The organism is Paractinoplanes rishiriensis, assembly GCF_016862375.1.
In the GTDB taxonomy this organism is placed as follows: domain Bacteria; phylum Actinomycetota; class Actinomycetes; order Mycobacteriales; family Micromonosporaceae; genus Actinoplanes; species Actinoplanes rishiriensis.
In genome coordinates, this window is the sequence record NZ_BOMV01000064.1 from 56,507 (window position 1) to 97,587 (window position 41,081).

The window sequence follows — 41,081 nt, forward strand, 5'->3', positions numbered from 1 at the left end:
CAGAGCAGGATGAAGTTCGCCGATTCCTTCGTGCGGTTCTGAGCCCACGGCACCTCACCGGTGCTCTGCCAGGACGCGGGGATGTAGACGGTTTTGGCGTCGGCAAATGCCTTGGGCAGACCGATGCTGAGGGCGGCACCGAGCACCATGGCCAGCACGGACGCCAGGAGCAGGCGACGGGTGCGCTTGCGGGTGGACATGTGGGGGATCCTTCGTCGTGGGGACGCCTCGCGACGGTCCGGCCGGTCCGGGTGCACAGTCGCTACCACCGGCGGCTCACCGTCCGGCGGCGCTGACTTCCCACCAAGTCACCGTCGCGTGCCACCCACGCCCGGCCAATTTCGTCACGTGGCCGCGTGGTCGAAGGTCATCATTGTTACCGCCGGGCAACGCGTCAAGTTACGCACATCGATCCTTAAGGAGCGGCAAAACTTCGGCCCCGAGCCTGGCGATGTTGGCCAGCGTGCGCTCCGCGTCACCGGCTCCCTCGACCATGAGCAGCAGGTGCCGGACCCCCGTGACCGCCACCGTTTCGGCCAGCCGGTCCACGCACAGCTCCACCGTCCCGACCGGATGCAAATTCAAAAGCCTTTGGAGGTACGCGTCGAGGTCGCGCCGCGGTCGTGCGGTGCCATCGATCCGCACGTATTCCCCGGTGCTGGCCAGCCACCCCGGCATAGCCGCGCGCAAAGCCTCCTGCGCCGCCCCCACCGTACCGGCGACATATCCGACATGTGCGCTAACATGGCCGTTCACTCCAGCGTCACCGACGAGCGCGCTTTTCTCCTCCGCGCTGGCGTGCATGCCGAGCAGCATCGGCAGGCCGCGGGCGGCGGCCAGCGCGGCCGTTTCCGGGCTGGTGGCGGCCACGTACACCGGCACCCGGCGGCTCGGTGCCGGCACCACGTCGACCGGCGGGAAGCGGAAGAACTTGCCGTCCGCGCCGACCTTGGGCGAGTCGCCGGACAGCCAGGACAGCAGCAGGTCGAGCGACTCCGCGAAACCGTCCCGGAAGCGGTCCAGGCCGGTGCCGAACACCTCCAGGTCGATCCACGGCCCGCCGCGCGCGACGCCGAGGTCGAACCGGCCGCCGGACACCTCGGACAGCAGCGCCGCCTCCTCGGCCAGCGCGACCGGATGGCGGTTGGAGAGGATGCAGGCCGCCGTGCCCACGCGCAGCCGGGTGGTGCGCCCGAGCAGGTGAGCGGCCAGGGCCGGCGCCGACGGGCACGTTCCGTACCGCAAAAAATGATGCTCGGCGATCCAGGCCCCGTCGAAGCCGGCCCGCTCGGCCTCCTCGCCGTAGGCGACGGCGTCGCGCAGCGCGTCGCCGGCGCTGCGGCCGGGGAACTGGCCGGCCAGCAGGAAGACGTCGACCCGCAGGGGAGCCGGCGGCAACCGGCTCCCCGGGACGGCCGGCTCAGCAGTCACGAAGCTCCGGCGACTGGTTGAGCAGCTGACCCCGCGGCGAGATGAACTTCTGGTAGCGGTCGCCGCCCACCGCCGAGAGCCGGAACGCGGCCACCCGGTGGCAGTTCTGGAAGGCGAGCTTGACCCCGAAGTGACGCTCCAGCCCGCCCCGGATGGCGTCGCTGGCCAGGGCCCGCAGCAGCTGGCCCCGCTCGGTCTCGCTGGGCGGCGGCACGGCGTGATCGGTGAACTCGCCGTCGGTGCTGTCCAGATCGGTCGCGACCTGGCTGATCACGGTCCACGCGTAGGGCAGGGACTGGCGGACACAGTCGACGAACTCGGCGTCGGTGACCTCGCCCGACTCGGCGCGTTCGAGCAGGGCGGTGGGGACATCGAGCGACATGTTCTCTCCCAACAAATAGACGCAGTGTTATGAAGCTAGTACGGACAGTGCTGCCGGATCGAGGGTGAATTCCGGATCGATCTGCCCGGCGAGGTCCTCGCCGGTGCGCTCGTTGGCCCACGCGGTGGCGTTACGCAGGTGAAACTCCCGGGCCTGGCGGGTGAACCGGTCCCAGTCGCGAGATGTGCCATCCACGGCGGCGCGCATCGTGTCGAGCACCGCCCGGTTGGCCGGTTCCAGGTCCTCGATGGGCGCAGGCCGGCCCTGCTCGGCGGCCCGCACGTGCCGCGAGACGCCGAGGGTGGCGAGCAGGTCGGCGCCGGTGTGGTCACGCAGGAACGCCTCGTCGGCCGCGTCGGTGACCTTGTTGCCGATCACCGAGACGGCGACGTCGTAGTCCGCGGCGTACTCCAGGTACTGCCGGTACACGCCGACCCCGCGCACCGTGGGCTCGCAGGCGATGAACGTACGGTCGAACCGGGTGAACAGCCCCGAGGCGAACGCGTCCGCCCCGGCCGTCATGTCCACCAGCACGTATTCGTCGTCGGCGTCGACCAGGTGGTTGAGCAGCAACTCGACCGCGCCCACCTTGGAGTGGTAGCAGCTCACGCCGAGGTCGTCAGCCGCGAAACCGCCGGTCACCCCGAGCCGGATGCCGTCGGCGTCGCGCAGGCACTCGTCCCAGACCGGGTTGTCCTCGCGGACCCGCAGCAGGCGCGAGCCCCGGCCGGGCGGCGTGGTCTTGACCATCGTCGCGGCCGACGAGATCCGCGGGTTGTTGCCGCGCAGGTACTCCTTGATCAACGGGAGGTGCTCGCCGAGGGCCGGCGGCTCCCCGGTGCGGCCCAGCGCCACCGCCAGGTTCTGGTTGATGTCGGCGTCCAGTGCCAGCACGGTCCGGCCCTGGCTGGCCAGATGCCGGGCGAAGAGGGCCGTTAGGGTGGTCTTGCCGGCGCCACCTTTGCCCACAAAAGCGATCTTCACGAGGTCAGTGTCTTCCCGTCCAGTTGTGCGTTCCTGAAGTTGATACCCATTTCCAATAGTGCGAGTCAAGCCCGACGCGCCGCTACCCACCCGGGAGGGATGCATGTTCGACGGCGGCCGCGCCGAGCGGGTGACCACCGGGATGCGCGAGTTCTACCGGGGTGCGGCCCCGGCGCTGGACCCGCTCGGGCTGTTCCGCGAGCTGGCCGGCACCGTTCCGGCGTACCGTGATTTCCTGGCTTCGCAGGGCGTGTCGCCGGATGAGGTGCGGTCGCTCGCCGACGTGCCGCTGATGACCAAGGCCAACTACCACGAGCGCTACCCGCTGCCGGCGCGCTGCCGCAACGGTTCGCTGGCCGGCTGCGACATGGTGGCGGTGTCGTCCGGCTCGTCCGGCCGGCCCACCGTGTGGCCGCGCTCGGTGCTCGACGAACGCGCCGTGGCGGCCCGGTTCGAGCAGGTCTTCGCGGACGGGTTCGGCGCCGCGGGCCGCAGCACGCTGGCGGTGGTCTGCTTCGCGCTGGGCAGCTGGGTGGGCGGCATGTACACGGCGGCCTGCGCCCGGCACCTGGCCGCCAAGGGCTACCCGATAACCGTGGTCACACCGGGCAACAACGTCGACGAGATCCTGCGGGTGGTCGCGGAGTTGTCGCCGCTGTTCGACCAGACCGTGCTGCTCGGCTACCCGCCGTTCATCAAGAACGTGATCGACGCGGGCGCCGGCTGGCCCTCTCGCGCGACCAAAGTGGTGCTGGCCGGCGAGGTGTTCAGCGAACAGTGGCGCGACCTGATCGCGGCCCGCACCGGCATGCCCGACCCGGCCACCGGCACGGCCTCGCTGTACGGCACCGCGGACGCCGGTGTGCTGGGCAACGAGACCCCGCTGAGCATCCGGATCCGGCGCTTCCTGGCCGACCGTCCGGCCCTGGCGACCGAGGTGTTCGGCGACGCCCGGCTGCCCACGCTGGTGCAGTACGACCCGGCGTCCCGCTGGTTCGAGGAGACCGGCGACGGCACGCTGGCGTTCACCGGCGACGGCGGGGTGCCGCTGGTCCGCTACCACATCGCCGACGAGGGCGGCCTGGTCGCGTACCCGGACATGCTTGCTCTCTGCCGCAAGCACGGCTTCGACCCGGGCCCGGGCCCGGAGCTGCCATTCGTCTACGTCTTCGGCCGCTCACTGTTCACCGTGTCGTTCTTCGGCGCCAACATCTATCCGGAGAACGTGACCGTCGGCCTGGAACGCCCGCCGCTCTCCGACCAGCTCACCGGCAAGTTCGTGATCCGCGTCGTGGAGGACGCCGACGCCGAACGCCGCCTGGCCGTGACCGTCGAACTGGCCCCCGGCGCCGCCCCGTCCGGGACACTCACCGACGCGGTGGCCGAGGCGATCCGCGCCGAGCTGCTGCGGCTCAACAGCGAGTTCGCCCACTACGTCCCACCGGCCTACCAACTGCCGAAAGTCGAGTTGCGCCCAGCCGGCGACCCGGACTACTTCCCGCCCGGCGTGAAGCACCGCTACAGCCGCCCCTGACCGTTCAGAGTGGCGTGCGGACCACGAACGCCGTGGCTCGGTCGTCGTCGATGCGCAGGGCGCCGCCGCGGCCAACGGCAATGGTGTGGTCCGGGTAATTCACCGAGCGCAGCATCACCGCATTGCCGCCGCCGGAAGCGCAGAAAGACGCGTCCTGGGCGAACAGCGAGGAACGGTCGCGGCGGTCCAGCCGGATCGCATAGTCGCGATGGCGCAGGAAATAGCCCGGATAGTTCGCCGATTCGAACGAGACGCAGCCGGCGCCGGCCAGTCCGCGCCGGACCACGAAGCTCGCGTCGGCGCGGTCCAGGGCGCTGCTGCCGGCGGTGATCCGGTCGATGCGGGCGGCATAGTTGCGGTGCCGGACCCGGAAGCCGGTCATGCCGCGCACCTCGAGGCCGACCGTGCGGCCCACGGTGAGGTCGGTGCCGCCAGCCGGGGCCGAGGTCGTCGGGCGGACTGGCGACGGCGGCGGCGGCGGGGGAGGCGGCGCAGGGCGGCTGGTGGCCGGTCGCGAAGAGGAGGCGCGGGCGGGGCTGGAGCTGAGGGCGGGGCTGGAGCTGAGGGCCGGGCTGGGGCTGAACGACGCGCTGGTCGCGGACGGCGGCAGCAGCGACACCGTCGGCGACGGGAACGGCGGGGTGGGGAAGACCATCCGCTCGGCGATCGGGGCGGGCGGCTGCGACTCGTCGGTGGGCAGCAGCAGGGCCATCATGCCGCTGACTCCGGCGACCACCACGACGGCGCAGGCGAGCAGCACCTTGCCGGCGTGCGGCGAGTCGTTCTGGATGGGCAATGGCGGTCGCCGATAGGGCACCGGAACCGGTAACCGGTCGCTGTCGCGCACCACCCCGCCCTGGTAGGGAGGTGGCCAGCCGCCGGATCGCAGAACGTTTCGCTGGTCCTCTTCGGGCATGTAGCATCCGTTCCTGCGGCCGGCGCTTAAGGGAGTCTTAAACTCTCGAAAAGGCATTGTTGCGTCGATAGTCCTGATTAGCAAGAGCGGAACTTAAGCTCGTCTTTGGCTTCTTCACGGCAAGGTTCGCGGGGAATGAACTCCCGACCGGCACGGCGCGTATTGACGATCGACGCCATCCGCCGCCGGACGCGTGGGCACCCGGCCGGACCCGAGGAGACGATCGTGGACGGCTTCGCCAAGGGCAACATCGACGCCCACGACCCGCCTGCCGACAACGCCGACGGCGGCACGTCCGCGCAAGGCGAACCCACCGGCGGTTTTCCACGCATCGCCGACTACTGGCCGGATGCTCCACACCGGATGGGACCGGCCGCCGACTTCTCCCCGGACGAGGCCGCCCGACCGGCCGACGGCGATCAGGCGTACCCCCGAAACCCCAGCTATCCACCCCCGGACCAGGAACCGACGCAGGTCTTCCGGCCGCCGCCACCGCCGCGCCGGCCGTGGTTGCGCGCGCTGCTCGGTGCCTTGGGCGCCCTCGTCTTCCTCGGCGGCAGCGTGTTCGCCCTGGCCCGGCTGGTGGCCGGCGACGACCAGCCGCAGGCCGGTGCCCCGCTGGCGCCGGCCGAGCAGGACGCCGTGCCGGACGCGACCGGCGTGCCCAGCCCGCCGGTGTCGGTCGAGCCCGCGCCCAGCAGCACCGCCCCGACTGAGAGCCCGAGCGCCTCGGTCACCGCCCTGCCCTTCGAGTCCGGCTCGTTCGAGCTGACCAGCAACGTGGTCGAGCTGAACCTCACGGTGGTCGACCTGGGCAACGAGGCGTTCCAGGTGAGCACCCCGGAGGACAGCGGGCTGCGGCCGCGCGCCGAGGTCGACGGCGACGACGTCACCCTGTCCGCGCCGTCCGACGGCAGCAAGGGCTCGGGCCGCCTCGACGTCCGGCTCAACGAGCGGATCTCCTGGTCGCTGAAGATGTCCGGCGGCATGAAGAACGCCACCTTCGCGCTGGACGACGCCGACCTGCGCCGCATCGAACTGGTCGGCGGCGCGTCCCGGATCGACATGACGCTGCCCAGCCACAAGGACGCGCTGCCGATCAAGATGTCCGGCGGGGTGAACACCTGGAACATCAAGACCGCCCGCGAGGTGCCGGTGAGCGTCGAGATGCGGCGCGGCGGCGGCGAAGTGGTGCTGAACGGCAAGCGGGTCCGCAACATCAACCGCGGCACCACGCTGCGCGCCCAGGTGGACAACTCCGACGCGGAAGGCCTCAAAATCGACGCGGTGGCCGGCGTGGGCACGCTCACCGTGTGGCCCGCCGAGACCTGACATCCAGCAGCTGGAACAGGGTGAGCCACTGTTCCGGCCAGACCTCGCCGACCGGCGTGTCCGGGCCGATCCGGGCGGCCCGGCAGGCACCCGCGGCCCGCCCGGTTCCGTACCGGCGGGCCAGGGTGGCCGGCAGCGAGCCGCCGGTGCCGGTGAACCCGTCCTCGACCAGCCGGCGCCAGGCCGGCAGGCGGTCCGGCGCCACCAGCGGCACGGCCCGGCGGTCCAGCTGGAGGATGCCGCCGTCGACCCGGGGCACCGGGCGGAAGGCCGCGCGCGGCACCCGGCCGGCCAGCCGCCAGGAGAACTCCGGCCAGGTCAGCACGGTCAGCCGGCTCCACCGGCCGTAGTCGCCGGAGCGCTTGCGGGCGTACTCCCACTGGGTCAGCAGGGTGGCGCGGCGCAGCGAGTCTGCGGTCAGGCACCAGCGCACCACGCCCGCGGTCAGCGCGTACGGAATATTGCCGGCCACCTCGAACTCGCTCCGCGGCGGCCGCGCCGCCAGAAAATCCGCGGTGCGCACGCTCAGCCGGGGATCTCGCGGCAGGCGGGCCGCCATCTCCGGATCGATCTCGTACGCGACCACGCGGCTACTGCGACGCAGGAGTTCCGTGGTGAGCCGGCCCCGGCCGGCACCGACCTCGTAGAGCAACGTGTCATGGCCGGGATCGGCCACCTCGGCGATGAGCCGGGCGGCGGCCGGGTCGGCGAGGAAGTTCTGCCCGAACGCGCGACGGGTGCGGGCATGGGAACGCAGTGGCGCCATGGCCAGGGTCCTGTCTGCTGTCAGCGGACAGGCGTCATCGCGGCCCGTCCGCTTTCCGAATTGGACTCAGCTGGGCCCTGGCGTTGCCGGGTGCGGTATTTACACGGTGCTGGCCAGGGCGGGACGCCCGGCGCGCAGACGGATGCTGTGCAGCGGTCCTCGCGCGGGCATCGGCGCCGCGGTGAGGAGAGCGTGCGTGGTGATCATCCGGCGACCCTATCCGCGGGGCGGGGCCACGGCATCCGAATTTTCGGGGCACAATGCTGGTCGTCCCGACATATTGGCGACAGGGTGCTGGCCGGGGCGTTATCGGATCACGAGGCTGTTGGCATGACGACAACGTTCGACCGCGCGCAGGTGCGCGGCAGCGCCGAGACGCTGCGGGAGCGGCGGCTCCAGCTCTCCGCGCTGACCATCCCGCCGGGCCGCGGCTGGCATCCGCTGCGCGAGCGGATGATCGATGTCCTGGGCCCGCCGACCGACACGATCGGCGACGTCATCGAAAAGCTGGTGCTCATCCAGGTGATCCTGGACGAGCTGCCGCCCGACCCGGAGGCCAACCGGGTGGCCGCGTTCAACTCGCTCTACCTGCGGATCACCCGCCAGGTCGAGGAGGCGCTGCGCGGCGGCGTCAACCACCCCGACTTCCTGGAACTGCTCGACGTCCAGTTCGCCAAGCGTTACTTCGACGCGCTCGAACTGTGGAACGACGACGACGAGAAGACCCCGGACGTCTGGGAGGTGCTGTTCAAGCGCGGCCTGGACACCAGCCTGAGCCGGCTCACCGCGGCCATGCTCGGGGTCAACGCGCACATCAACCACGACCTGTCGCTGGCCCTGATCGGCACCTGGGAGGAGTTGGGCGCCCCCGACGACGACCTGATCCACCCCGACTACCTGCTGATCAACCAGATCTTCTACGCCGAGATCCCGCCGCTGCGTCGCGGCTTCTCCACCCGCTGGCAGCGCGAACTCGACCGGCTGGCCGGCCCGCTCGACGACTGGAGCCAGCGCACGCTGGTCACCGTGACCCGGGCGCGCGCCTGGGACCAGGGTCGCCGGCTGTGGCTGCTGCGCCACGACCCGGAGGACTTCGAGGACGCCCGGCGCACCATGGACCGGTGCGCGTCGCTGCTGGCCGAGTGGGCCATCGTCGGCGACCGGCTGATCACCGGCACCGGGCAGGGCGTGCGCCTGCTGCGCCGGATGCTGCGCCGCCAGCACCACAACCACCAGCCGCCACCCGGCCGGCGCCAGGACGTCCGGTTCTTAGCCAACTCTTAGCCGCCGACCGCAGAGCCCGCTCGTCCCCGTGTGTCAGGGTGAGGCGTGCGGATCCTGGTGGTGGAGGACGACGCGGCGGTCCGCGACTCGCTGGCCCGTACCCTGCGCTTCGAGGGACACCGGGTGGACACCGCGGAGGACGGCCGGGCGGCGCTCGACGCGGTGCGCGCCGGCGAGCCGGACGCGATGATCCTGGACGTCAGCATGCCCCGGCTGGACGGCCTGCAGACCTGCCGCCAGTTGCGCGCCGACGGGGTGTTCCTGCCGGTGCTCATGCTCACCGCCCGGGACAGCGTCGGCGACCGGGTGGCCGGCCTGGACGCCGGCGCCGACGACTACCTGGTGAAACCGTTCGCGCTGCAGGAGCTGCTGGCCCGGCTGCGGGCGCTGCTGCGCCGGTCAGCGCTCAACTCCTTCGATCAGGCCAAGGGGCTCACGTTCGCCGACCTCCGGCTCGACCCGGACACCCGCGAGGTGTGGCGCGGTGACCGGCCGCTGCGGCTGACCCGCACCGAGTTCGCCATCCTGGAGGCGTTCCTGCGGCACCCGCGGCAGGTGCTGAGCCGGGCCGCGCTGTTCGACCAGGTCTGGGGCTACGACTTCGGCGAGTCCTCGAACAGCGTGCACGTCTACCTCGGCTACCTGCGCCGCAAACTGGAGGCGGACGGCGGTTCGCGGCTGCTGCACACGGTCCGCGGCGTCGGCTTCGTGCTGCGCGAGGAACCGCTGTGACCGGCTGGTGGCGCCGCCGGTCGCTGCACACCCGGCTGTCGCTGCTGGTCACCACCGCGGTCGGCGCCGCGGTCGTCGGTTTCGCGGTGGCCGCCTGGGTGGCCGTCGAGGAACTCCAGCAGCACCGCCTGTCGGCCGAACTGACCGCGGACGCGGCGGCGATCGCGGCCCAGCACACGACCCGGCCCCGCCCCGGACCGCCACCGCCGGGCCGGGGCGGTGGCCGGCCCCCGCACGTACTCGGCCCGCGCTGGCAGGTCCTGGACGCCCGGGGCACCGTGGTGAACGCGCCGGACGAGCCGCTGCCGATCACCTCGAAGGCGCACGGGGTGGCCACCGCCCGGCACCACGCCGTGCAGGAGCGGGTCCGGATCGGCCGGGACAACTACCAGATGCTGACCATGCCGATCGGCGACGGCGGCGCCGTGCAGGTGGCCGTCGACCTGGACGACAGCAGCCGCACCCTGACCCTGCTGGCCCTGCTGCTGGCCGGCGGCTGCGTGATCGGCATCGCCGGCGCCGCGTTCGCCGGCCGCGCGGTGGCCCGGGCCGGTCTGCAGCCGGTGGAACGCCTCACCGAGGCGGTAGAGGTGGTGGCCGCCACCACCGACCTGACCAAACCGATCGAGGTGCGCGGCGACGACGAGATCGCCCGGCTGGGCCGCTCGGTCAACACCATGCTGGCCGCCATCGACACCGCTCGGCGCAGCCAGCGCGCCCTGGTCGAGGACGCCGGCCACGAGCTGCGGACCCCGCTGACCAGCATCCGCACCAACGTCGAGCTGCTGCTGACCGTCGAGCGCCAGCCCGGACTGGCCCACCGCCTGCCCGCGGAGGAACGCGAGAAGCTGCTCAGCGACCTGGACGCCCAGGTGCGCGAGCTGGCGACGCTGACCACGGAACTGGTGGAACTGGCCCGCGAGGACACCACCCGCGAGGCGGCCGAGGAACTGGAACTGGCCGGCGTCATCACCCAGGCGGTCAACCGGGTGCGCACCCGGGCCCCCGGCCTGACGTTCGTGACGGAACTGCAGCCGGTGGCGGTCCTGGGCCGCCCCGGTGAGCTGGAGCGGATGGCCGTGAACGTGCTGGACAACGCGGCCAAGTGGAGCCCGCCGGGCGGGTCGGTGCGAGTGACGCTGACCGGCGACGGCCCGCAGTGGTGCCGATTCACGGTGACCGACACCGGCCCCGGCATAGCCGAGGACGATCTGCCGTACGTCTTCGACCGTTTCTACCGGGCGGCGGCCGCCCGCGCGATGCCCGGCTCGGGCCTGGGCCTGGCAATCGTGGCGCAGACCGCGAGCCAGCACGGCGGCTTGGTCAAGGCCGGCCCGAACGAGCCGCACGGCACGGTCCTGACCGTCCGCCTGCCGCGTACGGCCTAGGCGGTGCCGGTGAGGTATCCGCCCATCGACGTGAAGTAGTCCTGAGCCGCCAGCTCGGTGCCGTCCTCGGTGCGGACCCGGGTGATCAGCAGGCCGTGCTCACGCCCGCGTCGCGCGTCGGCGCCGGCGACGATCGCCACGCCGTCGCCCTCGCGGTAGAAGATGCGCCCGGGGGTGCCGCCGTAGCGGTTCTGCGACACCTCGGCCGACAGGATCTCCAGCCGGCGGCCGCGGTGGAAGGTGTAGGCGCTGGGGTACGGGTACGACTGGGCCCGGACCAGGCGGTCGAGCTCCTCAGGGGACCAGGTCCAATCGATCCGGCAGTCCTCGTCAGCCCGCTTGTGAAAGAAGCTGGCCCGGGACCGGTCCTGCTTCGTCCAGTCGGTGCGGCCCGAGCCGAGCAGTTCCAGTCCGTCCACCGTGATCGGGCCGAACAGCTCGAGCGTGCGGTGGAACAGGTCGGTCGTGGTGTCGCGCGGGCCGACCGGCACCGCCCGCTGCAGCACGATGTCGCCCGCGTCGAGGGTCTCGTCCATGAGGTGCGCGGTGACGCCGACCTCCTTCTCGCCGTTGATCAGCGCCCAGATCAGCGGCGAGAAGCCCGCATAGGCGGGCAGCAGCGAGTCGTGCACGTTGAGCGTGCCGAGCCGGGGCAGGTTGAAGATCCGCGGCGGGATCCAGGTGCGCCAGTTGGTGGCGACGATGACGTCGGACTCGGCCGCGCGCAGCTGTTCGAAGAGTTCGTCGTCGTCCGGCCGGGTGCGGAGCAGGACCGGCACGCCGTGCTTCTCGGCCAGGTCGGCCACCGAGTCGTCCCAGATCTTCTCGTAGGCATGGTCGCTCTTGGGATGGGTGACCACGAGCGCCACCTCATGCTCGGATTCGAGCAGCGCCTGCAGGGTGCGGTGTCCCCAGGTCTGATATCCGAACATTGTTACCCGCATGGGTGATGTCCTCTCCTGCAGCCGTCCCGATGGACTTCGGCGCGATCGTACTATCCTTAGCCTTACCTAACCTACGGGTCTGCCGGCGTCAGGTCGCCAGGTGGTGGCGCCCGGTCGGAATGATCAGGGGGGTGCCGCTGACCGGGTCGGCGGTGATCTGGCAGCCGATGTCGAACACGTCGGCCACCACCTCCGGGGTGATGACCGTGGCCGGGTCGCCCTGCGCGACGATCCGGCCGGCCTTCATCGCCACCAGGTGATCGGCGTAGCGGCCGGCCTGGTTGAGGTCGTGCAGCACCATCACGATGGTCCGGCCGTCGCGGCGGTTGAGATCGACCAGCAGGTCCAGCACGTCGATCTGGTGCGACAGGTCGAGGAACGTCGTCGGCTCGTCGAGCAGCAGGACCGGCGTCGCCTGCGCCACCGCCATCGCGATCCAGGCGCGTTGCCGCTGCCCGCCGGAGAGCTCGTCGACCGGGCGATTCGCCAGGCCGGTCATGCCGGTCGCGGCCAGCGCAGCGGTCACCGCGGCCTCGTCCGCCGACGACCACTGCTGCCACCAGCTCTGGTGCGGTGCGCGGCCGCGGCTGACCAGATCCACCACCGTGAGACCGGCCGGCGTAACCGGGGACTGGGGGAGGATGCCCACCTGGCGGGCCACCTGGCGGGTCGGCAGGGTGTGTATCGCCGCGCCGTCCAGCCGCACGCAACCGGCCTCCGGCGCCATCAGCCGGGCCAGCGCCCGCAGCAATGTCGACTTGCCGCAGGCGTTCGCGCCGACGATGGCGGTGATCCGGCCGGTCGGCAGATCGAGGTCGAGTCCGTCCACCACACGGCGGCCGGGATAGGCCAGCCGCAGCTGCTCGGCCCGCAGGTCGGGTTGGTGCCGGGTCATTGTCAGCCTCCACTACCGGCTCGGTTGGCGCGCGCGAGCAGCCACAGCAGGAATGCCGCGCCGAGCGCACCGGTGACGACACCGACGGGCATCTCGGCGTCCGGGACGAGATAGCGGGCGAGCAGGTCGCTCGCGAGCACCATGACGGCTCCGGTCAGCGCGGAGGCGAGCGGCGGCGGCGTGGCCCGGCCGGCCAGCCGCTGTGCCACCTGCGGCGCGGCGAGGGCGACGAACAGCACCGGCCCGGCTGCCGCGGTGGCGAAGGCCACCAGCCCGACGCCGGCGAGGAGCAGGCCGATCCGGGCGCGCTGGACCGGCGTGCCCAGCCCGCGGGCCACGTCGTCGCCCAGCGCCAGGGTCTGGCTCCACCTGGTGAGCAGCAGCGTCACCGGAAGCAGCACGCCGACCGCCACGGCCAGCGGCAGCACCGTCTCCCAGCCGCGACCGTTGATGCTGCCGACCAGCCAGCCGAACGCCTCCTGAGCCTGGTGCAGCTTGGCCCGGGTCAGCAGGTAGTCGGTGGCACTGGTGCACATCCAGGCGACGCCGATGCCGACGAGCACGATGCGGTACCCGCTGGCCCCGCGTCGCCAGGCCAGCACGTAGATCAGGACGGCCGTGGCGAACGCGCCGAGCACCCCCGCGGTCGAGCCGCTCAGCCCGGAGCGTCCGCCGAGGACGATCACGCCGACCACGGCGGTGGTCGCTCCCGCGTTGATTCCGATCATGTCCGGGCTGGCCAGCGGGTTCCGGGTGATCGTCTGGAAGACGGCGCCGGAGACCGCGAACGCCGCACCGACCAGCATGCCGGTCAGCGCACGCGGCAGCCGGAGTTCGCGGACGATGAAGGACGACCCGGCGCTGTCGCCGCCGGCCAGGGCGCGCAGGACGTCCGGCAGGCCGATCGGATAGTCGCCCACGGCGAGGCCGACGCAGAGCAGGGCGAACGTCGCCGCGGCCAGCGCGACACAGACGACCACGGTCCGCGGTGGCACCACCCCGGAGACCGGCGGCGTGGACAGCCGGAACGCGCCCGGCCGGGTCAGGGTGCCACGAGTCGCCATCAGAGCTCGACCGTCCGGTGGCGCCGGACCAGAGCGATGAAGAACGGGCCGCCGAGGAACGCGACGACGATGCCCGCCTGTACCTCCTCTGGCCGGGTGACCACTCGGCCGACGATGTCCGCGAACAGCAGCAGGCAGGGCGCGAGCAGGGCGGTGGCGGGCAGCAGCCAGCGATGGTCCGGTCCGGTGATCAGCCGGGCGACGTGCGGCACCACGAGTCCGATGAAGACGATCGGGCCAGCCATGGCGACGGCCGTGCCGGCCAGCAGGGTGATCGCCGCAACGGCCCGGATCCGGATCGCGCCGACCCGGCGGCCCAGCGCGACCGCGGTGTCGTCGCCGAGCGCGAGGCTGTTGAGCGCCGGCCCGGCCGTCACGGCCAGCAGGACGCCGGCCGCCAGCAACGGCGCCATCCGCGACAGCATGGCGGGGTCGGCGCCGGTGAGCGAGCCGGCCGACCAGAATCGGAAGCGGTTGAGCGCCTCGGGATGCCGGAGCGCGATCGCGCTGGCGCACGAGCCCAGCAGGAAGGTGAGCGCGATGCCGGCCAGGGCGATCTTCACCGGGGTGGCGCCGCCGTGGCCCATGCTGCCGAGCACCTGGACGGCCACCGCGCCGGCGAGCGCCCCGGCGAGCGCGAACCACACGTACTCGGAGGCGGCGCTCATGCCGAAGGCGGCCACCGCGACCACGACGGCGAAGGACGCACCGGCGCTGACGCCGAGCAGGCCCGGGTCGGCCAGCGGGTTGCGGGTGAGGCCCTGCATCAGGGCGCCCGCCAGTCCGAGTGCGATCCCGACCAGGACGGCACACCCGGTCCGGGGCATCCGTACGCCCCAGACGATCGCGTCGACCTGCGGATTCACCCCCCGCGCGGCGGCCCGGTCGATGACCGCGCGGACCACCTCGTCGAGCGGAACCGCCTTGCTGCCGGCGGCGAGTGAGGCGACACACAATCCCGCGAGAACGGCGGCGGCGACAAGCAGCAGCGCCGGCCGCGCGGTCGCCGCAACGGCGATGCGTCGCGGCGCTGCGGCGGTCGCGGTGCCGGTCGTGCGTGTCGTCATCCTGCCTCCACCGTGAACATCGGGGACATGCTAGGGGCCGCCCATCGATCGTCGTGCGGGTAGGCCGCTTGTGACTTAGGGTAGGCTCACCTTACGATGGCCGCGACCGTGTCGCCCCGTCGGAGGGAATCCGTTGCTCACGTTCCCGAGCTCCACCGTGCACTCGCCCGTCGTCCACCGTCCCCGGTCGGTGGCGGCGCGGATGACCGCGGTGCTCGCCGCGGCCGTTCTGGCAGTCACCGGCTGCGCGAGCACGGAGACCGCCACGCCAGATCCGCAGTCGAGCGCGTCCACCGGGACCGGCTTCCCGGTGAGCGTCAGCCACAAGTACGGCGCGACCGAGATCAAAGCCGCGCCCGCTCGGGTGGTCACCCTCGGGCTGAGCGACCAGGACCCGGTGCTGGCACTGGGTGTGGTCCCGGTCGGCGCGATCGACTGGTTCCTCGAGCGGCCCTACGGCAAGTGGCCGTGGGCGCAGCCGCTCTGGGCCGGCAAGACACCGGAGATCGTCGGTGAGCGCGACGAGTTCAACCTCGAGAAGGTCGCCGCCCTCAAGCCGGACCTGATCATCGGGCTGTACTCGGGCATGAGCAAGGACCAGTACGACAAGCTCTCCAAGATCGCCCCGACCGTGGCCCAGCCGGTCGGGTTCGACGACTACGCGGCGCCCTGGCAGGACATGACCCGCCTGGCCGGCAAGGCCCTGGGCCGCGAGGCCAAGGCCGAGGAACTGATCGCCGCCATCGACGCCCAGCTGGCCAAGCTCGCGGCCGGGCACCCGGAGTTCGCCGGCAAGTCGGTGGCGGTGGTGGAGCCGTACGAGCCCGGCAAGTACGCGGTCTTCGCGCCCGACGACCCCAAGGTCGTGCTGCTGACCAAGCTCGGCTTCACGGTGCCGAAGCCCATCGTGGACGCGGTCGGCAACGAGTACGCGGCCGAGATCGGCTCCGAGCAGCTGTCCCTCGTCGACGTCGACAAGCTGGTCTTCCTCACCGCCGATGCCAAGACCGAATCCACCGTCAAGGCCGACAAGGTCTACGGCACCCTCGCCGTGGCCAAGGAGAACCGGGCGGTGTTCCTGCCCTACGAGGAGCCGCCGCTCGGCGCGGCGCTGTCGTTCAGCACGGTGCTGAGCATCCCGTACGCCCTCGACCAGCTGGTTCCGCTGCTGTCCGAGTAGGGCGTCCGCAGACCCTCAGACTTCCACACCTACGTCACCCTCGAGGGGCGGTACTTCGCTGTGCCCGAATTCGCGCGAACCGACGCTGTCGTGACGACCCTGGCGACCTGGCCCGAGCTCTTCGCGGTCCAGGTCCGCCAACGGCCGCAGGCCGTGGCGGTGGTCTACGAGGGCACCGCACTCACCTACGCGGAAGTGGACGAGCGGGCCAACCGCCTCGCGCACGCGCTGATCGCCCGGGGCGCCGGACCGGAGCGGGTGGTCGGCCTCTGCCTGCCTCGCTCGGCCGACCTGATCGTGGCCGAGGTCGCGGTACTCAAGACCGGCGGGGCCTACCTGCCCATCGACCCCGAGTACCCGGCCGAGCGGATCGCCTACCTGCTCGCCGACGCCACACCGACCTGCGTGCTCACCACGACCGAGCTGGCGGCCGTCCTGCCGGCGGGCGCCACCGCGGCCCGGCTGCTGCTGGACGATCCCGCGTTCGCCGGCGAGCTGGCCGGGCGGCCCGCGACCGAGCCCAGCACGACGCTCACGCCGGCCGGTGCCGCGTACGTCATCTACACCTCGGGGTCGACGGGGCGCCCGAAAGGCGTCGTCGTCTCGCACTCCGGCGTCGTGAAGCTGCTCGCCACCGCCACCGGGCGGCTCGGGGTCGGCCCGCACAGCCGGGTGCTGCAGTTCGCCTCGCCGAGTTTCGACGTCGCGTTCTTCGACCTGTGTCTCGGCCTGCTCACCGGCGGCCGGCTGGTCGTGGTGCCGGCCGAGCGCCGGGTGCCCGGTCCGCCGCTGGCCGACTACGCCCACGAGCACGGCGTGACGTTCATGATCCTTCCACCCGCCCTGCTGGCCGCGATGCCAGCCGGCTGCGACCTCCCGGCCGGCGCGACGCTGCTGGCCGGCACCGAACGGGTCTCCGCCGAACTCGTCGCCCGGTGGGCGCCCGGCCGCCCCATGTTCAACGCGTACGGGCCGACCGAGGCGACCGTCAACTCCACCCTGGGCCGGTGCGACCCGGCGGTCCCGCCCGGCGCCACCGTGCCCATCGGCATCGCCGACCCGGACACCCGGTGCCACGTGCTCGACGCCGCGCTGCGGCCGACCCCGGCCGGCGGGGTCGGCGAGCTCTACCTGGGCGGTCCCGGCCTGGCCCGCGGCTACCTGGGCCGGCCGGCGCTCACCGCGGAACGCTTCGTCGCCGACCCGTTCGGCCCGGCCGGCGAGCGGCTCTACCGCACCGGCGATCTGGTGCGCCGGCGCGAGGACGGGCAGCTCGAATTCGTCGGCCGCGCCGACAACCAGGTCAAGGTCCGCGGGTACCGGATCGAGCTGGGGGAGATCGAGTCGGTGATCGGCCAGCACCCGGCGGTGGCCCAGGTCGCCGTGGCCGCGCGGGAGGACCGGCCCGGCGACGTCCGGCTCGCCGCCTATGTGGTGCCCCGGCTGGACGGCCCGTCCCACGCCGCCGATACCACCGCCGAGCAGGTCGGGCAGTGGAAGCAGCTGCACGAGTTGCTCTACGCCGCGGGCCGCACCGAGTCCTTCGTGGAGAACTTCACCGGCTGGAACAGCACCTACGACGGCCTGCCGATCCCGGTCGAGCAGATGCGCGAGTGGCGCGCCGCCACGGTCGACGCCATCCTGGGGCTGCGCCCCCGCCGGGTGCTGGAGATCGGCGTCGGCAGCGGCCTGCTGCTGTCGCGGATCGCGCCGCGGGTCGAGGCGTACTGGGGAACCGACCTGTCCGAGGAGGCCATCCGCACGCTGCGCGGCCAGGTGGCCGGCGTGCCGGAGCTGGCCGGCCGGGTCGAGCTGTCGGCACAGCCGGCCGACGAGGTCGGCGGGCTGCCGGCCGGGTTCTTCGACACCGTCGTGATCAACTCGGTGGCGCAGTACTTCCCCGGCGTCGAGTACCTGCTCGACGTGCTTGCCAAGGCGACCGGCCTGCTGGCGCCGGGCGGGTCCGTCTTTCTCGGCGACGTCCGGCACCTGCGGCTCCTTCCCGCGCTCCGGGCCGGGGTCGAGGCGCTGCGCCACCCCGGCGCGGACCCGGCCGTCGCCTGGCCGGCGGTCCGGCGCGCCGTCCGGTGGGAGGGCGAGCTGCTCGTCGACCCTGACCTGTTCACCGCGTGCCGCCCGGCTCTGCCCGGCGTCACCGCGGTCGACGTGCGGGTCAAGCGCGGCCGGTTCCACAACGAGCTGACCCGCTACCGCTACGACGTGGTGCTGCGTACCGCCGCCGTGGCGGACGCGGAGCCGGCGGACGAGGTCACCTGGGCGGAGCTGGCCGGCCGTCTCGTCGCCGGCCAGGACCGTGCGGTCCGGGTCACCGGACTGCGCAACGCCCGGCTCACCGCGGACATCGCGGTGCTGGACACCCTCGATCCCGGCACCGGGCCGGCACCGGAGGGACCGGCCGTCGACCCGGAGGACCTGCACCGGCTCGCCGCCGAACACGGCTGGCAGGCCGAGGTCACCTGGACCGCGGGCACCCGCGACGGCCGGCTCGACGCCGTCTTCACCCCGCCCGGTGTGCAGCCGCCGCCGGCCTACCGGGCCGGGGACGCCGCCGCGGAGCCGGACCGCTATGCCAACCGCCCGGCGCCGTTCCGCGACGCGAACGCGCTGATGAAGGTCCTGCGCGCGCACGCGCGCAGCTGGCTGCCGGACTACATGGTGCCGTCCGCGTTCGTGCCGCTGGACCGCATCCCGATGACCACCGCCGGCAAGGTGGACCGGGCGGCGTTGCCGGCGCCCGACTTCGCGGCACTGACCACCGGCGGCGCCGCCCGCGACGCCCGCGAGGAGGTGCTCTGCGCGCTCTACGCCGAGGTGCTCGGCCTGCCCGAGGTCGGCGTGGACGACGACTTCTTCGCGCTCGGCGGCGACAGCATCGTGTCGATCCAGCTGGTGATCCGGGCCCGGCAGGCCGGCCTGGTCGTCACCCCGCGACAGGTCTTCCAGCACCGCACCGTCGCGGCGCTGGCCCCCGTCCTCACCACCGCCGCCGACGTGGTGGACGACCCGGACGCCGGCGTCGGCGAGATGCCGCTTCTGCCGATCATGGCCTGGCTGGACGAGTGCGGCGGCCCGTTCGGCGCGTTCAACCAGTGGCTGCTGATCCGCCTGCCGTCCGGCGCGGACCGGGACGGCCTGGTGCGTACGCTGCAGGCGGTCGCGGACCGGCACGACGCGCTGCGGTCCCGCCTCGTCCGGGCCACCGCGACGGCTCCGGGCCGGCTCGTGATCGCGCCACGCGGCACCGTCGCGGCCGAACACTGGCTGCATCGCACGGACGCGGCCGGGCTGGCGGAGAGCCAGATCCGCCCGCTGGCCGACGAAGCGGCGCGGCAGGCGGGCAACCGGCTCGACCCCGAGGCCGGCGTGATGGTCCAGGCCGTCTGGCTCGACACCGGCCCTGCACGCCCGGGATATCTGGTCGTCGCGGTGCACCACATCGTGGTCGACGGCGTCTCCTGGCGGATCCTGCTGCCCGACCTCGCCGAGGCCGGTGCTGCTGCCGCCGCCGACCGGCCCGCCGCGCTCGCGTCGATCGGCACACCGCTGCGGCGCTGGGCGGAGATCACCGCGGCCGACGCGCACCGGCCGGACCGGATCGCCGAACTGCCGTACTGGACCGATCAGCTCACCGGGCCCGACCCGGCACTGGGCCGCCGCGCGCTCGACCCGGTCGGCGATCTGGACACCGTGCGGCGGCTCACCCTGCGGCTGCCGGCCGACCGCACCGCGGCGCTGCTGACCACCGTGCCGGCCGCGTTCCACGCCGGGGTCAACGACGTCCTGCTCACGGCGCTCGCGCTCGCGGTCACCGACTGGCGCCGCCGCCGCCAGGACGGCACGCCACCGGTGCTGATCGCCCTGGAAGGCCACGGCCGCGAGGAACAGATCCACCCGGAGGTGCGGCTGTCCCGCACGCTCGGCTGGTTCACCAGCGTCTTCCCGGTCCGCCTCGACCTCGGCACGGTGGACGTCACCGAGGCGCTGGCCGGCGGGCCGGCCGCGGGTGCCGCCCTCAAGCGCATCAAGGAGCAGCTGAACGCGGTGCCGGACCACGGCCTCGGGTTCGGGCTGCTGCGCTACCTCAACGCGGAGACCGCAGCGGCCCTGGCCGCGCTGCCCGTCCCGCAGATCAGCTTCAACTACCTGGGCCGGTTCGCGGTCGCCACCCGGCAGGACACCCCGTGGACCCCGGTCCCCGGCGCGGGCGTCCTGGCCGGCGGGTACGACGCCGAGATGCCGGTCGCGCCGTACACGCTCGAGGTCAACGCCTTCACCGAGGACTACCCGGACGGGCCGCGGCTCGGCGTGACCTGGGCCTACCCGGACGCGCTGATCGACGACGCGAGCGTGGCCACGCTGGCCGAGGGCTGGTTCGCTGCGCTCGGCGCGCTGGTCGAGCACACCGCGGCCCCGGGCGCCGGCGGCTTCACCCCGTCCGACTTCCCGCTGGTGCCGCTGGCGCAGGACGACGTCGACGCGCTGGTGGCCGCCGCGCCGGGGCTCGCCGACGTGCTTCCGCCGACCCCGCTCCAGCTCGGTTTCTACTTCCACGCCACCGCCGGCGACGCCGACCAGTACGAGGTGCAGCAGCTCGTCACCCTGGACGGTCGACTGGACGCCGGGGCGCTGCGCCGCGCCGTGCAGGGCGTGCTCGACCGGCACGCCCCGCTGCGGGCCGGGTTCCGCGACCTGGCCGACGGCCGCGTCGTCCAGGTGGTGGTGGACGGCATCGAGGTGCCCTGGCGGACCATCGACCTGCCGGCGGACGACCCCGCCGCCTTCGAGGAGGAGCTCGGCCGGGAACGGGCCGCCGGGTTCGACCTGGCCGCCCCGCCGCTGCTGCGCTGCCTGCTGATACGGCATGCCGACGACCGGCACACGCTGGTACTCACCCACCACCACATCGTCACCGACGGCTGGTCCGTGGCGGTGTTCCTGCGCGACCTGCTCGCCGGCTACACCACGCACGGCGAACCGCCCCGGCTCGCCGCCGTCACCCCGTACCGGCGTTATCTGGAATGGCTGGCCGGCCGCGACCAGCAGGCCGCCTCCGACGCCTGGCGCGAGGCCCTGGCCGGCCTCGACGACCCGGCCCTGCTCGCGGACCCCGCTGCGATGCCGGCCCCGGTCCGGCAGGTCGCCGTCGCCCTGCCGGACGACGTCGCGGCGATCCTCCCGCAGCGGGTCCGTTCGCACGGCGTCACCCTCGGCACCGTCCTGCACACCGCGTGGGGCCTGCTGCTCGGCCGGCTCACCGGGCGGCGTGACGTGGCGTTCGGCAGCACCGTCTCCGGCCGGCAGGCTGACGTCGCCGGGATCGAGTCGATGATCGGCCTGTTCATCAACACGGTTCCGGTGCGGATGCGCTGGCAGCCCGCCGAGCCGCTCGCCGACCTGCTGACCCGGTTCGCCGCCGAGCAGGCGGCGCTGCTCGACCACCAGCACCTGGGGCTCGCCGCCATCCAGCGGCTGGCGGGGGCCGAGGAACTGTTCGACTCCCTGGTCGTCATGGAGAACTATCCGGACCACGCCGGCCTGGCCGACCCGGACGGTGCGCTGCGGGTCACCGGGGTCGCGTTCCGCGAGGCCACCCACTACCCGGTCACCCTGCTGGTGGCGCCCGGGCCCCGGCTCGCGCTCACCCTGGAGTACGACCCGGGCCGGATCGCGCCGGCCGTCGTGGCGCGGATCCGCACCGGTCTCGCCCGGCTGCTCGCCGCCGTCGTCCACACCCCGGCCGAGCCCGTCGGCCGGATCGCCCTGCACGACGCCGAGGGGTCCCCGGCGTACGGGCCCACCTTCGACGTGCCGGACACCACGCTGCCCGCCGCGATCACCGCCCGGGCCGCACGGACCCCCGAAGCGGTCGCGGTGCTCGCCGGTGAGCGCGCGCTGACCTATCGGGAGCTCGACGACCGGGCCGGTGAGCTGGCCGCCCGTCTGGTGGCCCAGGGGGCCGGCCCCGAGCGGATCGTGGCCGTGGCTGTGCCGCACCGGGTGGAGCTGATGGTCGCGCTCCTCGGGGTGATGAAGGCCGGCGCCGCCTACCTGCCGCTCGACCCGGCGCACCCGGCCGAGCGGCTGACCGCCGTGCTCGCCGACGCGGCGGCCGGGATCGTGGTGACCACCGCCGACGTGGCCGCCCGGCTGCCCCGCCGGGACGGACTGTCCTTCGTGCTGGTCGGCGACCGGCCGGTGGCCGGCCCGGCGGCACCGGTGCCAAACCCCGCAACTCCGGATGGTGCCGCGTACCTGATCTACACCTCCGGCTCGACCGGCCGGCCCAAGGGCGTGCTGGTCAGCCACCGGGCGATCGTCAGCCAGCTGGAGTGGTCGCGGCGGCAGTTCTCGTTCGGCACCGGCGACCGGATGTTGCAGCTCGCCCCGATCGGATTCGACACCTCGGTCTGGGAGCTGTTCTGGCCGCTGTACACCGGGGGCGCCGTCGTTATCCCGCCGGCCGACGCGGCCCAGGACCCGGCCGACCTCATTGCGCTGATCCGGCGCCACCGGGTCACCGCGGTCACGCTGGTGCCCTCGCTGGTGGCCGCGTTCCTGCTCTCCGATCAGGCCCGCGAGGACACCGGCTGGGCCGCGACGCTGCGCTGGGTGTCCAGCGGCGGCGAGGCGCTGACCGGTGATCTCGCGCGGCGGTGGCACGCGCTGACCGGGACGCGGCTGGACAACTTCTACGGTCCGACCGAGACCGCCGTGCAGGTCACCTGGTGGCCCAATGACGGCACGCACGCCGCCGCGGTGCCGATCGGCCGCGCAGTCGGCAACACCCGCCTATACGTCCTGGACGACCATCTCCAGCGGGTGCCGGTGGACGTGCCCGGCGAGCTGTACGTGGCCGGCGCGCAGCTGGCCCGCGGCTACCTCGGCCGGCCCGGCGAGACCGCGCTCCGGTTCGTCGCCGACCCGTTCGGCGCGCCGGGGGACCGGATGTACCGTACCGGCGACCTCGTGCACCGCAACGCCGACGGCACCCTGACGTACGTCGGCCGGGCCGACGACGAGATCAAGGTCCGCGGCGCCCGGGTCGACCCGGCCGAGATCGAGGCCTGGCTGGCCGCTCAGCCCGGCGTCGCCCAGGCGGCGGTCGCGGCCCGGGTCACCGGCTCGGGCGGCGTCGGGGTGGTCGGCTGCGTCGTGCCGGCGCCCGGCGCGCCGCGACCCGACGGCCCGGCGCTGCTCGCCGCGGCGGAGGCGGCCCTGCCGGCCGCCCTGGTGCCGTCGGCCGTGCTGGTCGTCGACGCGCTGCCCCTCTCGCCGAACGGCAAGATCGACCGGGCCGCGATCGCTGCCCTGCCTCCGGCCGGCCGGTCCGCACCGGAGCCCGGCCCGGCGGCCGGCGGTGACGACCGCGAGCGGGTCCTCGCCGGGGTCTTCGCGGCCGTCCTCAATCTGTCCCAGGTGGAGCCGGACGGCGACTTCTTCGCCCTCGGCGGCGACAGCATCCTCTCCATCGCCGTCTCCAGCCGGGCCCGCCGCCTCGACCTGCCGATCACCCCGCGCGACGTGCTCACCCTGCGCACGCCCAGGGCGCTGGCGGCGCACGTCCCGGCTGCCCCTCCGGCGCCGGTGCGGCCCGAAGCCGAGTCCGGCGGCGTCGGTGACGTGCCGCTGCTGCCGATCGTGCACTGGCTGCGCGACACCGGTGCGCCGATCGACCGGTTCACCCTGCCCGTGCTCCTCACGGTGCCGGCGTCGGCCGATCTGGCCGGGCTGACCCGGATCGTGCAGGCGGTTCTCGACCGGCACGACGGCCTGCGGGCACGGCTGCGCCGGATCGCCTCGGTGCTGTGGACCATGGAGACCATCCCGGCCGGTGCCGTGGACGCCGGTGAGCTGATGCGCCGGGCCGACGTGTCGTCGCTGCCGGCGGGCGGGCTCGCCGCGGCGATCGCCGCCGAGGCGGCCGCCGCCACCGACCGGCTCGACCCCGACCAGGGCCGCATGCTGCAAGCCGTCTGGTTCGACGCGGGTCACCACCCGGGCCGGCTGCTGCTCGTGGCGCATCACCTCGTGGTGGACGGCGTGTCCTGGCGGATCATTCTCGAGGACCTCGCCACGGCCGCCGCCGGTTCGCCGTTGCCGGCAGCCGGCACGTCGCTGCGCCGCTACGCCCAGGCGGTGCAGGCCCAGGCCCAGGCACCGCAGCGGCTGGCCGAACTGGAGCACTGGATCCAGGTGCTGGCCCCGGGTGCGGACCTGGTGCCCGGCCCGGCTCCCGCGCCGGGCGCCGAGGCCCGGCGCAGTATCAGCCGGCTGACCGCCGCCGAGACCCGGGCGCTGCTCACCACCGTGCCCGCCGCGCTGCGCGCCGAGATCACCGACGTGCTGCTCGCCGCGCTGCACCACGCCGTCGGCGGCTGGCGCAGCGCCACCGGACGGGACACCGGCGGCGATCTGCTGGTCGAGATCGAGCGGCACGGCCGTGAGGAGATCGAGCCCGGCCTGGACCTGGCCCGCACGGTGGGCTGGCTCACCGCGGTCCAGCCGGTCCGGCTGGACCGCGCCGGCGACGACCTCGCCGCCCTGGTCGCCCGAACCGGGGACCGGCTTCGGGCCGCCCCCGACGGTGGTCTCGGCTACGGCATGCTGCGGCACCTGAACGCACAGACCGCGCCGATCCTGGCCCGGCTGGCCGTCCCCCAGGTGCTGTTCAACTACTACGGCCGGTTCCCCGCCGGGACCGGTGCGCCGTGGACGCCCGCGGCGGAGGAACTGGTCACCGAGGTCAACGGCGGGCTCGACCTGGCACACCTGCTGCAGGTCGACGTCGTGTGCGCCGAAACCGACCGGGGTCCGGAGTTCGTCGCGACCTGGACCTGGGCGGACGGGCCGCTGAGCGAGGACGACGTCGCCACGCTTGCGGACGGCTGGGCCGCGGCCCTGCGCGAGCTGGCCGCCGGCCCGAGGCTGCTCGCCCTCTCCCCGGACGAGCTCGCCCGCGTCCGGGAGATCAGCCGCGCGCCGGTCGGCGACGTCTGGCCGCTGTCGCCGCTGCAGGAGGGCCTCTACTTCCACGCGAGCTACGACGCCGGCGCCCTAGACGTCTACACCGGACAGGACGCGTTCGACCTGGCGTACCGCATCGACCTCGCCCGGCTGCGCCGGGCCGGGGCCGCGCTGCTGGCCCGCAACGACGGCATGCGTGCCGGATTCGCCAGTGACGGGCTGAGCCGGCCGGTCCAGTTCGTCCCCGACGGCCTGTCGCTGCCGGTGGACGAGGTCGACCTGAGCGGCCTCGGCGAGACCGAGTGCGCCGCCGCGGTCGCCGAGGTGATGGCCGCCGACCGGGCGCGCCGGTTCGACCTCGCGGACCCGCCGCTGTGCCGGCTCACCCTGATCCGGCTGCCCGGCGGCCGGGACCGGCTGGTGGTCAGCCACCACCTCATCCTGTGGGACGGCTGGTCCGAAGAGCTGTTCGTCGAGCAGCTGTTCACGCTCTACGAGCGGGACGGCGACGCCACCGGTCTGCCGCCCGCCGGCTCGTACCGCGACCACCTGGCCTGGCTGAGCGGGCAGGACACCGGTTCGGCGATCGAGCACTGGCGGGACGCGCTGGCCGGCCTCACCGAGCCGACCATGGTCGGGCCGGCCGACCGCAGGCTGGCCCCGGCGCTGCCCGAGCGGCACGCGATCGAGCTGCCGGCGGCGCTCGGCGACCGGCTGCGCGAGGTCACCCGCCGGCACGGCGTCACCCTCAACACCGTGTTCACCGCGGCCTGGGGGCTGGTACTGGGCGGCTTCACCGGACGCAGCGACGTGGTGTTCGGCATGACCGTGGCCGGCCGCCACGGCGACGTCCCGCTGGTCGACAGCATCGTCGGGCTGTTCCTCAACACCGTGCCGGTCCGGGTCGCGGCGGATCCGCGCGAGTCCGTCCTCGACCTGCTGCTGCGCCTGCAGGACCAGCGGCTCACGCTGATGAACTACGACCACGTCGGACTCGCCGACATCCAGCGGGCGGCCGGGCACACCCAGCTGTTCGACACCCTGTACGTGATGCAGAACTTCGTCGACGAGACCGAGTCGGCCGACCTGCAGCGCCGGCACGGCATCGAGGCCGTCGAGGGCGTGGACGCCACGCACTACCCGCTGACCCTCGTCGTCACGCCGGGCATCCGGTTCCGGCTCGCGCTCGACCACCGGCCGGAGGTCGTCGACGGCCCGGCCGCGCGGGCGCTGCTGGACCGCCTCGCCGGGGTGCTCGACCGGATCGCGGCGGCCCCGGACCGGCCGGTCGGCCGCCTCGACCTGCTCACCGGAGAAGACCGGCGGATCCTGCGCGACGACTGGGACCGCACCCGCAACCCGGTCGGCGCCGACACGGTCGCCGACCTGCTCGCCGAGCAGGCCGCCCGGACCCCCGGCGCGGTCGCGCTGGTGGCGGGCGCGCAGCGGCTCACCTACGCGCAGCTCGACGAGCGGGTCAACCGGATCGCCCGGCTGCTGCTGGCCCGCGGCGCCGGGCCGGAGACGGTCGTGGCGCTGGCGCTGCCCCGGACCCTGGACATGGTGGCCGCGCTGTTCGCGGTGCTGCGGACCGGCGCGGCGTACCTGCCCCTCGAACTCGACCTCCCGGCCGAGCGGCTGGGGCTGCTGCTCGCCGACACCGAGCCGTTGTGCGTGCTCACCACGGTGCCGGTGACGCCGCTGCTGCCGGCGTCGGCGGTGCCGGCGGTGGTGGTGGACGCGCCCGAGGTGATCGCCGAACTGGCCGCGCTGCCGGGCGGCCCGCTCGACGAGCGGGAGACGCCGGCGTTCCGGCGCGGCGACCGGCGCCGGCTGGAGCATCCGGCCTACATCATCTACACCTCCGGCTCGACCGGGCGGCCCAAGGGCGTGGTCACGCCCTACCGGGGCTTGACCAACATGCAGCTCAACCACCGGGCGGCGATCTTCGGCCCGGTGGTGGCCGCGGCCGGGCGGCGGCTGCGCATCGCGCACACCGTCTCGTTCGCCTTCGACATGTCCTGGGAGGAACTGCTGTGGCTCGTCGAGGGCCACGAGGTGCACGTCTGTGACGAGCAGCTGCGCCGGGACGCGGCGGGCCTGGTCGCCTACTGCGACGAGCACCGGATCGACGTCGTCAACGTGACCCCGACCTATGCTCACCACCTCATCGAGCAGGGCCTGCTCGACGACGGCCCGGGCCGGCACCGGCCGCCGCTCGTGCTGCTCGGCGGCGAGGCCGTTCCCGAACAGGTGTGGAGCAAGCTGCGGGACACCGACGGCGTGACCGGCTACAACCTGTACGGCCCGACCGAGTACACGATCAACACCCTCGGCGGCGGCACCGGCGACAGCGCCACGTCCACGGTCGGCACCGCGATCTGGAACACGCGGGCGTACATTCTCGACCCGTTCCTGCGCCCGGCCGCCCCCGGTGCGCCCGGCGAGCTCTACATCGGCGGGATCGGCCTGGCCCGTGGCTACCACCGGCAGCCCGGCCTTACCGCGGAGCGGTTCGTCGCCGACCCCTACGGAGAGCCGGGGGAGCGGATGTACCGCACCGGCGACCTCGTCCGGCGGCGTCCGGACGGCAACCTCGACTTCCTCGGCCGCACCGACGACCAGGTGAAGATCCGCGGTTACCGGGTGGAGCTGGGCGAGGTGGAGTCGGCGATCGCCGGGCACCCGTTCGTGGTCCACGCTGCCGTGGTGGCCCAGGCGGCCGGCGGGGACGGAGCGAAGCGCCTCGCCGGCTTCCTGGTGCGCGGCCCGCAGTGGCCGCCGTCCGACGACGACGCGCTGCGTCAGGTGCGTGCCGCGCTGAAGGAGCGGCTGCCCGGCTACATGGTGCCGGCCGCCCTCGTCGCGGTCGACCGGCTGCCGCTGACCGTCAACGGCAAGCTCGACACCAGGGCGCTGCCGGCCGCGACCGTGCAGACCTCGGCCGCCACCCGGCCGCCCACCACGCCGGCACAGTCCCTGCTCTGCGACGTCTACGCCGACCTGCTGGGCGTTCCGGCGGTCGGCATCGACGACAGCTTCTTCGACCTCGGCGGGCACTCGTTGCTGGCGATCCGCCTGGTCAGCCGGGTACGGACCGCGCTCGGCGCGGAACTGTCCATCCGTGACCTGTTCGAGGCGCCCACCGTGGCCGAGCTGGCCGGCCGGGTCACCGGTACGCCGGCCGGCGTGGCGTCCCGGCCGGCGCTGCGGCGCACCGAACGGCCCGAGCGGCCGCCGCTGTCGTCCGCCCAGCGCCGCCTCTGGTTCCTCGACCGGATGCAGGGACCGTCGGCGGCGTACAACTTCCCGCTGACGCTGCGCCTGCGCGGCCCGCTCGACGTCGGCGCGCTGCACGGCGCGCTGCACGCGGTGGCCGGGCGGCACGAGGTGCTGCGAACCGTCATCGGGTCCGAAAATGGCGAGCCCTACCAGCGGATCCTGCCCGTCGAGCGGGCCCGCCCGCCGCTGGAGGTGGTGGAGCCCGCGGACCCGGCCGGCGTGCCCGAGGCCGTGGCGACCGCCGCCGCGCGCCCCTTCGACCTGGCCGCCGACCTGCCGCTGCGGGCCACCGTGATCCGGGCGGGACACGACGAGTACGTGCTGGTCCTCCTGCTGCACCACATCGTCACCGACGAGTGGTCCGACGGGCCGTTCCTGGCCGACCTCGCCACCGCGTACGCGGCACGGCTCGCCGGCCGCGAACCGGAGTGGGCGCCGCTGCCCGTCCAGTACGCCGACTATGCGCGATGGCAGCTCGACCTGCTCGGCGAGCCGGACCAGCCGACCGCCGTCGCTGCCGCGCAGTACGACTTCTGGCGGTCCACCCTGGACGGTGCGCCCGAGGTGCTGCCGCTGCCGCTCGACCGGCCCCGCCCGGCCCAGGCCGGCGCGGACGGCGACGAAGTGACCGTCGACCTGCCCGCCGACGTCGTCCGGCGGCTGCGCCGGCTCGGCGCCGAGGCGGGCGCCAGCCCGTTCATGGTGGCGCACGCGCTGACCGCGGCACTGCTGCACCGGGTCGGGGCGGGCGACGACATCCCGCTCGGCGCGCCGATCGCCGGCCGCACCGAGGAGGCCCTGCACGACCTCGTCGGGTTCTTCGTGAACACGCTCGTGCTGCGGACCGACCTGAGCGGTGAGCCCAGCTTCGCCGGCCTGCTGGCCCGGGTCCGCGACGGCGACCTCGCCGCGTTCGCCCACCAGGACGTGCCGTTCGAGGCGGTGGTGGAGGCGGTCAACCCGCCCCGGTCGCTGTCGCGGCATCCGCTGTTCCAGGTGATGGTCGTGCACCGCAACCATGTGGCCGACGCGTTCACGCTGGCCGGGCTCGAGGTCGCCGACCAGCCGCTGCGCACCGGCACGGCGCGGTTCGACCTGGTGGTGGAGTTCGCCGAGCGGGGCGGGGACGCGGTGACCTGCCGGCTGACCTACCGGACCCAGCTGTTCGACCGCTCGACCGTGCGGTTGCTGGCCCGGCGCCTGGTCACCCTCGCGGCCGCCGCGGTCGCCGAGCCGGCGGCCCCGCTGGCCGGGCTCGACATCCTCGTCGACGACGAGCGCGAACGGGTGCTCCGCTCGTTCAACGCCACCGGGCGTCCGGTCGAGGAGCTGACCCTTCCCGCCGCGTTCGCCGCCCGGGTCGCCGAGCGGCCGGACGCGCTCGCCGTGGTGGACGGCGACCGCACGGTGACCTACGCCGAACTCGCCGACCGGGTCCGCGGGCTGGCCGGGGAGCTGGCCGCCCTCGGGGTCCGGCCGGAGAGCATCGTGGCCGTGGCCACCCCCCGGTCGCTGGAGACCATCGTGGCGGTGCTCGCGGTGCTCGAACTGGGTGCCGCCTTCCTGCCGCTCGACCTGCAGCATCCCGCGGACCGGCTCGCGTTCATGCTCGCCGATTCGGGGACCCGGCACGTGCTCACCACGACCGCGGTGGCCGGTGCCCTGCCCGAGGCCGACGGTGTCACCCGGGTGCTCGTGGAACCCGGCGTCCCGGCAGCCGACCAGTGGGCCGGGCCGCTGCCGGCACCGCCGGCCGGCCTCGACCACGCCGCGTACGTCATCTACACCTCCGGTTCCACCGGCCGCCCCAAGGGCGTCACGGTCACCCACGAGGGCATCGGCAGCCTGGTCGCCACGGCCGTCGATCCGATGGGGGTGACGGCCGGCAGCGGCATCCTTCAGTTCGCCTCGATCGGCTTCGACGTGTTCGTGTTCGAGGTGGCGATGGCGATGTGCACCGGGGCCCGGCTGGTGATCGCCCCGGACGAGGTGCGCGCACCGGGGCCGGCCCTGACCCGCCTGCTGGCCGAGTCCGACATCAGCCACGCGATCCTGCCGCCGTCGCTGGTGGCCGCGCTGCCGCCGGGCTGCGAGCTGCCGGCCGGCCTCACCGTCCTGGTGGGAACCGAGCAGGTGCCGCCGGAGGTCATCGCCCGGTGGGCGGCCACCCTGCGGTTGTTCGTCGCGTACGGGCTCACCGAGGCCACCGTGAACTCGACGCTCTGGCGGGCCCAGCCGGACTGGACCGGCGCGGTGCCGATCGGCCAGCCCGACCCGAACACGGTCGCCTACGTCCTGGACCGTCGGCTGATGCCGGTGCCGCCCGGCGCGATCGGTGAGCTGTATATCGCCGGCCGGGGCCTGGCCCGGGGCTACCTCGGCCGCCCGGGGCTGACCGCCGAGCGGTTCGTCGCCGACCCGTACGGGCCGCCGGGGGCACGCATGTACCGCACCGGCGACCGGGCGCGGTGGCGTGCCGACGGCCTCATCGACTTCCTCGGCCGGGTCGACGACCAGGTGAAGATCCGCGGTCACCGGATCGAGCCCGCCGAGGTGGAGACCGCGCTCACCGCCCACCCGGACGTGGCGCAGGCGGTCATCGTGGTCGACGGCTCCGGCGACGCCAAGCGGCTGGTCGGCTATGTCGTCGCCGCGGCCGGTGGGGCCGATCCCGTCGCGCTGCGTGCCGACCTGGCCGGCCGGCTCCCCAGCTACCTGGTGCCGGCGCTGATCGTGGTCCTGGACGGCGAGTTGCCGCGTACCCCGAACGGCAAGGTGGACCGGCGGAAGCTGCCCGCCCCGGACTGGGCGGCGCTGACCGGCGACGGGGCGCCGGCCACCCCGGTGCAGGCCCGGCTGGCGGAGCTGTTCGCCGGTATTCTCGGCCTGCCCCGGGTGGGCGTGCACGACAACTTCTTCGCCCTCGGCGGGCACTCGATGTCCTGCATGCGGCTGATCGGTGAGGTCCGGTCCGCGTTCGGCGCCGATCTGGCCGTCCGGGACGTGTTCGACGCGCCGACCGTGGCCGGGTTGGCCCGGCTCATCGACCGGCCGGCCACCGACCGGCCCGAGCTGGCCGCGCGCCCGGCGGGGGAGGCCTCCGACGGCCGGGCCGCGCCGGTGCAGCGGTACCTGTGGCAGGCGCACCAGGCGGCGGCACCGCACGGGGGCTGGGATCTGGCGTTCGCCTTCCGCGGTGCGGGCCTGGACGGTGACGTGTTCGCGGCGGCCCTCGACGACGTGGTCGAACGGCACGCACCCCTGCGCACCGGCTATCGCTGGGAGGACGGTGAACTGTGGACCGTCGGCACCCCCCGGCCGGCACTGGAGCGACTCGCCCCGACCGGCCGGCCGCTCGGCGAGCAACTCGCCGGGCTCAGCCGGGAACCGGTCGACCTGACCGGCCGGGCACCGCTGCGCGCCCGGCTGCTCACTGACGCCACCGGCGAACAGGCGGTGCTGCTCACCGTGCACCATCTCGCCGTGGACGAATGGTCGGTGGTGCCGCTGATCCGCGACCTCGCCACCGCATACGAGGCCCGGCGGGCCGGCGGGGAACCGCGGTGGACACCGCTGCCGGTCGACTACGCGGACTACGCGCGATGGCAGTACGCGCTGCTCGGCGACCCGGCGGATCCGTCCGGCCGGCACGCCCGTCAGCTCGCCGAGTGGCGGGCCTCGTTGGCCGGTATGCCGAGCCGCCTTCAGCTGCCCGGCGCCCGGCCGCGACCGGACGTGCCGGCCGGCCGCAGCGGGCTGGTGCCGATCGTGCTCGACGTGGCGGCGCACCGGGCCGTCGACGCGCTGGCCCGCCGCACCGGCACCAGCATGTTCATGGTCTTCCACGCCGCGCTGGCGGCCCTGTTGACCGGCTCGGGCGCCGGGACCGACCTGCCGATCGGCGCGCTGGTCGCGGGCCGGGCCGAGCCCGTGCTCGCCGACCTGGTGGGCTGCTTCCTCACCGCGGTGGTGCTGCGTACCGGCACCGCCGGTGACCCCACCTTCACCGAGCTGCTGGCCCGGGTGCGGGACACCGACCTCGCCGCCCTCGACCGGCAGGACGTTCCGTTCGACGCGCTGCTGTCCGCGGTGGACGGTCTCACGCCGCCGGCCGTGCTGATCGTGCACCACGAGGAGGCCCGCCTGGCCGGGGTCGGCGGTGCGGATGTCCGGTTCGAGTCGCTGAGCACCGGCGCGCTCCGCGCCGAGCTGACGCTGAGCTTCTACGAGCCGCTCGACGACCGCCCGATCCACTGCGACCTGGAATACGACGCCGACCGGTTCGACCATGCGGCCGTCGTCGCGTTGGGCGAATCGTTCCGGCGCCTGCTGACGGCCGCCGTGGCCGATGCCGACCGACGTCTGAGCGACCTGTACGACGAGGAAAGGACGACCCGATGACCAACCCCTTCGAGGACCCCGACGGCCGGTATCTGGTGCTGGTCAACGACGAGGACCAGCACTCACTGTGGCCCACGTTCGTCGACGTACCGGCCGGGTGGCGGGTCGTGTACGGCGAGGAGTCCCGGACCGCGTGCCTCGACTACGTCGAGCGCACCTGGACCGACCTGCGTCCCCGGTCGCTGCGCGAGCAGATGAACGTGACCTGACCGGCTATCCGGCGGGGCGGTGGCCGGCCCAGGCGCGCCACAGTGCGGCATAGCGGCCGTCCGGGCGTACCGACAGCTCGGCGTGGGTGCCGGTCTCGACCACCCGCCCGGCGTCCAGCAACACGACCCGGTCGGCCGCGGCGGCCTGGGTGAGCCGATGGGCCACCACGATGCCGGTGCGCCCGGCGAGCGCCTCCGCCACGGCGGCCTCGAGCAGCCGGGCCCCGGCGCTACCGGCCTCCGCGGTCGCCTCGTCGAGGACGGCGATCGGTGGGTCGGCCAGCACGAGCCGGGCCAGCGCCAACTGCTGTGCCTGGGTGACGGTGAGCCGGTGCCCGCCGTCGCCGACCACCGTGCCGAGCCCGTCCGGCAGCGCGTCCAGCCAGTCGCCGGCGCCGACCCGGACCAGTGCGGCCCGCAGCTCGTCGTCGGTGGCGGCGGGCCGGGCCAGCCGGAGGTCGTCGCCGAGCGGGCCGGCGAACACGTGCACCTCCTGCGTGACGATGATCACCAGGCGCCGTACCTCGGCCGGGTCGAGGTCGTCCAACTTGGTCCCGCCCAGCCGGACCACCCCGCCGGTCGGCCGGCGTACGCCGGCGATCAGCCCGGCCAGGGTGGTCTTGCCCGCGCCGCTCGCGCCGACCAGCGCCACCCGTTCCGCCGCGCCCACCTCCAGGTCGACGCCCCGCAGGACGGGCTGGTCCGGCTGGTAGGCGTGGTCGACAGCCTCCACCGTGACGGTGGCCGGTGCCGGGCGCGTGACCGCGTCGCCGGCCGGCCCGGCCGGTGCCGCCAGGTCGGTCACCCCGACCAGCCGCATGAGGCTGGCGGCCGCGGCCTGCGCGTCGTCGACCAGCCCGAGCGCCGTGTTGATCGGCACGAACAGGCTGTGGAAGTAGAGCGCGGCGACGGTGGCCGCGCCGATGGTCGCCGACCCGTCGCGGACCAGCAGGAAGCCGGTCACCAGCACCGCGGCGAGGCCGACGAACTCGGCCAGGTTGAGCCGGCCGTAGAACCGGGTCAGCACCCGGACTCCGCGCATCGTCCAGTCGATCGCGTCGAGCGAACGGGCGCGGACCAGCTCCTGATGCCGGTCCTGGAGCTGGAGGACCCGAACGGTGCGGGCGCTGCCGACCGTCTCCTGCAACTGGTGTTGCAGCGCACCTACCGACACCCGCTGACCGGCGTACAGCGGGAGGGCCCGGCCGGTGTACCACCGTACGGTCCGCCATTGGATCGGCACGGCCAGCAGCGCGGCAACCAGAAAGCGCCAGTCGAGGACGGCGAGCCCGAGCGCGGTGAGCCCGATGGTGAGCACCGAGCGGGCGAGCTCGGGCAGCGCGCTGCGCACGGCGGTGGCGATCGCCGTGACGTCGTTGGTGACCCGCGAGGTCAGATCCCCGACGCCGGCCTCCTCGACCTGGTCCAGGGGCAGCGCGAGGACCCGCTCGACGAACCGTTCCCGGAGGTCGGCGACCATGCCCTCGCCGAGCCGGGCGACCAGGGTGAGGCCCCAGCCGGCCGCGACCGCCTGGCCGGCCGCGACCAGGATCAGGGCGACCACCGGCCCGTTGAGAGCGCCGGCCGGCCGGCCGGCGGCGACCAGGTCGACGATGAGGCCGAGCAGCCGGATCGTGACCAGCCCCACGGCGGTCCCGGTGGCCAGCACGGCCACGGCGAGGACCGCCAGCCGCCACCGCGAGCGCAGCAGGCGCCGGACCGCCGCCCACGTCTGCGCGCCGGTAGCGGTGGGCAGCAGGGCGCGCCCGGACGTCGGGTCGTTCGTCATCAGGCCAGCACCAGCGATCGGTATCGGTCGTCGTCGCGGATCAGCCCGGCGTGCGTGCCGGTCGCCCGGACTGCGCCGCCGGACAGGAACACCACCCGGTCGGCCACCGACAGCAGGCTCGGGCTCGTCGTGACCAGGACGGTGGTGCGGCCGCGGCGCAGATCGCGGATCCCGGCGGCGATCCGCTGCTCGGTGACGGCGTCCACGGCCGTGGTCGGCTCGTGCAGGACGAGCACCGGGGTGTCGGCCGCCAGCGCGCGGGCCAGTGCCACCCGTTGCCGCTGGCCGCCCGACAGCGAACGGCCCCGCTCGGCCACCGGTCCGTGGACGTCCCCGGGCAGGGCGCGAGCGACCTCGTCCACGGTGGACGCCGCGAGCGCGGACCGGACGGCCTGGGCAGGTGCGCGGTCCACCGCGACGTTCTCGAGCAGGGTGCCCTCGAAGAGGTCAGCGTCGTGCTCCGCGACCAGGACCGCAGCGCGTAGCGCCACCGGGTCGAGGGTGTGCAGCGGGCGGTGATCGAGTTCGACCGTGCCGGCGTCCGGGTCCCGGAACCGGCCGAGCAGGTCGGTGAGGGTGGTCGCGGCCACCGGATCCCCGGTGACGACGCCGACCAGCTCACCCGGTTCGACGTCCAGGTCGAGGCCGCGCAACGGATCGGCGTCGACCGCGGCGAGGCGGAGGTGCCCGCGGACCGGCCCGGGCCGGGCATCACCGCCGGGGATCTGCTGGCCGGCGGACAGCACCGCGGCGATCCGGCCGGCGGACGCGCGGGCCTGCGCGAACTCGCTGTTCGCCCAGGCGATGAGCGCGAGCGGGCCGAGCAGGAACTGCGCCAGTCCGACCGCGGCGACCAACTCGCCAATCGTGATCTGTTGCGTCGCGGCGAGCCGGCCGCCGGCCAGGGCCACGACGGCGAGGAAGATGCCGGTCAACCCCAGCAGCGTGCTGTCGTGCCAGCTCTTGGCGTTGGCCGCGCGCTGAGTGGCGCCCAGCGACCGCCGGCTGATCCGGCGGTACCGGGCGGCCGCGGAATCCTCGGCGCCGATGCCCTTGAGCACCCGCAGTCCGGCCACCAGGTCGGCGGCCACGCCGGCCGCCCGCGCCGCATGCTCCTGCTCGCCTTCGCTGCGGCGCTGCAGCGGCTTGCCGAGCCAGTGCGCGGCGAGCAGCAGGACCGGCGCACCGACGAGAATGAGCAGGCCCAACGGCACCGACATGCGCAGCAACGCGGCAGCCCCGGTCGCGATCCCGCAGAACGCGGCCACACCCAGCGGCAGCGCCAGGTTGATCATCCCGACCCGCTGCGCGTCGCCGGTGGCCACGTTCACCAGGGCGCCCGGCAACTGCCGGGTGCCGGCGGAGCCGCGTGGATGCAGGATCCGCGTGGTCAACTCCAGCCGCAGAGCGTGCGCCGCTCCCTCGACCGCGAACTCCCCGGTGCGGGTTCCGAACTGGAAACTGGCCGAGAGGATCGCGAAAGCCACAGCCAGCAACGCGATCCAGATGACGAGGTCCACCGCGGTGCCGGTGCCGATCGCCTGGTCGATGATGATGCCGATGAGGATCGGAATCAGTGCCTCGCCGCCCTGGTGCACCGCGCTCAGTACCGCACTGAGGCCGACCCTGCGCGCCTGGCCGCCGATGGCGCGGCGCAGCAGGCTGCTACCCGACAGTCGTCCCCGGTGCACACCGCCTCCTAGCCTTTGGCATCGGTACGTCGTGCCACCGTGCTCGGAAGTTAGGTTAGCCTAATCTTCGGCGCTGTCCAGTGATCCCGACTTCACCGCGACGCCGCCCCACAAGCGTCCGCCACGTCCTCGGCGTCGCCGTCCGGCAGCCAGCGGGCGACCGGCACGATGCCGGGGCCGGTGGGTGTCCAGCAGGCGGAAAGGCCGGCAGCCCGGCGAGGACTGCCGGCCGAGGAACGGATCGATCCCGTCGCTCGCCGCGTGCCGCACCGCCCGGCCGGAGAAGGCCCGCAAAGAGCGAAAGAGCAAGGCACAGGGCCCGTACGCCGACTCGAAGGCGCGAGCGGCGGCCACGTCGACCGGATGGCGGTGAACCCCGCCGAGCCAGTAGGCCGGGTGACAGCAGATCGACCAGATCGGGCCCGGACGATCAGTCGGTGCCGGTTGAAGGCCGGCGCGCCACGCCCTTGGCCTCCGAGCCGGCCCTAGCGAGCCGGCTCGACGGACAGGGCGTGACCGAAGACGCCGCGCGGGTCCCAGCGGGCCTTGAGCCGCTGGAGGCGCGGGTAGTTGTCCTTGTAGTAGAGCGTGCTGGCCGGCACGCCGGAGGTGTTCCACGCCGGGTCGGCCAGGTCGACGTCCGGGTAGTTGATGTAGGAGCCGTCGTCGATGTCGCCGGGGACCGGCACGCCGCCGGTGGCCGCGTAGACGTCCCGGTAGAACCGGCGTACCCAGTCCAGGTTGGTCGCGTCATTGGCCTCGTCGGCCCAGATCGACTGGTAGATCGCCTTCATGACCGTGCCGCGCTGGGCGACCGCGGTGGCGGCCGGTGGCACCGTGTTGACCTGGCCGCCGTAGCCGAGCAGGAGCATGCCGGCGCCCTCGCCCGCGGCGGGGTCGGTCAGGTGACGGTAGAAGGCGGCCAGCTGCCGGTCGGCCGGTGCGCGGCGGAAGTAGCCGGCCTTGATCTTGTAGCGCCGGTTGGCCGCGTCGCCGGGCTCGCCGGTGCCCGGCCAGGTCAGCTTGTGCAGCCAGGGCATCGTGCTGCGGCCGGTGAAGACCGGCTCGACGCCGGAGCCGGCGTTCACCGCGGCCAGGAACTCGGTGCCGAGGCGGTCGGCGTCGGGCAGGTCGGCGTCGATCTGCGCGACCAGCGAGAAGTACCCGGTGCTGCGGTGCATGAGCAGGAAGATGCCGTAGACGCCGGTGCCCGGCGCGCCGGGCGCGCTGTTGCGTTCGTGCCAGGTGCCGAAGTTGCGCACCAGCGTGGTGAACGCCGCCTCGGTCATGCCCTCCCACGCCCAGGCGGAGACACATTCGAGCATGTTGCGCGGCGCCGGCGGCAGCAGCCGGGACGGGTCGCCGGTGGCGCCGGGCGTGCGCAGCCAGTAGCGGGTGACCACGCCGAAGTTGCCGCCGCCACCGCCGGTGTGCGCCCACCACAGGTCGTGGTTCGGGTCGCCCGGGTCACGGGTGGCGACCACCGCCCGCGCGGCGCCGGCCCGGTCGGCCACCACGACCTCGACGGCGTGCAGGTGGTCGACGACCGAGCCGTAGCGGCGGGAGAGCGGGCCGTATCCGCCGCCCGCGAAGTGCCCGCCCGCGCCCACGCCGGGGCAGCCACCGCCGGGGATCGTCACGCCCCAGCCCTTGAACAGTGCTTTGTAGACCCGTCCCAGGGTGGCACCCGGCCGCACCACGAACGCGCGCATCGCCGGGTCGTAGCCGACGTCGTCCATCGGCGACATGTCGAGCAGGGTGCGGACCCGCGGGTCGGCGGTGAAGTTCTCGAAACAGTGGCCGCCGCTGCGTGCCGCGACCCGCCGCCCCGCCCGCACGGCGTCGGTCACGGCCCGGACGACCTGGTCGGTCGAGCCGACCACGCGGATCTCGTCCGGCCGGCCCGCGAACCGGAAGTTGTTGCCCCGCAGCAGGCTGTCGTACCGCCGGTCGGCCGGGCCGATCCGTACCGCGGCCGGCTCGGCGGCGACCGCCGGGCCACCGCCCATCCCGGCCCCCAGCACGCCGCCCGCGACGGCACCCGCCCCGGCGAGCAGCGCACGACGGCTCACCTGCTCGCGCTCCGACTGACTCATCCCGTTCCCCCTCCGGTGGTTTATCGGCCTACCCACCGTGGCAGCCCGCCGATGGACGCACATCAACCCATCTCCCGATCCGGTGGCTGAGCCGGTGCTCCATCAGACAGTGGAGTGTGGATCCACTGATTGGTTGACGCGCGGTCGTCAGCCTCGGGTAGCGGAGATCGGCACCTCAGGCGGAGGCGCCCGGATCTCCGCACCGCGAACCATGGTTGCCGTGGCAGAGAAAAAGAATTCGGTACGGGACATCGGCCGGCGGCGGCTGATCGGATGGGCCGGACTGGCGGCGGCCGGTGCGCCGCTGGTCAACGCCGGGGCCGGGCACGCGGCCCCGGCCGGGCGCGAGCGGATCCGCGCCTATGACCGGTACGTGACCGGGCTGGCCGCCGCGGGCCGCTTCTCCGGGGTGGTGCTGCTGTCGCACCGGGGCCGGACGGTGCTGTCGCGCAGCTACGGCATGGCCGACAGCGAGCGGGGGATCCGCATCCACGAGGGCACCGCGTTCACCCTCAGCTCGGCCGGCAAGCCGTTCAAGGCGGTCGCCATCCTCCAGCTGGCGCAGCAGGGCAGGCTGCAGCTGTCCGACCCGGTGGGCAAGCACCTGACCGGCTTCGCCCCGGACATCGCCGAGAAGGTGACCATCCACCACATGCTCTCCGGCACCTCGGGGATGAACACCCCCGCCGAGGACATCCACCGGATCTTCCGGAGCCGGGAGGAGGTGCACGAGTACGGGGAGCGGTGGGCCCGGCAGTCCGAGCTGGTGGCCACCCCCGGCGTGCCCAACGCCTTTCACGCCGGTGCCGAGACCGCCATTCCGGCGCTGATCGTGGAGGCGGTGAGCGGCATGACGTACTGGGACTACGTCGAGGAGAACATCTTCCGGCGGGCCGGCATGACCGGCTCGGCGTTCCACACCCGCCCGCAGTGGCTCACCGGCCGGGACATCGCGCACCCGTACATGACGCTGGCCGGCGGCAGCCGCGTTGACGCCCTCCGCAACCTGGACCGGGGCAGTCCGTATGAGCACATCCGGGACCGGAACCCCGGCCGCATGTTCATCGACGCCATCGGCGACGGCGGTTTCGCCACCGCGCCGGATCTGGTCCGCTTCGCGACCGCGCTGCGCGACGGCACCCTGCTGGACCGGCCCTGGGCCGACGTGCTCACCGCGGCCAAGGTCCCGCACGGCCCCGGGGGGTTCGGCACGTACGGGCCCTCGGCCGCCATCGTCGGTGGCCAGTGGGCGCTGCAGCGCGCCGGCGGCAACCCCGGCGTCTGCGCCAACTGGTGCATCTATCCGGACACCGGCTGGGCCGGCGTCATCCTGGCCAACCGCGACGACGTGCCGCTGGTCGAGATGATCGAACGCGAGACACAGGCCATCACCGGCGTCGCGCCCGGCGGCGGCTCGGGCGGCTGAGCCGCACTAAGTTTCTCTCCGCCGTTGCCGCTCAGGAGCGAGGACTCTGTCATCCGACACAGGAGGCGCGGTGACCGCTGAAGCCGACAGGCCGGGCGTGCCCGGAACGGGCAGGGGTGGGCTCTGGTTTCTGTTCGGGCTGTGCTGCAGTGCCGCGGTCGTCCTGGTGCACGTCGCGTACCAGAGCCTTTCCATGCGCCCTTCCAGGTGACGCCGTTCGTGGGGATCAGCTTCTGGTTGTACCTCCTGACCGGGATCGGTTTCGCGGCGCGAGCTTGGCGGCACCGACGTTACTGGGCGCCGGGATGTTCTTCCTGGCCTTGGGCGACATCATGCTCGGCTATGAGCTCGCACAGGGCACCGGCGGACGGACGACGGTCTGGCAGTGGACGTGCTGGATCGTCGCGCATTTCCTGCTGGCGACGGCCCCGGTGGTGCAGTGCCGCCACGCCGCTGGGCATCGCCTGCAGACCGACGAGCGCCGGGCCCGGGTGGCCAGCAAACTGCCGGGCGTTCGCGATGACCGGGGTGGTCGTGGTGCGGCAGGTCCTGGCGCTGCGGGAGAATCACGAGCTGGCGATCACCGACACGCTTACCGAGTTGTACAACCGGCGGCATTTCTACGACCGGCTGCGCCTGGCCCTGACCCGTAGCACGCGAAATCAGCAGGCGGTGGCGGCTCTGCATGGACGCTGTCGGACGTCTGGGTGGCGACGAGTTCGCCGTGGTGCTGCACAACGTCGGCACGGTCGACAACGCGTTGGCCGTTGCCCGGCGCATCGTCGGCGACATGGACCAGCCCATCCTCATCGGCGACACGGCGATGCAACCGCGAGCCAGCATCGGAATCGCACTCTCCGCGCCCGGTGAGCTGACCGCCGAGGAGCTGCTGCAACGCGCGGACGAGGCCATGTACGTGGCGAAGGCGGCGACGCGGGAGACCGGAACGACCCGCGTCGCAACCTATTCGCACGGCATCGTCGAACCGTTAGGCGCGAACCAGGACTAGCCTGTCCGTCCCGCCGGCAGGCTCTGGGGTGCTCCGTCGGCCGGGGCGGACACCTCGGCTTCGGCAGCGCGTACCTCGGCATCGATCTTCTGAGCTTCGGCGGCCGCCGCCGAGGCCGCCTCGACGGCCTCCCGCTGCACGGACTGGGAGTCGACCGCTGCGGTCGGGGCGTCGCCGGCCATGTTGGCCAGGCCACCCAGCGCGCCGCCCAGGCCGTCGAGGGCCTTGGACAGCTCGGCGGGCACGATCCAGACCTTGTTCGCCGAGCCGTTCGCGATCTCCGGCAGCGCTTGC

General features: G+C 73.6%; 24 protein-coding genes and 1 pseudogene (1 of these 25 cut by a window edge). 10 read left to right on the top strand and 15 right to left on the bottom strand.

What is annotated here, in order from left to right; all coding sequences use genetic code 11:
* From Ari01nite_RS50185 to Ari01nite_RS30505, 4 genes are all read right to left on the bottom strand, one after another.
* Positions 1–200, bottom strand: partial view of a DUF6055 domain-containing protein gene (locus tag Ari01nite_RS50185; protein ID WP_239163163.1) — the start only. 2,005 nt of this gene lie to the left of the window's left edge; 200 of the gene's 2,205 nt are visible here — the first part of the coding sequence; it begins with the start codon at positions 198–200; the stop codon falls past the left edge of the window.
* A gap of 199 nt (positions 201–399) precedes the next feature.
* A complete protein-coding gene (locus Ari01nite_RS30495) occupies positions 400–1,431 on the bottom strand; it encodes an LLM class flavin-dependent oxidoreductase (protein WP_239163164.1) in 1,032 nt (343 codons plus the stop codon).
* Positions 1,421–1,813, bottom strand: coding sequence for an SCO5389 family protein (locus Ari01nite_RS30500; RefSeq protein ID WP_203785663.1), 393 nt, complete (start codon positions 1,811–1,813; stop codon positions 1,421–1,423). The genes Ari01nite_RS30495 and Ari01nite_RS30500 overlap by 11 nt, the downstream gene beginning before the upstream one ends.
* A gap of 27 nt (positions 1,814–1,840) precedes the next feature.
* Positions 1,841–2,797 (bottom strand): ATP-binding protein, encoded by a 957-nt coding sequence (locus Ari01nite_RS30505; protein ID WP_203785664.1) that lies wholly within the window; start codon positions 2,795–2,797, stop codon positions 1,841–1,843.
* Between the two features lie 103 nt (positions 2,798–2,900).
* On the opposite strand from Ari01nite_RS30505, the gene Ari01nite_RS30510 reads away from it, so the two are divergent.
* A complete protein-coding gene (locus Ari01nite_RS30510) occupies positions 2,901–4,331 on the top strand; it encodes a phenylacetate--CoA ligase family protein (RefSeq protein WP_203785665.1) in 1,431 nt (476 codons plus the stop codon).
* Between the two features lie 4 nt (positions 4,332–4,335).
* On the opposite strand, the gene Ari01nite_RS30515 is transcribed toward Ari01nite_RS30510, so the two are convergent.
* Positions 4,336–5,247, bottom strand: coding sequence for an AbfB domain-containing protein (locus Ari01nite_RS30515; protein ID WP_203785666.1), 912 nt, complete (start codon positions 5,245–5,247; stop codon positions 4,336–4,338).
* 135 nt (positions 5,248–5,382) lie between these two features.
* Between Ari01nite_RS30515 and Ari01nite_RS30520 the strand changes: the two genes are divergently transcribed.
* Positions 5,383–6,579, top strand: coding sequence for a hypothetical protein (locus tag Ari01nite_RS30520; RefSeq protein ID WP_203785667.1), 1,197 nt, complete (start codon positions 5,383–5,385; stop codon positions 6,577–6,579).
* Here the strand turns inward: Ari01nite_RS30520 and erm are convergent.
* Positions 6,554–7,345 carry a 23S ribosomal RNA methyltransferase Erm gene (gene erm, locus Ari01nite_RS30525; protein WP_203785668.1) on the bottom strand — a complete coding sequence of 264 codons (792 nt, stop codon included), beginning with the start codon at positions 7,343–7,345 and terminating at the stop codon, positions 6,554–6,556. The two genes, Ari01nite_RS30520 and erm, sit on opposite strands and share 26 nt — an antisense overlap.
* Before the next feature lie 330 nt (positions 7,346–7,675).
* Here erm and Ari01nite_RS30530 point away from each other — a divergent pair, with 330 nt between their 5' ends.
* Genes Ari01nite_RS30530 through Ari01nite_RS30540 form a run of 3 tightly spaced genes read left to right on the top strand, consistent with a single transcriptional unit; the run spans position 7,676 to position 10,749 of the window.
* Positions 7,676–8,629 carry a DUF5995 family protein gene (locus tag Ari01nite_RS30530; RefSeq protein ID WP_203785669.1) on the top strand — a complete coding sequence of 318 codons (954 nt, stop codon included), beginning with the start codon at positions 7,676–7,678 and terminating at the stop codon, positions 8,627–8,629.
* Between the two features lie 45 nt (positions 8,630–8,674).
* Positions 8,675–9,361, top strand: a complete 687-nt coding sequence (locus tag Ari01nite_RS30535; protein ID WP_203785670.1) for a response regulator transcription factor — start codon at positions 8,675–8,677, stop codon at positions 9,359–9,361.
* A complete protein-coding gene (locus Ari01nite_RS30540) occupies positions 9,358–10,749 on the top strand; it encodes a sensor histidine kinase (RefSeq protein WP_203785671.1) in 1,392 nt (463 codons plus the stop codon). The genes Ari01nite_RS30535 and Ari01nite_RS30540 overlap by 4 nt, the downstream gene beginning before the upstream one ends.
* On the opposite strand, the gene Ari01nite_RS30545 is transcribed toward Ari01nite_RS30540, so the two are convergent.
* The 4 genes from Ari01nite_RS30545 to Ari01nite_RS30560 all read right to left on the bottom strand — a co-directional run bounded on the left by Ari01nite_RS30545 (position 10,746) and on the right by Ari01nite_RS30560 (position 14,719).
* Positions 10,746–11,693, bottom strand: a complete 948-nt coding sequence (locus Ari01nite_RS30545) for a methionyl-tRNA formyltransferase (RefSeq protein ID WP_203785672.1) — start codon at positions 11,691–11,693, stop codon at positions 10,746–10,748. The genes Ari01nite_RS30540 and Ari01nite_RS30545 overlap by 4 nt on opposite strands.
* 88 nt (positions 11,694–11,781) lie before the next feature.
* Positions 11,782–12,588 carry an ABC transporter ATP-binding protein gene (locus tag Ari01nite_RS30550; RefSeq protein WP_203785673.1) on the bottom strand — a complete coding sequence of 269 codons (807 nt, stop codon included), beginning with the start codon at positions 12,586–12,588 and terminating at the stop codon, positions 11,782–11,784.
* Positions 12,589–12,590: 2 nt separating this feature from the next.
* Complete coding sequence (locus Ari01nite_RS30555; RefSeq protein ID WP_203785674.1) at positions 12,591–13,652, bottom strand: FecCD family ABC transporter permease; 1,062 nt, start codon at positions 13,650–13,652, stop codon at positions 12,591–12,593.
* Positions 13,652–14,719, bottom strand: a complete 1,068-nt coding sequence (locus Ari01nite_RS30560; RefSeq protein WP_203785675.1) for a FecCD family ABC transporter permease — start codon at positions 14,717–14,719, stop codon at positions 13,652–13,654. Before Ari01nite_RS30560 ends, Ari01nite_RS30555 begins: the two co-directional genes overlap by 1 nt.
* A gap of 133 nt (positions 14,720–14,852) precedes the next feature.
* Between Ari01nite_RS30560 and Ari01nite_RS30565 the strand changes: the two genes are divergently transcribed.
* From Ari01nite_RS30565 to Ari01nite_RS30575, 3 genes are all read left to right on the top strand, one after another.
* On the top strand, positions 14,853–15,899 hold the full coding sequence (locus tag Ari01nite_RS30565) for an iron-siderophore ABC transporter substrate-binding protein (RefSeq protein WP_239163165.1): 1,047 nt from the start codon (positions 14,853–14,855) through the stop codon (positions 15,897–15,899).
* A gap of 90 nt (positions 15,900–15,989) precedes the next feature.
* On the top strand, positions 15,990–32,567 hold the full coding sequence (locus Ari01nite_RS30570; protein ID WP_203785676.1) for a non-ribosomal peptide synthetase: 16,578 nt from the start codon (positions 15,990–15,992) through the stop codon (positions 32,565–32,567).
* Positions 32,564–32,776 carry an MbtH family protein gene (locus Ari01nite_RS30575; RefSeq protein WP_203785677.1) on the top strand — a complete coding sequence of 71 codons (213 nt, stop codon included), beginning with the start codon at positions 32,564–32,566 and terminating at the stop codon, positions 32,774–32,776. The genes Ari01nite_RS30570 and Ari01nite_RS30575 overlap by 4 nt, the downstream gene beginning before the upstream one ends.
* 4 nt (positions 32,777–32,780) lie before the next feature.
* Here the strand turns inward: Ari01nite_RS30575 and Ari01nite_RS30580 are convergent, their stop codons facing one another.
* The 4 genes from Ari01nite_RS30580 to Ari01nite_RS30595 are packed head-to-tail and all read right to left on the bottom strand — an operon-like array spanning position 32,781 to position 38,352.
* A complete protein-coding gene (locus Ari01nite_RS30580) occupies positions 32,781–34,565 on the bottom strand; it encodes an ABC transporter ATP-binding protein (protein WP_239163166.1) in 1,785 nt (594 codons plus the stop codon).
* Positions 34,565–36,256, bottom strand: a complete 1,692-nt coding sequence (locus tag Ari01nite_RS30585; RefSeq protein WP_239163167.1) for an ABC transporter ATP-binding protein — start codon at positions 36,254–36,256, stop codon at positions 34,565–34,567. Before Ari01nite_RS30585 ends, Ari01nite_RS30580 begins: the two co-directional genes overlap by 1 nt.
* 60 nt (positions 36,257–36,316) lie before the next feature.
* Entirely contained in the window at positions 36,317–36,796 is a 480-nt protein-coding gene (locus Ari01nite_RS51000; RefSeq protein ID WP_275410893.1) for an SAM-dependent methyltransferase, read from the bottom strand.
* Positions 36,742–38,352 (bottom strand): FAD-binding oxidoreductase, encoded by a 1,611-nt coding sequence (locus tag Ari01nite_RS30595; RefSeq protein ID WP_239163169.1) that lies wholly within the window; start codon positions 38,350–38,352, stop codon positions 36,742–36,744. The genes Ari01nite_RS51000 and Ari01nite_RS30595 overlap by 55 nt, the downstream gene beginning before the upstream one ends.
* A 220-nt stretch (positions 38,353–38,572) precedes the next feature.
* Between Ari01nite_RS30595 and Ari01nite_RS30600 the strand changes: the two genes are divergently transcribed.
* Both Ari01nite_RS30600 and Ari01nite_RS50190 read left to right on the top strand, forming a co-directional pair.
* Complete coding sequence (locus Ari01nite_RS30600; RefSeq protein WP_239163170.1) at positions 38,573–39,778, top strand: serine hydrolase domain-containing protein; 1,206 nt, start codon at positions 38,573–38,575, stop codon at positions 39,776–39,778.
* 661 nt (positions 39,779–40,439) lie between these two features.
* On the top strand, positions 40,440–40,787 hold the full coding sequence (locus Ari01nite_RS50190) for a diguanylate cyclase domain-containing protein (RefSeq protein WP_275410894.1): 348 nt from the start codon (positions 40,440–40,442) through the stop codon (positions 40,785–40,787).
* On the opposite strand, the pseudogene Ari01nite_RS30610 reads toward Ari01nite_RS50190, so the two are convergent.
* Positions 40,784–41,081 (bottom strand): annotated as a pseudogene (locus tag Ari01nite_RS30610) (SPFH domain-containing protein); the annotation flags it as partial. The gene Ari01nite_RS50190 and the pseudogene Ari01nite_RS30610 sit on opposite strands and share 4 nt — an antisense overlap.

What these genes read in the sequence shown, in the direction of transcription:
- Ari01nite_RS30575 (WP_203785677.1), top strand. Translation starts at nt 32,564, where the DNA reads ATGACCAACCCCTTCGAGGACCCCGACGGCCGGTATCTGGTGCTGGTC.
- Ari01nite_RS30595 (WP_239163169.1), bottom strand. Translation starts at nt 38,352, where the DNA reads ATGAGTCAGTCGGAGCGCGAGCAGGTGAGCCGTCGTGCGCTGCTCGCC.
- Ari01nite_RS30550 (WP_203785673.1), bottom strand. Translation starts at nt 12,588, where the DNA reads ATGACCCGGCACCAACCCGACCTGCGGGCCGAGCAGCTGCGGCTGGCC.
- Ari01nite_RS30545 (WP_203785672.1), bottom strand. Translation starts at nt 11,693, where the DNA reads ATGCGGGTAACAATGTTCGGATATCAGACCTGGGGACACCGCACCCTG.
- Ari01nite_RS30500 (WP_203785663.1), bottom strand. Translation starts at nt 1,813, where the DNA reads ATGTCGCTCGATGTCCCCACCGCCCTGCTCGAACGCGCCGAGTCGGGC.
- Ari01nite_RS30560 (WP_203785675.1), bottom strand. Translation starts at nt 14,719, where the DNA reads ATGACGACACGCACGACCGGCACCGCGACCGCCGCAGCGCCGCGACGC.
- Ari01nite_RS30515 (WP_203785666.1), bottom strand. Translation starts at nt 5,247, where the DNA reads ATGCCCGAAGAGGACCAGCGAAACGTTCTGCGATCCGGCGGCTGGCCA.
- Ari01nite_RS30555 (WP_203785674.1), bottom strand. Translation starts at nt 13,652, where the DNA reads ATGGCGACTCGTGGCACCCTGACCCGGCCGGGCGCGTTCCGGCTGTCC.
- Ari01nite_RS30510 (WP_203785665.1), top strand. Translation starts at nt 2,901, where the DNA reads ATGTTCGACGGCGGCCGCGCCGAGCGGGTGACCACCGGGATGCGCGAG.
- Ari01nite_RS30580 (WP_239163166.1), bottom strand. Translation starts at nt 34,565, where the DNA reads ATGACGAACGACCCGACGTCCGGGCGCGCCCTGCTGCCCACCGCTACC.
- erm (WP_203785668.1), bottom strand. Translation starts at nt 7,345, where the DNA reads ATGGCGCCACTGCGTTCCCATGCCCGCACCCGTCGCGCGTTCGGGCAG.
- Ari01nite_RS30520 (WP_203785667.1), top strand. Translation starts at nt 5,383, where the DNA reads ATGAACTCCCGACCGGCACGGCGCGTATTGACGATCGACGCCATCCGC.
- Ari01nite_RS30530 (WP_203785669.1), top strand. Translation starts at nt 7,676, where the DNA reads ATGACGACAACGTTCGACCGCGCGCAGGTGCGCGGCAGCGCCGAGACG.